The following is a 56,392-nucleotide window of genomic DNA, read 5'->3' on the forward strand; positions in this document are numbered from 1 at the left end:
GCGCAGGCAGCGGCGGCAATCCTTCCGGACATGTGAAGCATGAAAAGTCTCCGTTGTGTTCGTGGTAGTCCACGAATTAGAGGTCTTCGAATGCGGCGCGTCCAACGAGGAAAGCCAATGAACTCATTCGGTCCGCTCATTGACGCGCCGTGCGCGAGCTATCGCTCTAGAACGCGTGGCGAATGCCGAAGTCGTACCCGGTCGACGTTTTCGGTGTGAACACGCCCGTGCTGATGAAGGCCGGCCCGCCCACCGTCAGTGCGGCTCCGTTCTGGTTGCTGATCCGGGCGACCGTCGCGTACAGCGCTGTGCGCTTGGAAAGGTTGTGCACGTAGCTCAGGCTGAACTTGCTGGCTTTGGGGTCCGGCACTGGCGGCGAAAAAGTGGTGGCCGCTGAATTCAGGTCGTACTTGACGCGCGAGAAGGAGGCGCGAACAAGGCCTGGGCCTACCGGCACGGTCGCTCCGATCAGGTAGCCATTGACGTCGGTGTCTGGCAGGCGGAACAGCGGCGCAACTGCATAGTCGCGCGTACTGCGGACGCGAGACAACTCACCGAACAATTTGAGAATGCCGAAGTCGTACGACGCACCCAGATTGGCCGTATTGACGTCGTCGGTGGTGCCGGCGAAATAGTTGTCGCCCACAGTGCTGCTGCCGTAGGAGAGCGCGACATCCAGGGGGCCGTTGGCATAGCCGATGCGACCTCCCACATAACGGCCGGCGCGGGTACTTGCGACAGCGCCGGCGTTCACCTGCCCGGTAACGGGATTCACCCCAGGCGGCGTGGCGGTGCCAGGATCGTAGGCGTTGTTCTCGTGCAGCGCATACATGAACTGGCCATAGAAGCCCCCAAGCGCCGGAGGCAGGAAATAGCCGATGGCATTGCTGACACGCAGGTAGTTGGCGTTGCCGCCAAAACCGCCGGCACCACCGGTGGGATTGAAGAGGCTGGCCGAAGAGATCAGGTTGGCGCCGACGCCCACCGCACCGAAAGGGTCGTACACCGTGTCGTTCCAGAACGTCGGCGCGAAGTCGCGCCCCAGGCGGATCTCGCCGAATCCACCCATGAGGCTCACCGTGGAGCGCCGGCTGAAAGTCGAAAGACCTGTCGCGCCGTCGTCATTGGTGATGGGGCTCTCGAGCCAGAAGCCGGCCGCGAGTCCCCCGCCGAGATCCTCCGTGCCCCTGAAGCCAAGGCGGCTGTTGTTGTATGCGGAGTTCGCGAGCGCGTTGCGGCTGACGGTGACGGAACCTTGGTTGACGTAGAACGGCGACGCCAGCGTTGCGGAGTTCCCATCCTCCGACTTGCTGGCGTAGTGGCTGACGGATGCATCGACGACCCCGAAGATCGTGAGCGACGATTGAGCGCAGGCAATGCCGGTCGCGCCGAGGACAAAGATGCCAATCAATGACTTTTTCATTCGTTTGTCTCCATGAAGCACACAAGGGTTGTTCTTCACGTTGTCTCCTGCTTTCGTTGCGATCCAGACGAGGTCGCCGGGCGGTGGATCAGTCCGATCCGGCGTCGAGAAGTGCACGGGACTCGGAGCTGAAACAGCCACGACCCATCCCCGGGCGCCCCACAAGGGCGTCCTCACCAATCAGTCATCTTTTTGTGCTAACGTTAGCATGAATTTTAGAAGCGCTGCCGCAGAAATGTCAACGGTTTTGATTCTTCGATGTCGAAGATTTGGCGAATCCCGTTGGAGATCGGAGGGTCGAAAGATAGAGAAGCATCTGCTTGGCAATCCACTGGTGTCGTGCTATCGTTAGTGCATTGCTGCTTCAGCTTCAGGCTCTCCCATGGTCACGATCAAAGACATTGCCGCCCGACTCCAGGTGTCCGCTTCCACCGTGGGACGTGCCTTGGCCGACGACCCACGAATCAGCGCCGCCATGAAGCAGAAGGTGCTCGAGGTCGCGAACGAGATGGGCTATGTGGCCAATCGCGCGGCGCGCATGATGCGCGGGGTCTCGAGCAACCTGGTGGCGCTGGTCGTTCCGGATATCCGCAACAGCTTCTACTCGACCATTGCGCACGCGCTTGCGAAGTGCCTGGGCAGCGCGGAACTCCAACTGACGCTGTCCGAAACCGACGATGACCGCTTGATCGAGCTGCGCCACATCCGCGAGCTCACCAGCGTCAACGTGGCCGGCATCATCATCGTGCCGAGTGCCAGGCCGCACCCCGAATCGGTGCGCCTTCTCAAGATGGCGCCGTGCATCCAGTTGCTGCGCAAGCATGCCGCGCTGGGCGAGCAGTGGTTCGGGATCGACGACACGCAGGCGCTCTACCAGGCGACGAAGCACCTGGTCGAACTCGGCCACCAGCGCATCGCCTATATCGGCGGCACCACGGACCTGCCCACCGGCGCCGCACGTCTGCAAGGCTTTCACAACGCCCTCGCCGGAAGCAAGGCGGCGGTCCATGCGCGCGAGGAACTCGGGGCGCCGTCGTCGACGGACTTCGGCCGCGATGCGATACGTCGCCTGCTGGCGCTGCGCACCCCGCCCACGGCGGTGGTCCTGGGCGCAGTGAAGAACACGCAGGGCGTTCTCGACGAACTGCTGGAGCGCGGCGTGCGCGTGCCCGAGCAGCTGTCCGTCGTCGGTTTCGGCGACGAGCTGGGGTTTCGCTGGTGGGGGCCCGGCCTGACAGCTGTGAGCCTGCCGGTCTCCGAGCTGGCCACCGCGTGCGGCTTGTGGTTCATCCATCAGATGAAGCAGAAAGACGCAAGCCCGGCCCCGTACAGCTCCGTCTCGCCGCCGACGCTCATCGTCCGCGGCAGCACGCGGCGAATGGAGCCCGCCAGCGCCGGCCGCGCCGAAGCGCGTCTTCGCCAACCCGCCGGCTAGGCTGGCCATCCACATCATGAATCACACCGTCCTGCTCACCGACTACGCCTGGCCCGACGACAGCGTCGAGCGAACCCTTGTCGAATCCGCCGGCATGCGTCTGGTCAGCGGTCCGGCCTCGCCGTCGCCGGCGGCGGACATCGAAGCGCTGGCACGCGAGCACCGGCCTTCGGCCATCCTGACTTGCTGGGCTCCGGTATCGGCCGGCGCCATTGCCGCCGCGCCGGCTCTCAAGATCGTCGCCAGGCTGGGTGTGGGACTCGACAACATCGCGGTCGACGCCGCGACCGCACGCGGCATCTGGGTCACCAACGTGCCGGACTATTGCGTGGAGGAAGTGTCCGACCACGCGCTCGGATTCGCGCTCGCATGGACGCGCGGTCTTGTCGGCTTCGACCGTGAAGTGCGCGCCGGCCGCTGGGATCCCGCAAGCGCCAGGCTGCGCCGGCTTGGCGCACTCACCTGCGGGATCATCGGCTTCGGGCGCATCGGCCGCGCGACTGCGCGCAAGCTCGGCGCCTTTGGCTGCCGCGTGCTCGCGCACGACCCCCATCTGTCCGCCGACAGCGAGGGCGCGCAGAGTGCGGCGCTCGGCACCCTGCTCTCCCACAGCGATATCGTGGTGGTGCACGCGCCGCTGACGGATGCGACGCGCCACTTGATCAACCGCGAGCGGCTCGCGCTGATGCGTCCCGGCGGCCTGCTGATCAATGTCAGCCGCGGCGCCGTCGTCGATACCGACGCCGTGATCGAGGCGCTCGGCAACGGCCAGCTGTCCGCTGCCGCGCTGGACGTGCTCGAGTGCGAGCCCGAGGTGCCGGCCGCGCTGCGCGCCCATCCCGGTGCCATGCTGACGCCCCACGTCGCGTTCTCGTCGGACGCGTCCCTGCTCGAACTGCGCAGGCGTGCAGCCGAGGAAGTCGTGAGAGTGCTGCGCGGCGAAGCGCCGCAGCAAGCACGCAACTCACCGGTTCATTGATCGCTCTGGCGCCAGCGATTCCTTCGTTCCTCCTGCATGCCGACAATGAACAAACTGAACAGTCCGGAGACCGCGCTCGACGCCTTTCTGATCTCGCAGGGCCTTGCGCGTCCTGAAGAGCGGGCCCGATGGCATGCGCTGGCGGGCGGGGTGTCGTCCGATATCTGGCGCGTCGACCTCCCCGGTCGATCGCTGTGCGTCAAGCGCGCACTCGCCAAACTCAAGGTCTCTGCGGACTGGCAAGCCCCGGTGTCGCGCAACGCGTACGAGTGGTCGTGGATGCAGTTTGCTGCGCGTCACTGCCCCGACAACGTGCCGCGCCCGCTCGCGCACGATGCCGAGGCCGGCCTCTTCGCCATGTCCTTTCTCGCGCCCGAGGAACATCCGGTCTGGAAACAGCAGTTGTTCGACGGCGAGGTGTCGGCAAGTACGGCATGCGCGGTCGGACAGGTTCTCGGCACCTTGCACGCGGCAAGTGCGTACAGCGCCGAACTCGCCGCCGCGTTCGACACCACCGACAACTTTCGTGCGCTGCGTCTCGAACCCTACTTCATGGCGACAGCGGACCGCCATCCGGCGCTCGCCGCTCGGCTGATCGCGCTGACGGAGCGCACGGCCGGGCTGCACATCGCACTCGTGCACGGCGACGTCAGCCCGAAGAACATCCTGGTCGGCCCGCACGGGCCCGTGCTGCTCGATGCGGAGTGCGCCTGGTACGGAGACCCGGCCTTCGACCTTGCGTTCTGCCTGAACCACCTGCTGCTGAAGTGCCTCGTGCGCCCGGACCGGCGCGACGCCCTGCTCGGCGCCTTCGCATCGCTGACCGATGCCTACTTCGATCAGGCGCGTTGGGAGCCGCGCCGGGATCTGGAAGAACGCGCCGCCCGGCTGCTGCCTGCTCTGCTGCTGGCCCGCGTCGACGGCAAGTCGCCGGTCGAGTATCTGAACGATGGCGCCCAACGAGATCTGGTGCGCGCGGTAGCCGGCCCGCTGCTGCTTCGCCCCGTGACCCGGCTCTCCCTGGTCGCAGAAGCCTGGAGCCGGGCGGTGGTCCGCTGATCCTGGACGCGCTGGGGTACGCGCGCCAGCGAGTTCATCCTCGCTGGCGCAGGCGCAGTGTCAGGATGCCGCGTCCGTCGCCTGCGGGAGTACGACGTAGTTGCTGAAGCCGCCGTCGCGGTCCTTCAGGCCGGAGATGGCCTCGTTCACGCGCGAGAGCGGGAAGGTCCGGTGCTCCAGGTACGACAGGTCGATCGTGCCCGTCCGGACCATCTCGGCCATTTCCTGGCCCTGCGCCGTCGTGAACCAGTTCGATCCGATCAACTGGATCTGCTCGTCCATCAACCACTTCACATCGATCGGCAGGTCTTCCGCCACGCCGCCCACATTGACCACCTTGCCGCCGCGGCGCACGCCTTTCATCGAGTCGAGCATGGTCGCCGCAGGCGCCTTGGCACCCAATGCGCTGATGGCGAAGTCGGCGCCCTCGCCGCCCGTGAGCGACTTGGCCCATTCGCCGCTCGACCCTTCGTCGAGCTTCATCACCTGGATGCGATCGGGCGCAAGGGCCTTGATCCGGTTCAGCAGCCGTTCGTCGCGCCCCGTGCCGAGGATCCGCGACAGTCCCATCGCCAGCCCGAGCACCGTGGCAGCGACGCCCAGGGTGCCCGTGATGCCATCGATCAGGGCGACCTGGCCGGGGCCGGCGCCGGCATTCTTCAGGGCGCCATACGAGGTGCCCAGGTAACCGAAGCGGCCCGCGTGTTCGAAACTCAGGTTGTCCGGAATGTTGACGATCGCGTATTCCGGCGCTGTCATGTACTGGCTGAACCCGCCGTACGGATACAGGTCGAAGATGCGCTGGCCGTCCCGGCTGGTGCTGAAGTAGCCATTGAGCGTGAAGTAGCGGCAGTGGCTGCGCTGGCCCCCGCGGCAGGCCCTGCAGGAGCCGCAGGAACGCAGCGGACTCAGGTAGACACGGTCTCCGGGCTTGGCATTGATCACGGCTTCGCCGACCTCTTCGATGACCCCCGCGGGATCCAGCCCGAAGATGGCCGGAAACCGGGGCAGAGGCTGATGCGGGAACCAGGTCGGCCAGTTGTTGATGACGTTGGCCATGTTGGGAACGATGCCGCACGCCATCACCTTCACCAACACGTCCGTCGGCCGGGGTTTGGGGATCGGGATCGTGTCGAGCGACATCGGGGTGCCGAGAGCATGCAGCCTGGCTGCAATCATTGTCCTGTCCATATTGACCTCTTCTGTGGGCGATTTTTCGCGTGCCGCCCGGCGTCCGACGACGCTCCGATGCAGGCTGGTTGCGAGACTTCTCGAAAAAAACTCAGGGTGCGACGAACGCCGCCTCAGGAGGCCGAAACTTGGCGGGCCAGACGGTGACCCATTTCCCGTTCTGGGCCTGCTTGATCTTGGTGTCGGCTGCGCCGCTGTTGAACTTGCCGTCGAAGCGGCGCGTTCCCAGCACGGTGTTGACCGGATGGGCCTTGAGCCAGGCGGCCATGGCCTTGTCGTCGAGGCGGCCCACCGCGGAAGCCGCGGCCTCCAGCATCTGCCAGGCCGCGAACTCCGCGGCGGCCTGGCTGTCGACATGCGGCCACGGCAGTCCTGCCGCCTTCGCACGCTCGTTGTAGGAGGCGATGAACTCGGCGGCGCCGGCGTTCTGAGTGAAGGGTGCGTGGTCCTCGAACCAGGTGAGCGTGGTCAGGCCGCCGGCCTGCGGATTCGACACGGTCGGCCCCGGCGCGGGAAACAGGTGGAACTGCCGCGCGGGCTGGTAGTCGATGCGCTTCATGGCGTCGAGCAATTGAGCCGCCTCGAGACCGATGGCGCCCGACCACAGCAGGTCCGGCCCGGCGTCCTTGATGCGGGCCGCGATGCCGCCGAAGTCGCGTGTGCCGAACTCGTACTCGAGCGACAACACGGTCTTCAGGCCTCGCTTGGCGGCGACCTCCTGGCCGCCCTTGGCGAGATCGAGGGCCGATGGAAACTTGCTGGTGACGAAGGCGATGGTCTTCGGCGGCGTGGCGGTACTGGCGTAGGCGTCGAGCAGCACCTCGGTAGCGGCCGTCCGCGGCTCCGGCCCGAGCGGAAGCGCGGGAAACTGCATGTCATAGGGCGCCAGGCTCGGGTCGCCGAGGCTGCTTTGAATGAACAGCTTGCCGAAGCGCTGCGCCACGCCCATCGCGGCGATGATCGAGCTGGTGCCATAGGGTCCCATCAGCAGATCGACCTTTTCCGCCGTGATGAGGCGCTCGTACAAGGTGCGCGTGTTCCCAGGCTGCGACTGATCGTCGAGCAGCATGAACTCCAGCTTGCGCCCCAGCAGGCCACCCCGCTTGTTCAGCGCTTCGACGAATACCTCGCCGGCGACCTTGTGGATGCCGCCGACCGGCGCGAGCGGTCCGGTGAGAGGCAGCGTGCCGCCCACGCGGATCGGCCCGGTGCCGCCCCCCTGCTGCGCATGCGCCGGCAGTCCATGTGCCAGCGCCAGGGTCCCTGCCGCGGCAAGAAAGGCTCGGCGCCGCAATGGCGATTTCGCTGTGTTCATGGTTGTCTCCTCGTGGGTCGGGGTTTATCGGTATCCGTCCTCCAGCTCGATGGCGAGCGCCCCCATGATGCGGACGCCGGAGTTGTACCAGCCGACCGTGAGGACCAGCTCCACCAGCTGGCGCTCGGACAGGAAGGCAGCGACATTGCGCCACGTGGGCTCGCTGACATCGACGCGCAGGGTGGACTCGCGCGCCAGCGCCATGACTGCGCGTTCCTCTTCATCGAAAAGCGGCGAGCTTTCGAATGCAGGCACGGCCCCGAGCTGTTCCGCACTGAGACCCGCCTTCTGTCCATGGGACTGGTGATGTGCGATCTCGTACGCCGACGAGGTGCAGTGGCCGACGGTGAGGATCGCGAGCTCGCGAAGCTTCGGGCTCAGTTCGGCGCCACGCAGCGTATTGGCATAGGAGATGAACCCGTCCAGGATCTGCGGCGCGTGCGCCAGCGCCCGGAAGAGGTTGGCGGTGGGCAGCTTGCGCTCACGTTCCAGCCTGTCGAACAGGGCCTGGTCGGCCTGGGTGTCCGAACGTTGGAGATACTTGACTCGCGACATGGCAATGACCTTTCTCGTCTTTATTTCTGGGAGGAGAGCGCCAGCGCATAGCTCTCCAGCGTTTGGGGATTGGGTTTCTCGGACGGCTCGATGAGGGCGGCGCCCGCGAAGGCAGTCGCCTCGAAGTACCAGCGGGCCGGGGCGGGCAGCCCCCAGCGCACGTTGGTGCTCAGCGAGGCAGCCTCCCACCGGACTGGCTCGATCTCGATGTCGATGGTTTGGTAGTGGCTGTTGAACAGTTCCACGCGATGGCCATCCGGATCTCTCAGATAGACGAACAGCATCCCGCCCGGCCCATGGCGGCCGGGTCCCCGCTCCACCGAAGCGGAGTAGCCGTAGTTGCCCGCCAGATCGCAGGCAGTAAAGATATTGTGCGATTCCGGGACGGTGTAGGCGAAATGGTGCAAGCGGGGCCCCTCTCCCAGCACGATCGCCAGGTCGAGGCAGGTGCCCTTGCGGTACATGAATGCGCCCAGCAGCTTGTCCCCATGGGCGATGTACTCGGAGTTTCGAAAGCCCAGCCTGCTGTAGAACGCGCACAGTGCGTAGGTGTCCGGCGCCAGCAACTGATAGTGATCGAGACGCTGCGCATGCGCGCCCGTGAAGCTCTCGCACTTCAGATACATCCGGGGCAGCGTCTTCATCTGGGCGCAGAGCTCGATCTTGGTTCCGATCGGATCCTCCACGTGGAGCGTGCGCCCCTGGTGCGGGACGTCGACCCATTCGGCGGAGAGTCCCTCGGCCCGGAAGAACTCGCAGGCGCCGTCGAGGTCCTCCTCGAAGAAGACGCGGAAGCCGATTCGCTTGCAGGTCTGTTCGGTGCGCGACTGCACCAGCACCAGGCTGTGATGGCAGGCTTCTGCCAGGCCTCGCAGATAGCAAACGCCGTCGTCTTCCTCAGAGACCACCAGTCCGACGATGTTGACGTAGAAGTCCCGGCTCTTTGCGAGGTCCGAGACATGGAGGACGACGTGACTGGCACGCGTGATGTTGAACGGGGGACGAAGATTGACGGCGGGCAGCATGATGGACCTCGCGAATGGGTTGTTGAAAAGGGGTATCGCCTGCGGAGCACTGGCGTCGGCGCGACCAATGCTGAAGACAGCTGGTAAACGAATCGACTTTCCTTTCTAGCCTTCGGCTGGCTGCATTGCCGGCGTTCGCGCCGCCCGAAGCAGGCCGATTTCAGCGAGCAGGTCGTTGACGGCTTCGAGCGCGAACGACAGGCTCGCCGGGTCGGTCAGTCGTCCGCCTTCGATCTTTGCATTGACGCCGGCAATCACGACCTGCGGTCTCGAGATGACGCGCGACAGGGCGCCCCCCAGGGTTTCGCGCAACTGCGCTTGCGCGCGCACGCCGCCGGTGAATGCCGGCGAGCATGTCATGACCAGGACCGGCTTTCCCTTCAGCGGGGAAGCGAAGGCCGGTCGCGACGCCCAGTCGATCGCGTTCTTCAAGACGCCCGGCATGCCGAAGTTGTACTCCGGGGAACACATCACGACACCGTCGCTGGATTCGACCGCCGCCTTGAATTCCCGCACGGCTTCCGGAGGATTCGGCCCGTCAAGGTCCTGGTTGTACAAGGGGATGCCTTCGAGCGGCAGCAGCGTCATCTCCACCTCCGGTGGCAGCGACGCCTGAAGCGTGCGGAGAATGGCCGTGTTGCTGGAACCCTGTCGCAGGCTTCCCGAAATGCCTGCCAGCCGGAACTTGTTCATTGCGAATGCCTTTGGGTGTGGCTTGCGCCGTGTTGATAAGACGAGATTGCTTGCCCGGCTGCATCGGCGTCGAAGTGCCGCGGGCGGCCGCACGCGACCTTCATCGCCCGCGAGTCCGGAATGGCAGTGCGGACCAGCCGCTGAACACGGCGTCGCGGCCCAGCGATTCCTCGATGCGCAGGACCTCGTTCCACTTCGCCATGCGCTCCGAACGAGAGAACGAACCCACCTTGAGTTGACCCGCGTCCCAGCCGACGGAGAGATGCGCGATGGTCACGTCCTCGCTTTCGCCCGAGCGCGCTGAAACGATGGTTCCGAAACCCGCCTGCTTGCCGGCTGCCAGCGCCGCGTGCGCCTCGCTGATGGTGCCGGCCTGGTTCGGTTTGATCAGCACCGCGTTCGTGCACCCTTCGGCGGCCGAGGCCGCCACGCGGGCCGCATTGGTCACGAGGAAATCGTCGCCGATGACCTGGCAGCGGGCGCCATAGGCCTGGGTGAAGTGCCGGAAGCCTTCCGGGTCGTCCTCGGCGAGCGGGTCCTCGATCGACAGAATCGGGTAAGCGTCGAGCCAGGCGCCGAGCATGTCGATCATTTCGCCCGTGTCGAGACTGCGGCCGTCCAGCGCGAGCACGTAGCGTCCGCCGCGGCCGAACTCGGAGGCCGCGATGTCGAGCGAAATGCCGACCTGCTCGCCCGGGCGCAGGCCCGCATCGGCGATGGCCTGCATCAGCATGTCCAGCGCCTGTTCGTTGCAGTCGAAGGCCGGCCAGTAGCCGCCTTCGTCAGCGACCCCTTGGAGCTTGCCTGCCTGCTTCATCAAGGCACCGGCGGCGCGGTAGATCTCCGCGGTCCATTCGAGCGCCTCGCTGAAGCTGCCGGCCGCCGGACACATCACCATGAAGTCCTGCACGTCGACGCGCCGCGCCGCGTGAGCGCCGCCGCCGAAGATCTGCACTTCGGGCAGCGGCAGGCGCACGGGCCGCTCGCCGGCCAGATAGCGCCACAAGGGCTGCCCCGCCGCCGAGGCCGCGGCGTGCAGCACGGACATCGAGGTGGCCACGATCGCGTTGCCGCCCAGGCGGCTGCGGTCCGGGGTGCCGTCGAGGGCCACCAGGCGCGCGTCGATTCCCGCCTGGTCGCGCGCATCGAGCCCGACGAGGGATGGCGCCATTTCGCGGATCGAGGAGAGTGCCTTCGTCACATCCAGGCCGCCGAAGCGAGTCCCGCCGTCGCGCAAGTCGAGCGCCTCGCCGCTGCCTGTGGAGGCACCGGCGGGCGCAATGGCGCGAGCCACGGCGCCGCACGCCAGGGCGACCTCCGCCTCCACCGTGGGGCGTCCGCGTGAATCCCACACGCGCCGCCCCTGCAGTCGCGTGATGCTTGTATCGGTCATGAGAGTTCCCTGTGTCGAAATGAGTGTTGTCGGTATGGCCAGGTCGAGGTCGCGCGCCGTCTACCCATGATGGCGCGCTCCGATCAACACGAAGGCGAGCGTCGCCGGGCGTTCGCTCTTGTTTCGCCAGGCATGGCGGGTGCCGTTCTGCACCACCACGTCATGGCGTCGCAGATGTGCCGAGCGCCCGCCGTCGAGTTCGAGCCAGATCTCGCCATCGAGCACGATGCCGTAGTCGACGGTTTCGGTGGTGTGCATGCCATCGGGTTCGAAGCGCTCGGCCAGCCCCGGGCTGATGGCCAGGTTTTCCGCGGCAGCGGCAGCGGGATCGAAGTCCGGCGCGAAGAACACGCTGTCCGGCGGGAACGTGACGATGAGAAAGCGCGTTGCACCGGATGCCGGCACGATGTCGGCAACGCCCGGGGTCGGGTCGATGCCGTCGAAGGGCAAGCCGGGCACCGGCGCAGTGGCCCACACCAGGCGGGACACCATGCCCGGAATGTGCTGGAAGACGTCGGAGCGCGGGACCGCCGTGTCGAGCGCCACCGCCGCGGCACCGTCCTGGTCGTGTCCGGTGACGAGCCGACGGATGGCGAGCGGCATGCCGTTGCCGAGTGAGGAATCAGACGCCAAGATAGGCCTCCCGGATGCGAGGGTTGTCGAGCAGCGTGTCCGGTCGGCCCGACGCCACGATTCGACCTTGCTCGATGACATAGGCGTGGTGGGCCATGTCGAGTGCCTTGTGGATGTTCTGCTCGACCAGCAGCACGGCGACACCGCGCTCATTGATCGTGCGGATGATCCGGAACATGTCGTCGACCACGGCCGGGGACAGGCCGAGCGAGGGCTCGTCCATCAGCAACAGCCGGGGACGTGCCATCAGCGCGCGGCCGATCGCCACCATCTGCTGCTGCCCGCCGGACATCGACCCGGCGACCTGATGGCGCCGCTCCTTGAGGATCGGAAAGAGCGAGAACACCTTTTCGAGCGAGCCCTCCGCCGACGCGCGCGCTTCGGCGCGATAGCCGCCGAGCTCGAGATTCTCGAGAACGGTCATGTGGCCGAACAAACGCCGTCCTTCCGGGACGATGGCGATGCCGTGGTCGCATACGCGATGGCTCGCAATCTTCGCGATGTCGCTGCCGTCGAGCCGGACTTCACCTTTTCTCGGGCGCAGGATGCCCGCGATGGCGTTGATCAGCGTGCTCTTGCCCGCGCCATTCGGCCCGACCACGGCCACGATCTGACCGGCGCCGATGTCCAGCGTCGCATCCCAGAGCGCCGGCGCATCGCCGTAGGAAACGTGAAGGTTTCGCACTTCAAGCAGCATGGGCGGTCCCCAGGTAGGCGTCGACGACGCGGGGATCCTGCATCGTTTCGCGCGGTGATCCCAGGGCGAGCAGCGTCCCCTGGTCGAGCACCGCGATGCGATCGGCGAGGGCGACCACGGCGCGCATCAGGTGCTCGACGAAGACAATGGTCGTGCCGCCGGCCCTGATCTTGCGGATCATCGCGATGGCCTGATCGACTTCGGTCGGGGTCAATCCGCACAGCACCTCGTCCAGGAGCAGCAGGCGAGGCCGAGCCGCCAGTGCGCGGGCGAATTCGACGAACTTGCGCTCATGCAGATTGAGCGCGGACGGCAACACGTCGGCCTTGGCCTCCAGCCCCGTGAATGCGAGCCAGCGGCGGGCCAGTTCATCCGGGCTCTCGCCGGCCGCCTCGCGCGTACCACCGAAGAAGGCGCACAGCCGCACGTTCTCCAGCACCGTCAGGTGATCGAAGAGGCGCGGGATCTGGTAAGTGCGTGCGATGCCGCGGCGCGCAATCTCGTGGGGTGGCAGGCCGTCGATGGGAACGCCCCGCAGCTCGATGGTGCCGGAGGTGAGCGAGAAGTGCCCGCTGATCATGTTGATCAATGTCGACTTGCCGGAGCCGTTCGGGCCGACGAGCGCCAGGATCTCCCCTTCGTCGACCTGCAGATAGACACCGCGCAGAGCCCGGATGCCACCGAAGGACTTCGTGACGCCGCGGCAGGTCAGCAGCGGCCGTCCGCTGGCAGCCTGGATCGCGGGCGGCTTCATGGCGACCACGTTGCGAGGCTCATGCGCGGCTGCAGGTTCGGCGACCTTCCGGCGAGTCAGACGCCCGAGCAGGCCAGGCGCGATGCCTTGGGGCAGAACCAGGATCACCACCACCAGCGCAAGCGCGACGCCGGCGCGGCCGAGTTCGGCATGCCCGCCGCCGACGAAGATGCTCAACGCGACGGTGATCAAGGTGGCGCCGATGGCCGGTCCGGCCCAATGGCGGGCGCCGCCGAGGATGCTCATGAGCACGACGTACAGCGGTACCGTGATCGAGAAGGTCTCCCCGACCGTGACATAGCCGACATAGGCCGCCTGGATGGCCCCTGCCGCGCCGGCGATCGCCGAAGAGATGGCAAAGGCGACGAGCTTGTAGCGCAACGTCGGCACGCCTTTCACTTCGGCCACGTCCTCGTCGTCATGGATGGCCAGCAGGCCGACCCCCAGGCGCGAGCGAAGGACCTGGCGCGAAACGGCGAGCGCGATGAGTGCAAGCGCGAACCCCAGGAGATAGATGGCGCCGGAGACCGTGGTGCCGAGCTGCGGGATGGAGAGATTGCTCAGGTAAATCCCGCCGCCGCCGTCGAGCGCCGTGTTGGAGATGATGGCGGCCAGCACGAAGGTCACGGAGAGCGTCAGCAGCGCGAAAAACTCGGCGCGCAAGGTCTTGATGCGGAACACCACCAGTCCGATCCCCGTCGCCAGCACGGCCGCGATCGCGGCCGCCGCCGGAACGGTCAGCAGAAACGGCACGCCCCACTTGCCGCCCAGCGTCGCCGTCGTATAGACGCCGGCCCCGAAGAACGCGGCATGGCCGAAACTCCAGTAGCCTGCATAGCCGCTCAGGATGCCCCAGCTGGTGGCCAGGGCGATCCAGAAAAAGACGACGTAGAGGTACGACAGGTAGAAGTCGGCGACGCCCGAGTAGGGAAGCGCGATCAGGATGGCGACGGCCGCCACCGCGGCGGCAGGTGTGCGGTGCCGGGTCAGAGCCATCTGGGCCTCCACAGCAGAAGGACGATCAGGATCGAGAAGGCGACAAGTGGCGCCCACGCCGGATTGACCGCCGCCATCGTGACGGACTCCGAAACGCCGATCAGCACGCCGGCGGCAAGGGCGCCGAGCGGCCTGCCCAGCCCGCCGATGATCACGACCGCGAAGACGACACCGATCCAGGCCTCGATCTGCGATGGCGCGAGTGTCGAGGTCAGCGCGATGAACACGCCGGCGACGCCGGCGGAGGCAGCGCACAGGCCGGCCAGCACGTACGACAGGCGCGTGGCGTTGATGCCGAAGGCTGCCGCGATCGGACCGTCGTGGGCGGCGGCGCGCAATGCCTTGCCGAGCAGGGTCCGGTTCAGCCCCAACCACGCGGCGACGGCGAGAAGCGCGGCGCACGCAAACCCGGCGAGCTCGAGCAGAGGCACGAACACGGGCCCGATCCGCAACGACTCCTGGGCGTAGCCGGATTCGAACCTGCGAAAGTCCGCGGACCAGATCCATTGGATCAGGGACTCGATCAGGATGGTGATCCCGAAGGTGACCAGCATCGACGCGAACTCGCTCACCTGGAAGCGCACGAAGACCGCGTGCAAGGCAAGGCCTGCGACAAAGAACGCCGGCGCCACGATGAGAGCCGACAGCCACGGCGAAACACCGAACTGCGTTCCCAGTTGATAGGTGAGGTAGGCGCCCAGAAAGGCCAGAGCGAAATGGCTCAGGTTCACCAGCCGCAGCAGGCCCCAGCTCAAGCTGAGCCCGAGCGCCAGCAACCCGTAGATTCCACCGAGCAACACGCCGCCGACGGCTGCTTGTGCGAGCAGCGTCAGGCTCATGATGCGCACCTGTCCGGCCTGAGGGCCCCCGCGGGCCGTGCAGCGCCTGCGGGTGCGATCCGCAGACAGCCTCCAACATTTCTCATGAGTCTTTGTCTCCTGCTTGTTTGTGCTAACGTTTGCGCAGATTTTGGGAGAGGGCATTCGGCTTGTCAAGGCCCCTGCAGGCAAAAATGATGAATGCACGATGCGATTGACAGGGCCCGGCTTGAAAGCTAACGTTAGCATCAGGCATCTGCCGAAATGGAAGAAACGGAACTCACCTATGCACATCGCCAGATACGCGCTGGACGGATGCGTCCACCACGGAATCATCGAGAACGAGACAACCATCGCGCGGCTGCAGGGCTCGCCGCTCGAGGGTCTGAACCGCAGCGGCGCTATCGACGCCCTTGCAGCCGTGCGTCTTCTCGCACCCCTCCATCGGCCCCGCGTTTTCGGCCTCGGCTACAACTACACGGCGCACTCCAACGAGTCCGGAAAGGCAGTCCCCCAACTGCCCGTCCTGTTCATGAAGCCCAGCACGACGGTCATCGGCCCGAACGAGTCGATCGTGTATCCCGCCGAAGGACAGAACATCCATTTCGAAGGCGAACTCACCGTCGTCATCGGCACACAGGCCCGGCATGTATCCGAAGCGAATGCGCTGGACCATGTGCTGGGCTACACCTGCGGCAACGATGTGAGCGACCGGGTCTTGCAGCGCCGCGAAAGTGAATTCGGCTGCCTGCTCGCGGGCAAGGGCTATGACACGTTCGCTCCGATGGGGCCGGTGATCGCCACCGGACTGGACCCCGCCAGGCTCGGCATCCTCACGCGTGTCAACGGCACCGTGCGCCAGGACGGGAACACCTCGGATCTCCTCTTTTCCGTGCCCGCCATCATTTCGTACCTGAGCAAGTACATGACGCTGCTGCCGGGCGACATGATCATGACCGGCACCCCCGCGGGCGTCGGCCCGATCCAGGTGGGCGACACCATCGAAATCGAGATCGAGGGCATCGGCATTCTGCGCAACGGTGTCGAGGCGGAGGATCGCCGCGATACGTCGCATCCATAGCGAACGGTCGAACCTGGCGCGCCTTGCTCTCGCGGATGCGGGTTGGCGAGTCTGGTTTACGTTCAATGGTGAGGCCGCGAAAGCGCAACCGACCCGCAGTTCGCCATGGAGAGCGCCCAGAGCAGCAGCCGCTCGGCCTCCTTGCGGTAGGACCGCTGCGTCGACTGGCAAGGCGATCTACCGCCTTCGGCCGCCTCGGCGCGAGCCGCGGCAGCAGTGCCTACCCGCAGCTGCGTTTTGTGTGTCTGGTGGAGAACGGAACGGGTCGCGGTAGGGACGGGGATTACTCCCCGCCCCCACAGATCCGTACGTGCGGCACTACCGCATACGGCTCCTGCCTTGAGTCATGACGCAAAGCGTTGATGCGGGTACGGGTGGAGCACCCGAGCCCGCGGGAGGTAGCGTTCGACCAGACGCCCGAACCGGGCCCAAGGCATTCGTCCACGTTGCCCTCGCCGTCGGAGCGCATGCAGCCACGCCCGAGACACGTCCTTGCGGAACGCGTCCAGGCGGTCAACATTGCCCGGTACGGCGTGGTAATTGAAGTAGCCCTGGACCGCGCGCCGCAGCCAGCGGCCAACCACGGGGATCGGTTCGTGCATGCGTCGCATCAGCGCCTCTCGAATCGCCTTGAGGCGGGCATGCATTCACTTCACCGAGGTCAGTCGACCAGCCGTTCGATCGGGACTTCCCACAGATGTGAGTGAACCCGAGGAAGTCGAACGTCGGCGGCTTTGCAAGCCCTTGCTTGGCGCGCGCCTGGGCCGCGAAGCGACCGAACTGCAGCACACGCGTCTTGTCCTCGTTCGTTCAGCGTCAGCCCGAACTGGGCGAACCGCACCTTCGTGTCCTCGAGGAATCGATCCACGTCTCTCTTGCTCTCAAACCCGAGAACGCTGTCGTCGGCGTACCGAACGATCATCACGTCTCCTCTCGCATGGCAGCCTCGCCAGCGATGTGCCCACAGGTCGAAGACGTAATGCAGGTACCTTGCCGCCCGGCCGAACGCGAAGGTGGAGGCCCTCGCCATCAGCCGGCATGTACTTGGCATCGCGCGGCTGCGACGCCTTGATCAAGAGATCAGTAAGGTGCCCCAACGTGCGCCCCAGAAAAACTGCAGTTGAAAAGCAGTCTGGGGTACACCTAGGGGTACGCGCAAAAACGGGACGTTGTGGGATTTGACGATACCGCCTGAGCCGCCTTTTCAGGCTAAGTCCTTGAATTACAAGGACTTTTGAGCTGTCTTGGGATCGTCTGAGAAAGAGGGGTGGTGGCCTGGGGCGGAATCGAACCACCGACACGCGGATTTTCAATCCCAACAAGTCGATATGGATTGGCGGTGACCCAAGTACGTGTAGGCAGGAGAAGATCAACAAAAACAGTGACTTATCCCTCAGTTGCCCGGATCTTGGGATTGACCGAAATGGACCAGCTTTCCTAGAATTTGCCTACATGGTGCCTACATCAGTGTAGGCAGGTTACTCCAGAGAGAAGTATGGCCAGATTGCCCCTCACAGCGGCACGCGTAGAAGCCTTAGCGTGCGCGCCGGGCAAATCACAGTCGATCCATTGGGACAGCAAGGCCCCAGGCTTGGGACTTCGGATCACCGAGGCAGGGGCACGGTCCTACATCTTCGAATCCAGGCTGTTCGGCAAAACAATCCGCGTCACCATTGGCAACGTCCACACTTGGGACCTCGGCCGAGCCAGAACCGAAGCCGCACGCCTGAAGACCCTGATCGATGGCGGCATCGATCCCCGAGAACACCGCGCTGAACAACAGGCAGCGCACGAGGCGCGTCGTGTCGCCGCCAAGCACCAAGAAGTCACATTCGGCGAGGCGTGGGATGTCTATCTCGAAGCCAGGAAGAAGTTCTGGAGCTCGCGCCACTATAGCGATCACCTCAAGAATTCGGATGCGGGGGGAAAACCGCGAAAGCGAGGCAAGGGACTGACCGAGCCGGGTTCTCTGGCATCACTACGGCCGCTGCGCCTGCCGGAAATCACTGGCGACCGCGTCGCCCAGTGGATGATTCAAGAGGCGACGAACCGCCCGACCGTGGCTGCCTTGGCTTACCGACAGTTGCGAGCGTTCATTCGGTGGGCAGCGGAACACAAGGAGTACGGCGGCCTTATCCCATCCGATGCCTACGGTGCGCGCGACGTCAAAGACGCTGTGCCGCGTGTCAAGGCCAGAGAAGGCGATGTCTTGCAGCGCGAGCAGCTTCCGGCGTGGTTCGCCGCCGTTCGTTGCCTTCCCAATCGCGTGCACTCCGTCTACCTGCAGGCGCTGCTGCTGACCGGTGCTCGCCGAGAGGAAATGGCCGCCGTCCGATGGACTGGCGACGTCGATTTGCAGTGGCGCAGCCTGACCCTTGACGACAAGGTGGAAGGTACTGGCGGTCGAGTGATTCCACTGACACCCTATCTCACAAGCCTGCTCGAGGAGTTGAAACGGCTCAACGAGATCCCACCGAGCCGGCGCCGACTAACAACCCTGGCAGCCCGCGGCCAAACCTGGGAACCATCGCCATGGGTGTTTCCGAGCCTTACATCCGAAGATGGCAAGCTCGCCGAACCGCGGGCCGCGCATGTCAAGGCACTCGAAGCCGCAGCACTCCCTCATCTCAGCCTGCATGGCCTGCGTCGATCGTTTGGCACGTTGTCGGAATGGGTGGAAGTACCCGTTGGCGTCGTCGCGCAGATTCAAGGGCACAAGCCATCAGCGATCGCAGAAAAGCACTACCGCCGCCGTCCGCTTGATCTGCTGCGCAAATGGCACGACCAGATTGAAGCGTGGGTGCTGAACGAGGCGGGCGTTGCGTTTCCTCTCAAGCACGCCCATTGAACGAAAGATCATGAACTCACCAAGCATGACCATACAAGAGTTGAAGAAGCTCGACCGCATCAACGCAACGATTCTCGACTTCTTGAAGCTTGAGACGTGGACCATCGCGGCCGGGGCGATGCTGATAAGCGGAGTACAACCTGCAGTACTGGCTACCAAGATCCCTGATGAAGGTAGCCACTTGTCGGACCCGACGCTTCCTGCCTCGTTTGGTCAACTACGCAGCGCTCGTTCAGTAATGGAGGATTGGGCCGACTGCCATGAGGACGATGACGGATCCAGATCCGAAGTTCCGACTGAGGTGGAGCCGATAAAGTTTTTGCGCTGGTGCGAAGACGAATACTTGGGCTCGATACGCCGACCTGAACTCCTTGATCATTTCCTCAGCCTCGCAGGGTTTCAAAATGCGGGACCGGTGCGGCAAGACGCGGTGGTAGCTCGCCTGCTCGAGTTGGAACAGCATGCCGTTGTTGAGAGAAATAGATCGCCTTCGGTCGAAAACGAGACGCCATCGCCACACACCGGCCGATTGCGGCCAGGGCATTTCGTCAAACGAATGGCGGTCTTGGTTGACAGCGGAAAGATCACTTTACCCATCGCAACGGAGATCGCCACCGCCCTCGACAAGACATCTTCCACGGGTATTCGGCAGCCAATGCTCGTTTGGCGGCATCTGCTAGACATGGCCCAGAGCGACGACTTCCCATTGCTCAAGTTCACGGGCCCTAGCACATTGGAGATCCCTTCACTAAAGCGTCCCTGGGCACCGTACACCTATCAAGCATTAGGGCAGTTCCTTCGGCGCAATGAGACGCTTTTACTAGACGAAGAAGGCAACTCGGGCTGAAACGTGACAGGACATTCATGGACGATTATTTCCGCTCATGAACGTTCATCACGACCATTTCGAAGGCACTCAAATTGACACTGGCTCCACGCATCGGGATGGAGCCACGATGACCCACGCAATACGACGTTGACCACGTGACTCCCTCGGCGCGAAGTTTTCTTCAACCCGTTCATAAGGAGCCATCATGGCACTCGACATTCGCGATCAACTCCATCCTGCGGATCACTTCCGCCTCACCACCGACCAGTTTGCGGCCCAGCAACTCGTCGAGCCCCAAACCGTCAGGAAGCAGTACAGCGCTTCTGGTTCGTACCACGGCGTCCGTCCGGTGCGCTTGCGCAATCGCAAACTGCTCTGGCCCGACAACACCATAGCGTGTCTCGCAGCCGAACAACTCGGGACGACCGGACCAACTGTTTCCCCCGTCGGTTCGTGCTGCCACTGCCGCGCACCCTTGGTCAAGTCGCGCGGGAATTGAGGCGCTTATCCCACGTCCGAGCCGCTCGCGCTCTCATCTCAATTTCTCGCCCTCCAATTCCGAGCGCTTAGATCAGCGCCTGGCGCTCTTTCTCGAAAGGCAAATTTATGTCCAAATTCCCTACCCCGAGTCCATATCCCCGCGATCAATTTCCGCCCGAGCTCATCGAACTCAACGACTACTTGGAAAGAAAGACGCACGCTCCGAATGCCCTAATCATTGGCACCCTCCTCGGAATGTTGTCGACCGCTTTCCAGCACCTGTTGCGTGTTGAACGCCCTATTGGTCATCCTGCGCCAATTGGTCTGAACGTCATGACCATCGCGGCCACTGGCGAGCGCAAGACCACGCTGTTCAATCTGCTGCGCAAGCCCATCGATAAGTTCTGCGCAAAGGAGCGCACGCGGTTGGACCGTCTGCATTCCTTCTTCGAAGAGAAGATGTCCGAATGGACTGATGAGAAACAAACCTTGCGGCGCAAGCTGAGTAAGGCACGAGAGTCCGAGGACAAGAGCTTCTATGACCTTATCCGCGAACAGTTGCGCGAACATGAACTTAAAAAGCCGAAGAAGCCGAAGGGCTTCAAACTAGTGACTCAAGATGCGACTCCGCAGGCTATTAAGCAGAATCTGGACGAGTACTTCCCAACCACCAGCATCATCGGGTCCGAAGGCGGCGTAATCTTAGATTCTTTGCTTTTTCAGGATCTTCCACTGCTCAATTCGTTTTTTGGGGGCGAGTCAATCGATGTGGATCGCAAAAATCAGAAATCCGTCCACATCAAAGAGCCCTTGGTCACGATTGTGACTGCCGTGCAATGGGAACTATTGAGCGCCTACATCGAGAAAAAGAAGGAGCTGTTCCAGCACAGCGGATTTTCCGCGCGCTTCTTGATCGCCGAAAGCCCCTCGAACCAGGGCGACCGACTCTTTGTCGACGACTCGCCGCGCACGCCCTTGACGATGTATGAGCAGAGGCTCGACCTCGCCTTGAATATGCTGACTATCCGGGACGATGCTCAGGAATTGCCGGCTCCCTATGTGATTCGCTACAGCCGATCTGCAGCCCCGGTCTTTATGAACTACGCGCGAGAAGTCGAATTGGAGCTTCGTCCCGGCGGCCTGTATACGGACGTTCGCGGTGCCGCGGGAAAAAGCGCAGAAATCGCCTCAAGGATTTCAGCGATACTGCAGTTCTACGAGCACGGTTTTTCCGAAATCGATATCTCCAATGCGGAGCGGGGCGTACAGTTGGCTCGCGTTTATTTGGACGAGCAAAAGCGCCTCTTCGGAACGAATCATGAGCAGCGGCAGCACGAAAAGGACGCGGAGGACCTCGACACTTGGCTGCACCACCAAGCTCAACTCTCTGGCGGTCACCCCTTGATCGCGCAGAACGATATTTTGAAGTTCGGCCCGAACCGACTGCGTAGTAGTCACCGCCGTGACGCTGCGCTCACGGTGCTGCGAGCACGCGGCCGCGTCTGGTGGATGATGCGCAACAAGAAGCACTACGTACGACTCAATCCCGCTTTTTACCGGGTGAGAGTTGACCCGACACTTCCGCCTTGGGGCTTGGGGCCTATGGGCATGATCTGATCACGCTGCTTAGAACTCGCTACTCCCTGCTACTTGTAGCAGGAGTTGCGAGTTTTTTATGCCTTTGTGCTGGCTTGCCGATTCGCAAACGCCCAGAGCGAAGTCCCCAGGGTTATCGACAAAGCCCCCATGATGGATGAGATCCGGCTATCGCTGCACGGCGACAGGCGTACAAAGTGCGCCCTCGGAGTAAAAATAACTCAGACGATCTGATTGGTATGTAGGAACCTATCTCGACGAAGCGTATTTCAAGAAAAAGCGAACTTTCACTGCTTAGTCGGCGACTTTATCGAATTTCCTTCAGCATTAGCATTCGATCGCCCAGCGGGTATTTATGTTATCTCTTTATTATCCCTTTATGTTCAATCCTGATCTCCTACTGTCAATAGGCAAGCTCGACCATTCCTGCCACTAGCTGACTCCACTGATTATTTCCACGAAGACTTTCTCCTTGGCAAAGTTTTGTGAGCGTGCAGTTACCCTCCCGAACAAAGCTGACCCAACTTGAACTCAGCACGCAGATTTCATTTTTTTAAGCGATCCTCACATGTTCCACGATGACTCCGAGCGCGACCTCATGAATGCACATATGCCTCACCGCATGGTGGTAGGGGAAAGCCGACTGGTGCTCACCGATGAGACTACGGCTGCCAAGAATGTGCAGATTGTTGCCTTCGCCGTGCGCGACGCATGCCGGCACGACAACGAGCTTTTTAAGCTCAAGCACCGCAATAACGGTCTTCACACAATTGAATCCACTCGTGAAGGCGCGAAGATCTTGCGCGCGGTGACACAGCAGCTGCCAGCAATCGAAGAGCTGATTCCGGATAATGTCTTTATCCCTTTCGTCGAGCAGCTTCGCAAGCAACTAAATCTGAACCCGGAGCTGCGTGAAATTCCTGCGAATCTCCGTGGGGTGATTGGCCATGAAGCGGTGATGGTCCATCAGTGGCTAACCGAGCTTGTACAGACCTTGAGATCAAACATACGCTGCGAAAATTTTCAACGCGAATTGCACAACCGAAGCAAGCAAACACAAAAAAACCATCGTGAGGGAATCCGCTACATCGACAGAATCTTTAAGAAATGTTCGAAGGTTGTAGTTATTCGCTTGGACTTGGTAACCGGAGGCGAATCTCCTGAGAATCGCGGCATCACGCAGACCGTTGACCTCAAGCAGGCCCGCGCCGAATTCGCGAAGTTTCTGAGACACCTGCGTGAGACGTTCCCTTTGCTTGGATACCTGCGGGAGCTCGAATACGGGCTACATACAGGCTATCACTTCCACATGCTGATTTTCGTCAATGGTCGTCTCAAGCGCGATGGCGTGCGCATCGCACAATCGCTTGGTGAGCATTGGAAAAACGTGATCACTGAAGGCCGTGGCCGGTACTGGAATTGCAACGACCGGCCGAAGGACTACGAGCGCTTCGCGCTGGGAATGACCCTTCGAAAAGATCTGCTTAAGCGCAAGGTGCTCATCGACAAAGTGCTGGACTATTTGACACGCAAACGCTTTTGGATGCGCCTGGAGGGCGTCAAAAAGACCTTTGGCAAGGGCCAGCTGGAATCGTCGCGGCGTGCTCCGGCTTAAGAGCTTCATCCTTGGCAACGAATTTCAGTCGCGTGAGCGGCGGCGCTGACCGTCGGATCTTGCTGTAGCTCTGGCCTGCGCCCGGGTCGCCCCAGGCGCTGCTCATTGCGCTTACTTACGCGGAGGGTTGTTGCCGCGACCACCGCCCGAAGGATTGCCGGTCTTACTGGGTGCGTTCTCGAGGTAGTTCATCATTACGTTCTCCTGATCCCGGTCTTACGTGGACGAGCGGCGCCGAGCCCGGGACCAAAACACCCGTGCCGTTCTAGTGGATTTGTGGCTGGACGCCTTCTAAGGCGTCAATGCGCGGGGCGATCCTGAGCCGGCGTCTTCACGAGCACTGTTCAGAAATGATTGAAGGCGCTCGTGAACCGCCGCAACGCCGACTTGACGCCATGGCGCGAATCTCGGCTCCCCTTCCGAGGGCTGTTCGACAAGAACAATGCTGTAGATCGGGCCCCAACGAGGCGCCGGGTCTCGTTCCAGCATCACACGCAGCGGCGCCTGGAGACTGACCTCAATTCGGCCTGATGCACGAGACAGTCGCCAGAATTCCCACGGCCAGTCCTTCAGGAGCGGAACCAGGTGCTCCCAGAGCTCGGCACTTAGCCAGTTGATGATCAGATCGTGGGCGCAACCGTCGCGTTCAAACGATGCTCGCACCTGTGCGGGAGGGTCATCTAGGCCAAGCTTTGCCAATGCAACGATCTCAGGGCGTAGCTCTGGGCCGTGTTCTTCGACCTCCTTCCGGCTGGGATCTCTTGCGATCGCAAGACGTAGACGGGTGAGATCCGTGGGAATCCGGTACTCCTCCGAAAACCCCTGGACGAAGTTGGCGAGTTCGAAAGCGTCCTTAGGCAGTTGGTCGATCCAGAAGCGATCCAACCAGGTGGGCTGCGTCCATCGCACGCCAGTTTCGGTCGGTTGGGCACGGACGAAGCGAAGCGTTCTCGTCAGCTCCTCGATCCGCGGATGCTGAACTTCGATGCGAAACCACGGCGCCTCATCGTGGAAGGACACACGTGCATCGCTCTCACGCATCCCAAGCGATCGTTCGAGGTCTTGCCTCACCTCCCAAAGCAACGTAAGCGAGGGCTCGGGACCCTCTTGACGGCAGCAGCGCCTTGAGGGACGCAATGATCAGATGTCGAGCACGTGTCGAAGCATGTGGAACGGCACACGCCACGAGTGGCCGTTTCCCGTGTCGACGGTGGCCGTTCGCTGGTTGATGCGAACGACGGTGCCCACCTGGGGTTGAAGGTACTTGTCGTCGAACGAGACCTTCTCACCGCCGCGGAAGTCACTGCGAGAGGCTTTGATCGGCGGAGGTTTCGGCGGTGCTGCGGCCGCTGTCGGGTGTGCAGTCGCAGTCGGCGGCTCGACAGCCGTATAGGGCAGCTTCCACTCTCGCCGCGTGCCTTCCTCATGCAACGTGACCTGCGTGTCCTTCATCGCCACGACCGTGCCGTTGCGCATCTGGCCGTCGCGCCAGTCGAGGAAGCGCACGGTCTGCCCAAGGTTCATGTTCGTGCGCACGGCGATGATCCGTCGCGGATCGGCCAACAGGCGCTCGATGATGGTGCTCAGCTGGAACAGCTCCAGGCTGCTCGCGCGGTTGAGCGCATCGATCAGCTTCGGGTCGGTGCCTTGCAGGTTCACTCTCGTCTTCCTTCGTTTGCGCAGCCTGGTCGCGTGGGGTTCAAGCTGCCAGTCGTTGCTCAACGCGGTGCCCGCCGATGTTCCACGGGAGCAACTCGTCGATGCGGTTGATGGGATGGTCGGCGATGCGTGCGAGCACATCGCGCAGGTACGCCTGCGGGTCGAGCCCGTTCAGCTTGGCCGATTCCACCAGACTGTAAATTGCCGCAGCCCGCTCGCCTCCAGCGTCCGAGCCCATGAAGAGGTAGTTGGATCTTCCCAGGGCCACGCCGCGCAGAGCACGTTCGGCGGCGTTGTTGTCGATCTCGATGCGGCCATCGTTACGGTAGCGAGTCAGCGATGTCCAGCGCCCGAGCGAGTAGCCGATCGCCTTGGCCAGTTCCGACTTCTTCGACACCTTGCCCAGCATGCTCGCGAGCCAGGCACGCAGGTCTTCCAGCAACGGCCCGGCACGGGCTTGTCTCACCTGGCGTCTTACGTCAGGAGGTTGACCCCGGATCTGGGCCTCGATCGCGTACAGCGCCCCAATGCGCTGCAGCGCCTGTTCGGCAATCGAGCCGGGCACGAACCCCTGGCTCTCGTATAGATCCCAGAACGGTCGGCGCGCGTGAGCCCAACAAGATGCTTCGACGACGTGCCCGCTTGCGTAAATCTTGCCGTACCCGCCATAGGCATCGGCCTGCAAGATGCCGCTGTAGTTCGCAAGGTGTGCCTGCGGATGTTCGCCCTTGCGGTTGGGCGAGTACCTATACCAGGCAGCAGGAGGTTCTGCGTTTCCGGCCGGCCGGTCGTCGCGCACGTACACCCACAGCCGGCCGGTCTTGGTGCGGCCCCGACCGGGATCGAGCACGGCCACTGGCGTGTCATCGGCATGGACCTTCTCGCCGGCCAGTACATAGCGCCCAAGAGCGGCCAGCAGCGGGTCGAACAGCTTCTCGCTCTGCCCCACCCAACCAGCCATCGTCGAGCGGTCGATGACGACGCCGTCACGGCCATAGATGCGGCTGAGACGATGCAAAGGGATGTGATCGCAGTACTTGGACACCAGCACGTTGGCCAGCAGCCCAGGGCCGGCCACGCCGCGTGCGATCGGTCGGCTGGGCGCAGGTGCCTGGAAGATCGCTTCGCAAGCAACGCACGCGAGCTTGGGCCGCACATGACGGATCACCTTGAAGCGTGAGGGCACGTACTCCAACTGCTCCGAGACGTCGTGTCCGATCAGGCGAAGACGACCGCCGCAGGCGGTGCAACCACAGGGTTGCCCATTGGCGTCATGGTGATCGTTGCTTGTTTCCGGCCGGTACACCTGGTTCTCGCGCGGCAGGTGGTCGGGGAGTTTGCGATCGATCTGCGGTGCGTTGGCTGCGTCGAGCGCAGCCACAGCGTTCGACGCCGGACGTTCATACAGTGGTTCGCCTTCCAGAAGAGCGATTTGAGGGTCATCGAGCTGCTCGCTGGATGATCCGAACCGCGCCCGAAGGCTGCGCAGCAGTTGCAGCTTCAGCTTGTCGACCATGAGCTTGAGGAGCACCACTTCAGCATCTCGCTCCTCGACCACTCGCAGCAAACCTTCAACGGTGTGGGGCGTGGTGGAGTCGTTGGTCGGCGTCGTCACGTCCTCCACTGTGCCGTGCGTTCGGCGCATCGAACATCGGTGCTATACCGGAGGATTCTTCATACAGTGGTGGCGCACTTGATTACGCTGCAAGCAACGGCTCATGCGTTCGCACGGGCATGCGCCAGTCGATGCCTTCCAACAGCATCGAGAGCTGCGCCGGCGTGAGCGAGATGCCACCAGCCGTGGCCTGCGGCCAGACGAAGCGACCACGCTCGAGGCGCTTGGCCAGGAGCATCAGGCCCTGGCCATCGAACCATAGCACCTTCAGGATGTCGCCTCGCTTGCCGCGGAAGACGAAGACGTGGCCGCAGAACGGATTCGCTGTGAGCGCCGTTTGCACCATGGCGGCCAGGCCGTCAAATCCCTTCCTCATGTCGGTGTGGCCGGCCACGATCCACACGCGCGTGTTCGAGGGAAGGCCGATCACGCGATGGCACCCAGCAGGCGCAGCACGCAGCGCACGCTGGCTTCGTCGACCGCACCGCGCAGTCGAACACGTGCGGCACCAACGTCGATCTCGATGACGCCGCTCGAAGGGCGCGGCGCAACGGCCTTGTTGTTCTTGGTGGCGGCCTCCATCTGCACCGTCACCGGCAATAGCGTCGCAGGCCTTGGTTCTTCGACTGCCGGAGCCTCCTTGCGCAGACGAAGCCGGCGCCAGTTGAACAGGAGGTTCGCATTGATGCCATGCTCTTGCGCGATGGCCGCGACAGACGCGCCAGGTTCGAGGCTGCGATCGACCAATTCCTGCTTGAGCTCTTCGCTGTGCCTGCGCCGGGTGTCCTTGGCCGAAGTGAGTCGCTTGTCCATGTGTGCACGTACCGGTTAAATGCACACATCCAAGTGTGAGCACGATCAGGCGATCCTGCTCACGCCCGCGCGATCTCGCCAGAGGGCCTTGAGGCCACGCTTACAAAGCAACTCGGAAACACCGTGCAAGAGTTCAGTCTTGTATGGTCCGAGCGGCCCAGTTCTGATGAGCAACCAGTGCCCATGGACGCCGATAGGGCGCTGAAGATCCTCCATCGTCCACTCGGTGAGCGCGGCCAATTTGGAGAGCTCGGCCTGGTCCTGACTCAGTTGGGCGGCTTCCAACCGACTGGCAACACTCATTGCCAGGGCCCGAATCGGGTTTTCTTTATCCAGGAACCCTTTCAGGGCTGATTCGAGCAAGGGCGCATCGCCCACCGCGATTCCTCGGAGCCGAATTTCGACCTGATCTACCGTATTCACAGGCACGTCCGGGGCGGCCCCTTGAAGCATCGCCACCGTCGTGCGCAATTCGGCGGCCAGGTGCTTGGCGGTTTCCGGAGTCATCGCACCGGACCGCTCCCAACGCTGATAGCTCCTCTTCATCACGTTCAAGCTCGCCGTCGGCTTGCCGAGCCTTCCATAAACCCGCTCGGCCAAACCAAGCTGCGTCAAGCGCGCGGCCTTACGCATCATGCGCAAACGCGCCGGATCCACACCGAAGGAAGGTCGTCCGCCAGACTGCACTTTGTCGTTTTCCATAGAAGCGATCGTGCTCCGATCTGTTTTTGTCGTCTAGACTTCAAAAAGACGACAAAAACATGAAATCCGGCGCCGCAGACTGCAGAAGTCGCTAGTAGTGCAGCACCGACGCCACCGACGACTTCATGAGAAGTGGCCCTCAAGCCGAGAAATCATTTGCTGGACGGATGGGCCGCGCTTGGTTCCATCGCGAAGGAAATCGAGTAGTTCGGTCCTGAGTTCCATGCCAGCTTGACTGGCGCCGACTACGCTTGACCATGGGGCGTACAGGTGATCAGACCTGCCGCCCGTCGTGAAGCCGACACTTTCGAAGAGCTTCTGTAGCTCTTCCTGACCGGGGGCGCCAGCAGGCATGCTTCCCCGACCAAGTGCTGACAGCCTTGTGTAACGACGCGCCTGTAGAGTTCTGCCATCACCGATATGCGAAGGCGGCGACGCACAGCAAATCATTGATCCAGATCCGGCCGGGACCGAAAGCTGGACACGGTTCAACTGAGTTCCTTCGAGGTTGTCTCATCCAGTTACCCACAAATCAACAACTTGCTAGCGCGACTTTCAAAGCTGTTCCCACGACTTTTCAAAGTTGCTCCGTCAGCAATCCTGCGCTTGATTCCCAGGTGCTAGGCCCTATCAAGGTAGCTCTGATAGACATCGACTACAACCGTGGCGCCTAGCTCCGCGTTGCTCCAGAGCGAAGCGGCCTCGAAGCACACATGGTAGGTTGGCTCATGTTGCGCCGCCTGCAAATGGCCCGCCTCGCCTGGGAACCGCGCCAGAGGAGCTCGACGCAAGACGGTGCCTTCCTTCCCTTGGATGTACCGCGGCGCACGGGTGTGGCCGGCCGTATGAAGTGCTTTGACCTTGACCCGGTCCCCCGCCTCAAAACCGGGATGGTCACGCCTCGCTGCTTCGCCTTCTCCAAGGGGACGCGATACCGGAACCGGACCGCCCGCGCGGGCCTCCAGATCCGCTTGGGAAACTGCACCCGTCTCGACGGCCAACGTGATCATTCCGGCGAGCACCCGCTCGAAGTAAGTCATGCCTATGTACTGCCGTGCCGGCAAGCGCTCGATAGCGTGGCGTCCGGCATCGAACGTCCACATGCCCTTTTCGGCCGCCAGTAGCGCGACCGCATAGCTCACCGGCTCCCACTTGGCGTGGAACGGTCGCTCGTCATGATGAGATGGCATTGGGCCAAACCCTTGAAGCCCACCCAAGTCCTGTACGCCTTCCATGGCACTATCCTTTCATTCCTACGTTCGTCTGCAGCTCGCGCCCTTTTCGTCCACTACCCCCGGGCGTCTTCAACCCGAGGCAGTGCCACGCCGATCAAGCAGTCTTTGGTCACGATTGAGGCCAGCTTGGCCTCGCTCCACCCTTCAGTACCGCTCGGTCGCATCGGAAGGACCATGTAACGCGTCTCCGCAGTGGTGTCCCACACGCGAATCTGCACGTCTTGCGGCAGATCCAATCCCAGTTCGTGCAAGACTTGCCGGGCCTCTCGCACGACACGCGAGCGATATTCGAAGCTCTTGTACCAGTCCGGCGGAAGACCAAGTACCGGCCACGCCGTGCATGAACACAAGGTGCAAACGATGACGTTCTGCAACTGCGGGGTGTTCTCCAATGCCACGATGAAGCCACCCTCCGGGCCGCCATAGCCGAGCTCGCGGCAGGCTGCGGTGGCGTCGTCGATCAGCAACTTTCGATAGGCGGGATCAACCCACGCACGCGCAACAATGCGCGCGCCGTTTTCGGGCACCCAGTGGTCAAACGTCTCCTCCCACTGCTCCACGTAGCCCTCCGGCATGATGCCGTTGGCCTGCAAGGCCTCCTGCAGGGCACGCGCCTGATCTTCGGCAGACGCAAACTTGGTAGTACTGGCGTGATTCATCGAGGATCTCCTGGATCGTCCGGCGATGGAGGCCGGAATGTGGACTAGCGATGGACGGGATTTTTCTCCAATCAACAACCTTGCGCTTGCCCCAAAGCCGCAGCTTGAGTTGACCAAGTCCGTCAGACATCGCCAAACCAGCGGACGACCGAAGCCCGACAAATGGATCTGGTTCAGACCGGCAGCCTTTCGTCACTCTAGAGAGGCGACAAGATCCTGAGCAGCCTGCGCTCGGGCCCGCGCCAAACCTGGTGCACGCTTGGCAAGCCATACGCCGTGCCGAGCAGGCCAGTGCCGATAGCCCGGATCCGCTCCGAGGGATAGCGCAGCGTGGTGTGCCCAGTACGGGTCGAACAAAGCTTCCCGCCCCAACGCAATCAGGTCAGCTTTACCTTCGGCAAGAACGGCTTCAGCTTGGCTCGCATCGACGATCATCCCGACCGCTTGGGTCTTGATCTGTGCTTCGTTTCGAATTCGTTCCGAGAACGGGACTTGAAAGCCCAGGCCACGCGGTACGGGTAGCGCACGTGTCTCTTCGGTCAAGCCGCCCGACGAGCAGTCGATGACGTCAACGCCGCACCTTGCAAGCTCTCGGGAAAGCTCGATCGAATCCTCGAGGCTCCAGCCGTCCACGCTGCCATCGACCGCCGACAATCTACAGAACAGCGGCTTGCCCGCTGGCCACGCCGCCCGCACCTTGCTCGCGACCTCCAGGGCCAGCCGCATGCGTCCCGCAAGGTCACCACCCCATTCGTCTTGTCGGTGATTTGAATTGGGAGATAGGAAGCTCGCGACCAGGTAGCCATGTCCGAAATGCAACTCTACGACGTCGAACCCCGCCTTGTCGGCACGCACGGTTGCGTCGACGAAGCTCTGCACGACCTCGGCGATCCCGTCTGCGTCAAGGGCGACTGGAGCGGACCAACCCGGACCTGCCGCCAGGGCGCTGGGGCCGAGTCGCTCCCAAGGTTCTGCGTCGGCCGCGAGGCGCGATTCCGACAGCGCTGCACCGCCCTCCCACAAAGGTTGGCTGCCCGACTTGCGACCAGCATGCGCCAGTTGCACGCCGATGGCTGCGCCATTGGCATGCACGAAATCGACGACCTCTTTCAATGCTTCGATGTGGCTGTCCTTCCAGAGACCCAGATCGGCAGTCCCGATGCGCCCACGGGGATCGACGGCAGTACTCTCGGTCAGGATCAGCCCCGCTCCGCCTAGCGCAAACTTTCCGAGGTGCACCAAGTGCCATGGCGTCGCATGTCCCGCCTCGGCGGCGTGCTGGCACATGGGAGAGATCACGACTCGATTCTTCAGCTCCAGTTCGCGCAGACGAATCGATTGAAAAAGGAGGGGGGGTTCATGAGGTTTCATGGCAAGACTTTCTGATCGAAGAGAAAGGGCAGCCGCAGTGGCGGTTGGACGCATTTCGCTCTTGGACATCAGGCCGCCTTCAGGAGCCTGTGGCGCCCTCTGACCAGGAACGCGAATGCGCCACCAAGCAGAGGAAGTCCCAAGGCAGAAGACGCGAAGACCATCGATGAAGAGAACCGGTCGATGACCCACGCTGCGTAAAGGATGCCGAGCGACTGACCGAGAAACAGAACGCATGCGAACAACGAAACCGCAGTGCCACGTGCAGCAGGCGCCATCTGGGTTGCATTGGTTTGCAGGGTGTTGTGCAGTGCATAGAAGCCGAATCCGCCGACTAGGCAGGCCGGCAGTGCCCAAGGCCAGGACGGTGCAAACGCGACCGTCGCGAATGCGAGGCCCATGCACGCTCCTCCGAGCCTCGCGAGTCCTGCTTCGCCGAAGCGACGCAACAATGCGCGGGCACAGCGGCTGTACAGCAGGCCTCCTACGCCATAGAGCGCAACGACGGCGCCAGCCGCAGGCATCGTCAGATGGAAGGTCGCATGCAGATGGGAAGGGATGAAGGCAAGCGCGCTGAACGCCAACGCTCCTTCGATGCAGGTGATGACCAAGACCATCCTGGCCCATGGCTTGGAAAGAACATCCAGCACACGGCGTCCAATGCTTCCGGCATCTGCAGTTCTGAAATGCGCAAGAGCACTCACCTTTCTCGTCAACATGGTTCCGCTGACCAAGAAGATCAGTGCGAGAACGGCGAACGCCGATCGCCAGCCGAAGAGCTCGGAGAGAAGTCCGCCAAACCACTGACCGCAGACCATTCCCAACACCGTGGCGCCCAGGAGCCTTGCCAGCACTTCCTGGCGAAGCTCATAGGCAACGCTGTCGCCGATCCACGCCATCGTCAACGGAATGATTCCGGCCGCCGCCATTCCCGTCAGGCCGCGGCTGCCAACCAGCCAATCCAGATTCGGCGACAACGCGGCTGCCACGCATCCGACCGTGCAGGCCAAGGTCGCGAAGCCGACCACACGCGCCTTGCCGTGGCGATCACCCAAGGGACCGTAGAAGAGTTGAAGTACACCGTAGGACAAGGCAAAGGCCGAGATGGCCCGAGCGGCCTGCCCCGTAGTCGTCGAGAACTCCCTCGCCAACGAGGGAAGCATGGCATCGCAGATGCGCATGGAAGCCATGCTTGCAAATGCGCACAGGCTGAGCAGCCCAAGCGTCCTCGAATCGATTGGAGGATGAGTCACGGCTCCTTCAGCTCCGCCGGCAACAACCGTCCTCATGGCACCAAACCCGGAGCCAGGATCAGACCGGCGTCAGTGGCATCGACAACCTCGCGGACCGAAATGCCGGGCATGACCTCTTCGAGTACCAGCCCCTCCTCCGTCGGCCGAATGACGGCAAGCTCGGTGACGACGAGATCGACACGCCTGACTGAAGTGATGGGAAGGCTGCAACGCCGCACGATCTTTGAGCCCGTCTTCGATCGATGAGTCATCGCCACGATGACCCGACGGGCGCCGGTGACGAGATCCATTGCGCCGCCCATGCCGGGGATCATCGAACCGGGAACCATCCAATTGGCAAGCTGGCCGAGTTCATCCACCTCCAGTCCACCAAGCACCGTCACATCCAGGTGCCCGCCGCGAATCATTCCGAACGAGAACGCGGAATCGAACGCACAGGCACCAGGAAGTGCTCCGACCGGGCGCCCTCCCGCGTCTGTCAGGTTGATGTCCTCGAAGCCCTCACCCGGCAAAGGGCTCATGCCCATGATTCCATTCTCTGAATGGAAGAAGACATGAAGCGAAGGAGAAAGGTAGCGAGCCACAAGCGTAGGTAGGCCGATCCCGAGGTTGACGCGGTCACCATCCTTGAGCTCTCGCGCGACGCGACTTGCAATCACCTCTTTGTCGTTCATGCGACTCGCTCCTTTCCGACGAGGACCTGCACGAGCACACCCGGCGTCACGACGCAGTCGGGAGCGATCATTCCGACAGGCACGATGCTTTCGGCTTCGGCGATCGTCGTTGTCGCCGCCATGGCCATCAGGGGATTGAAATTGCGCGCCGTGAGCGTGTACTCGAGGTTTCCGTAGTAGTCCGCGCGTTTGGCGCTGATCAGCGCGAAGTCCGCCTTCAAGGCCGTTTCGAGCAGATAGGTGCGGCCGTCCACCTCGAGCGTTCGCTTGCCCTCGGCGACCAGCGTGCCGACGCCGGTCGGTGTCAGGATCCCACCGAGCCCGAAGCCGCCGGCGCGGATCCTTTCTGCCAGAGTGCCTTGAGGGACGAGTTCCACTTCAAGGCTGCCGTCGAGCATGAGGCGCTGGGTCACGGCGTTGGTACCAATGTGACTGGCGACGATCTTCGCAACCAGACCCGCGTCAATGAGCCGGCCGACACCGACGCCAGGGCGCGCCGTGTCGTTACTGATGAGCGTGAGCCCGCCGCGTCGCTGGCGGACCAGCTCCTGGATCAGCCGAGGCGGACATCCAACCCCCATGAACCCGCCCACCATTACGGTAGCCCCGTCGGGGATCATCGCGACGGCCTCGTCGAGCGGGATGGCCTTCTTCATCTTGCTTCGACGGTGCCGACCACTTCGCCCAGCCCGATGCGTACCGCGCCAGGGCATTCGCACCAGCCGCGCATCACCAACGTGTCGCCGTCCTCCAGGAAGCTGCGTCTCTCGCCGTTAGTAAGCTGGATTGGCAGCTTGCCGCCGGCTGTCAACTCCATCAGCGAGCCGGCCTCCTCCGCATCGGGACCCGACAGCGTGCCCGAGCCCAGCAGGTCGCCGGGCTGCAGATTGCAGCCGTTCACCGTGTGGTGGGCGATCAGCTGCGCCGGCGTCCAGTAGGCGGCGCGGGCGCTGTTGGTGCGCGACAGCCGAACCGGTGCCTCGCCGGCTTCACGCATCCTGGCGGTCTGCAGCAGGACTTCGAGCTCGATCGAGAATGCGCCCTGCGTGCGATTCGCCTCCGAGTCCAGGTACGGCAGCGGCTGCGGATCTCCGGCCGGACGCTCGAATGCCACGCGGAACGGCGCCAGTGCCTCGGTCGTGACCACCCAGGGCGAGACCGTGCTTGCGAAGTTCTTCGACAGGAAAGGCCCCAGCGGTTGGTACTCCCAGCCTTGGATGTCGCGCGCCGACCAGTCGTTGAAGAGCGTCACGCCGAAGAGGTGCGCCTCGGCCGCGCCGATGCCGATCGGGTCGCCCTGCGCATTGCCCTGGGCGGTGAACCAGCCCAGCTCCAGTTCATAGTCCAAGCGCTTCGACGGCCCGAAGCTGGGCGCGTCGGCGTCGGGCGCCTTGGTCTGACCGTGCGGCCGTTTGAAGCGCTGGCCGCTGACGCCGATGGACGAGGCCCGTCCGTGGTAGCCGATCGGCACCCACTTGTAGTTCGGGAGCAGCGGGTTGTCCGGACGGAACTGCTTGCCGACCGTGGTCGCGTGGTGAACGCTGGTGTAGAAGTCGGTGTAGTCGCCGATGCGGCAGGGTACGTGCATCGTGGCCGCCGACTGGGCGACCAAGGCCGACTCCCACTCCGACTGGCGAGCGCTCCCCTCGGCCAAACCGCCCGAGATCAGTGCGCGCAACGCGCGTCGCTTTTCCGGCGTGGCGACCATCAGCGCATTCATGTCGTCGGTATCGATCAGGCCCGCGCGGCGCAGGTCAAGGATCCGGTCGCCGATCGCTGTGCCGATGCGCGGCGCGGCGTCGCTGCCGTGGCTGAAGCGGCCGAAAGGCAGGTTCTGGATCGGGAAGTCACAGCCCGCTTCGTTGGCCGAGTCGACCCAACTGCGCAACTTCGGGTCGAGAGTGGCGTCGAGAGCGATCGTGCTCCGAATGGCCGACTCGCGGAATTCGTTCAAGGTGGTCATGGGAGGCTCACGCATTTCTTGTGCAGGCGTCAATCGGCCGGCGTGGTCAGGCTGCCGTCGTGCATCCAGGCTGCGTGCTTCGGCGCGCGCTTCGTCTGCGACCACTCCTCGAGCATCGCCCACTTGACCTCGTCGAGCTTGCGCATCAACTCCGGCGTACCGGTGTTGGCCGCCAGTTCCAGGCGGTGACCGTTCGGGTCAAAGAAGTAGATCGACTTGAAAATTGTGTGGTCGGTCGGACCGAGTACTTCGATACCGGCGGCCTCCAGGCGCTGCTTGGTAGCCAGCAAGGTGTCCACCGAGTCGCATTCCAGTGCCAGGTGCTGCACCCAGGCCGGCGTGTTGCGGTCGCGGTCCATCGGTGGCTGGCTCGGCAGCTCGAAGAAGGCCAGCACATTGCCCTGGCCAGCGTCGAGAAAGATGTGCATGTAGGGATCAGGTGCCTTGGTCGATGGCACTTCGTCCTCGGCGATGGCCAGCACGAACTTCATGTCCAGATGCTTGCCGTACCACTCGACGGTCTGCTTGGCGTCGATGCATCGGTAGGCGACGTGGTGAACTTTCTTGATCAGCATGGTGGTGTCCTTGAACTATGGCGAGCGCTTTCGATTTCAGGGTGAGGGCGGCCCCGCGGCGGCCGCGGGGCCGCTGTCCTACCCTGTCCTATGTATCTGTCGTGCCAAGGCTGACCGGCGAACTCGAAACGATCAGCCGTGGCTCGGACCGGCGATCAGCCTTCGAGCGTCTTCCACATCTCGATGTCACGCTCGGCGGTCCAGATGCGCGGGTCGGCGTACTTGGTCGCTTCGTCGTAACAGCGCGTCACGTCGAACGGCATGCAGTGGTCGAAGATCACCCAGTGGCCATACTTAGGCTTGAGCGCGGCACACGTGTCCTTGTAGATCGTGTTCAGGTCCTTGCCCTCGGAGACACCCTTCTCGACGTTGGCATACACGTCGGAGATGAAATCGCGCGTCTCCGTCAGGCCCTTGGCGACGTCCTCGGGCGTGGTCAGCGCGGCGCCGCGTCCGGGCACCAGCGCCTTGGGCTTGAGCGCCGCGAGGTTGTTCAACGTTTGCGGCCAGTCCTTGAAGTAGGCGTCACCGGCATAAGGCGTCGCACCGAATTCCACGAGGTCGCCGGAAAGAAGTGCCTTTTCCCCGGGCAGCCAGACGACGGTGTCGCCCTTGGTGTGGCCTCGGCCGAGCTGGAGCAATTGCACTTCCAGCTTGCCGAGCCACAAGGTCATCTTGCCGGTGAAGGTCATCGTCGGCCACGTCATACCGGGCGGCACGGTCTCGACGCCGGCAAAGAGGCGCGGGAAGCGGCCGATCTCGCTGGCCTTGTCCTGCTCGCCGCGTTCGACGATGAGGTCGTACGTGTCCTGGCTCGCGAGGATGTGCTGTGCTCCGTATGCGCTGGCACCGAGCACACGCACCGCGTGGTAATGCGTCAGCACGACGTACTTGATCGGCTTGTCGGTCACTTCGCGAATGCGACGGATCACGTCGGCCGCCATCGCGGGCGTAGCCTGCGTGTCGGCAACGAGCACAGCATCGTCACCAATGATGATGCCGGTATTCGGATCGCCTTCGGCCGTGTAGGCCCAGGCATGCTCCGAGATCTGGCTGAACGTGACCTTCTTCTCTTCGAGGTCGGCCTGGGAGGCGAATTTCTTGCTTTGGCTCATGGGGTGCTCCTTGTGTAGTCGGTTGAAAGGGCCAACGCGTAACGAGGTAGTCCGCCTTGACCTTGGGATCGCTGAGGAGCGCACGGACGGTGCCCTCCGGGGTGATGTAACCTGCTTCGAGCACCTCGCCGCACGCGAGATTCCGAGCCTATGCTGTTCGCCACCCGATGGTCAGAATGGCTCGCTGGCAGAGCAGAGGAACGCTCGCTCATGGCTGTCTTTCGACGGTGGTGGTTCGAAATCGAACGTGGAATCAGGATGCGAGGAAGCCGCCGTCGACGGGAAGCGTTACTCCCGTCACGTAGCTGGCCATGTCCGAGGCCAGGAAGACAACGGGCCCGACGAGTTCTTCGGGTTGCCCAACACGCGCCATCGGCGTGCGCAGCATGAATTTGTCCAGGCGCTCCGGTGCTTCGCGTGTGTACGAGGTCATGGGTGTCTCGATAACCCCGGGAGCGATTGCATTCACGCGGACACCGTCCTTCGCCAGTTCAACGGCAAGGGCTTGCGTCATGAGCTTGACCGCGCCCTTGGACGGGGAGTACCCCACGACATTGGGAATCCCGGTGCTTGAAGCAATGGATCCCACGTTGATGACCACCCCCTTAGTGGCTTTCAGTGCGTCGAGCCATGCATGCGTCGGGAGGAATGTGCCCATCACATTCACGTCCAGCGTGCGCTCGAGGTTCGAAGCGACCTTGGGACTGTCCAAGCCCTCGCGGATGATGATGCCCGCGTTGTTGACGAGGATGTCGATGCTGCCGACTTCGCTCGCAACCCTGGCCGCGAGTGCTTGACAAGCATCCTGCGAGGTCACGTCCAGCTTGTACGCAACCGCCGTTCCGCCCGCGCTGTTGATCTCCGAGGCAACGGCCTTAGCGTTCTCTTCATTCAGATCCGTGACGATGATGCTGGCACCGGCCTTGGCCAAGCCTTTGGCGATGGCCTTGCCATTGCCCTGCCCCGCGCCGGTCACTAGCGCATGGCGTCCGCTCAGGACGTCGGGGGCCATGAGTTGAGAGATTTCCATTTTTCTGTCCTGCGTTTTCTGGTCTGTGGATCAGGCCGCGTGTGCATGCACGCGGGGTGTGGCCAACTGAACGACATCGGCGACGGATCGATTCGTCTGCTTCGCGAGTACCTGTCCAACGACATAGCCGAATGTGAGGGCTGGGCCCAGGGTGATGCCTGCGCCGGGGTAGTTGCCGCCCATGATGCTGGCGGCGTCGTTGCCGACGGCGTACAGGCCCTGGATCGGCTGTCCATCCTTCGTCAGAACCTGGCAAGACTCATCGGTCGCCAGCCCTGCGAATGTGCCGATCTCCCCGACGACAATCTTGATCGCGTAGTACGGACCCTGGCGAATGGGCGCCATGCACGGGTTGGGCTTGACCAATGAGTCGCCCTGGTAGCGGTTGTAGGCAGTGCTGCCTTTTGCGAACTTGGTGTCGAGTCCGGACGACGCATCCCGATTGAAGGTGGCTACTTCTTCTTGAAGCGTGGCGTACGGAACGCCAAGGACCTTGGCCAGTTCCTCGAGGCTCTTGCCCTTCTTGAGATAGCCGCTCTTCAGATGCCTGCCGATGGGCAACGGGAACGGAGCCACGGCGCCCAACCCATATTCGCGAAGATGCTGGTGATCGCAGATGAGCCAGCAGGTGACCTCAGGCGTCCCCGTGCACGCCCTCACGAGGTCCTGAATGAAATCATGATAGGACAGCGCCTCGTTGGTGAAGCGTCGTCCTTTTGGCGTTACTGCAATCACGCCAGGCTTGGCGCGATCGATGAAGTGAGGCATGACGCCCGCGGAGCCATCCTTGCGCTTAGTCACAGACGTCGGGCACCACGCCGCGGCGTTCGGGATCGTGGGGTCGACCCAGCCACCCACCGATTCACCCAAACGCAGGCCGTCTCCGGTATTCAGTGCGGGTGAGGGGGTGAAGTGCTCGCGGCCAGTCGGTGCGTGCGGGAAAAGTTGCTTGCGACGTTCGATGTCATAGGGAAAGCCACCGCACGCCAAGACCACGCCGCGGCGGACACGAATGTCCGTCGCCGTGCCATTGCGCACAACCGTCGCCCCCAAGACTTCGTCGCCCTCAACGATGAGTTTCTTGACCGGTGAGTCGAGCCAAACGGAGACATTCAAATCCATGCCCGCCTTGAAGAGCCGCCCAGCCAAAGCGTTGCCGTTGGTAAGTGTCATGCCGCGGCCATACCTCAGAACGTCCAGGAGGTGGCCGCCGAATCGCTTGGTGACGTACCAGAACGATTCCAGCGACTTGAAGGCACGCAGAAAGTGCCAGAGTTCCTTGCCCGAACCGAGCATCATGCCGAACACGGTCAGCTCAGGCACAGGGGGTGCCAGTTTGGCCACCCGGTCTCCCAGTTCACGCGCATCAAAGGGGCGGGTCACCATTGAGCGCCCGCCGGGCTGGCCGCCGGGCGCCTCGGCGTGATAGTCCGGGAAGACCGGCGGCATGTCGAACTGCACACACGTCTTCTCGGTGAAGAAGTCGATGGCCTTTGGACCGTTCTCGATGAAGGCGTCGACGCGCGCCGCGTCGAAATGCGTCGTTGCTTCGTGTTGAAGGTACGCGCGAGCGGCGCCCGTTGGCTCGCTGATGCCCTGCTCCCTCGCGAGTTTGGTGCCGGGGATCCACAGCCATCCGCCCGAGCGCGCTGTCGTACCGCCATAAACGGGCGCCTTGTCGACGACCAGCACTTTGAGACCCTCATACGCGGCCGTGACCGCCGCCGACATGCCCGACGCGCCTGTGCCGACCACCAGAACGTCGTACTCCGATTCCTGCTTGTTCATTGCCTTTACTCCTTGGTATGGGCTGTGCGTGAAGCCCGTTGGGCGTTAGCATTGTACTAACGCATTTACTCTATGCAAATGGTTTATCCGTCACTAATGAAGTTGTTACAATCAAAATCGTTAGGAGACCCAATGAGCGAACTCGAAAACGAGAGCGGTGACGTGGCTTCCGAGAAGGAGCGCCGGGGCATTCAGTCCGTTGAGGCCGGCGGTCAATTGCTGCTCGCCTTGGGCGCGCAGGGGCGTCCGATGCCGTTGAAGGAACTGGCCAAGGCGGCCGACATGGCACCCGGGAAGGCTCACCCCTACTTGGTCAGCTTCACCAAGCTGGGCTTGGTGACGCAGGAGGCCTCCACGGGCTACTACTGGCTGGGGCCAACCGCGATGCAACTTGGCCTCGTCACGCTCCGAATGCTCAACCCTGTTCGGGAGGCAATTCCGTTCGCGGAGAATCTCGCCAGGGAGACCGGACATAGCGTCGCTCTGTCGGTCTGGGGCAACCAAGGACCCACGATCGTGTTTCTCTTCGACGCGATTTATCCGTTGCACACCAACATTCGTACCGGAACAGTGATGTCGCTGGCGGGCACGGCGACGGGTCGTATGTTCGCGGCCTACCTGCCCGCCAAGCTGATCGAAGAGTCCTTGCTCGAAGACGAACGGCGGCTCGGCCCCGACATTGCCAAGCCGACGGAGCCTGGCAACTTGCAGGCGATGTTCAATGAGGTGCGCAAGCATGGCGTTTCTCGATCAGTGAACAACCCAACCCCTGGGGTGTGTTCTTTCGCTGCTCCTGTCTTCGACTATTCGGGGAACATCGTTTTGGGCGTAACGCTGATGGGGCGCTCGCGCTCGTTCGACATTGCGTGGGATGGCACTCAGGCACAGGCGGCGAAGGCATGCGGTGCGGAAGTCTCGCGGCGCTTGGGCCACCAGAGCCTCCGCGTCGGATAGCCGCGCACGCATCCGATCCATCGTCTTTTGATCGAACAAAGCGGCGGCGATGGCCGCCGTTGCCAGCCCCTTGGCATCCCACTGAAAGTGCTGCCATTGAATCTGGCCCTCCGGCGACCTCCGGCGACCTCTCTGCGAAAGACTTATCGCGCCAGTTGCTCGACTTTCTGTCCAAGGCGCACACCCCGATCGGCCGGAATTTCCGTTGCATCGAAGTACGGAAGCAGGCCGGTCTTCGGATGGCAATTCACATACTGCGCGTCCACCTCGTCGCTCTTCAGCACATGCTCCTCAACCCAGATATGCATCTGCGGCTGAAACTTGGGCTCCGTGTACATGTCTATGAACTTGCTTCGAACCGCCAGATGGCATTTCTGGGTCCGGGCAGCTTGTTCGATGTGCCCCAGCGAGAGCAAGAAGCCGAACTGAGATTGCTTCTCTCGCTCCACGCCGGTGACCAGGTCCTGCTCTCGGCAGAACCGAATCGACATGCATCCAGTCTCGGACGGCCGATCGCGTAGGAAGGCGACCCAATGCTCGACCACTTTCTCCATCATGGTCTTCCAGACCCTGCGCTCCTCCGGTTCACAACGGTCCCAGCCCTGGCCCTCGCGAATGAAGCACATGTTGTCCGGCGTCGAAATCAGAATGCGCTTGCCCTTCGTTTCACGAAGAACTGGCTCAGGCATCGTTTCATACGGGCTCTGGAAATCGTCGACCTTCGATCCGGGCAAGCGGTCGCGATAGCTACCCCAATAGCCAAACTTGTTGCAGGGCTCGAGCGGAAGAATCGCCGCAGATCCAGCCTTCTCCTCAACTCCGGCTGCGTAGTTGAAACGGTCCTTGTGCGGGCTGAGAACTTCGCGCCAAACACCCACGTCGTTGCTCGGATCCGTCGACAACGATGCCCACCAATCGGTCACTGTTTCACTGTGTACCCAGCGCTCGAATGCGTCCCGTCCAGCCCAATAGGTCATGAAGACATCGCAGTGGTATCCCTGGGGATCAACGTAGTGCGAACGCTCGACATTGCCTGGACCGTCGGGTAGCTCGAACAGCTGGCAAAGTGCTTTTCGATGTGGGTTCGCCGCCTCTTCACTCTTTCCTTGCATCCCGAACATCGCGAACACCAGGTGCTCGATGCCTTCAGGAAAAGCCACTATCCGACCAGGATAGTCTTCGGGAAGCATTTCATCGGCACCGCTGCTAATCTCACTCATAGGTCATCTCCGGTTGGGTAGATGAACTATGCGGGAAGAGCCTTCTTCACGCTGTCCTGGAACCGTCAGGTCATTTGACTGGCACCGGCAAATTCAACGATGCACGGCGCGGCTCACTGCAATGGGTTTCGCGCGCAGCTTGTGGTCGTGGTGATGGTGATGTTCACCTTCATGAAAGCTCGCAGCCGGCAAGGCGCGACGGAAGGTCACAGCTTCACCATGCGGCGTATGAATGTATGAAAGCCGCCAATCCTGCATCGTGTCGGCGATCGACTGAGGATCAGTGAGTTCAAGTTCACAAAGCAGCTTTTCCAGTGCGGTCAGCCATTGACGGTAGTAGGCCGTGTTCGCATCCTCCAAGGTGCGTTGAGGATGCGCGGCGATCTCTGCGCTGAACGCCTGCACCCATTGCTTCCACGTAAATACGCCCCGCCGGCTCATCTCCACCGTCGTCGCCAGGGCCTCCGCTTGCCATGGTTCCGAGAACGTTGGCGTGTGTTCATCTCGGGGCAATTGCAGCTCAGCCCCTTCCCGACGAGGATCGAGCAACTCGTGCATCAGCGCCGTCATGCCACGGGATCCAGGTAGCTGTCGTACAGGTCAAGGTACACCGCGTCGCAAGGACCGGCATCTGGCCCCCAAAGCTCCTCACCTTCGAAGCGGACCGTGTACATGTGCTGAGGATCATTTCCCAGGCCTTGAGCTCGCGAATCAGCAAAGCCGAAGCTTCCGAGATGGCGGGCCACCGTCCCCTTCCGACCCCTTGCGTATCGCGGAAGTCGCGTGTGGTGCTCTGGATTGATATTCCGACCCTTGACCCTATCGCCTTCTTGAAACCGTTGGGTCGCGTTCGTTGGCATAGCAATGGAGCCACCAGCTCGGAACGCCGGCCAGCAATCCTGCTTCTTGATGGGGGTGATCAAAGTGCTTCCCTTCCCGGAGGAGATCAGGTGACCGGCCTCCAGTTCCTGCTGCGTGACCACGCCCTTTTTCACCAGCAGTGTCTCCATGAAATAGAGCCAATGCTCGTAGTAGCTGCTACTTAGATAGTGCGACGGCTCCATGGATTCCATCATGTTGCGCGTCTCATCAGCACACCAGGCGCCGCCAAACCAAATTGCGAGATTGACGCAACAGACACGCCTTTCCCAATCCTCATGAAAGACCGGTTCGACCTCTCCTTCGGAGATGACTGGGCCGAAGCCGTGCATGCCGCCCATGTCCGCGATGGAATTCATGGTTCCGCTCCTTGGGGTGACTTCGGAAGGCCCGTCCCGATCATGGAATCTCGCGTGACGAGACCCGCCAATGCGTCTTCGCTCAAGCCGTCGGAACCGGCGGGTCGCATCGGAAGAACCAGGTAGCGCATCTCGGCATTGGAATCCCACACGCGCACTTCGACCTCGTCTTCGATGGACAGGCCAAACTCGCTCAGGACCTTCCGCGGCTCTATGACCACTCGGCTGCGGTAGGCGGAAGACTTGTACCAAACTGGTGGAAGGCCTAGCGTTGGCCACGGGTAGCACGAGCACAGTGTGCACACCGTCACGTTGTGAACCAGAGGCGTATTCTCTAGCACGACCATGTGCTCGCCCTGACCACCCTGGAATCCTAGTTCCGCAATAGCCGCGGTGCCGTCCGCAAGCAATCGCTTCCTGTACTCCGCATCAGTCCAGGCGCGCGCGACCACCTTCGCCCCATTCCGCGGCCCAATGCGGTTCTCGCAGATGTCGATGAATTCGTCTACCGCTTCGAGCGAGATCAGGCCTTTCTCCAGCATGAGGGTCTCTATCGCCTTGATTCGAAGCGCAGGATCCGAGGGAGGCTTGGTATGTGAATGTGACATGGTAATCAAGCTGCAGGATGGAGGTCGAAGCAGCTTTGAACGATGGGATGACCGCGCAGATGACCCAACACACTGAGCATTGCGACAGTAACGAAGGGCTCAAACACAACGACAGTGAGGTACGACGAAGCGAAACGCACCCACTCGGATAGTGGCGTCAGCGTATCGCTCAATGAGAGCCAGAACCCGACCATCAACGTCAGTCCAGCGTAGTAGGTCCCATCTAGACGCAAAACGTCTCGCAGTCGCAGTCGCTGGATGCGAGCGCCAAGTGCGAAGTGCACTATCAACAATGGTATTGCAAGGGATAGCGTGTTGACTCCCAGATGAACCAGGTCCACTGGTTCAAACAACGCCCCCTGAAGGAGGAGGCCACCCGCGAAACCCAACAAGGTCGGAACGACTCCCAGTGTCAAGTAGATGGGCATCGCTGCGACGAAATGCAGTTCAGACGGTCCCACCTTCAGATGGAAGATCTGCATTGCCAATGTAAAGAAGCCAGCCGCAAGGCACGCTCGGACCAACAGCCACGGCTTTCGTGTGCAATGAATTGCCATCGGGACAAGCATCGCCACGGCAACAGTGTTGGCCGCGCCTACCTTCATGGCAGACAAGATTCCGGGTTCGATGTGCATGGGAAAGTCCCTTCCAAGAAACCTTTCAGACTCTCAACCGCTTCATGCTATCGAGGGATGCCGCTTGTGCCAATCAGTTGCTCTTTGGTAGGCGCTACCCGCTGCGAATAGGACGTCCTCCGAGAATCGGCGGCCCACCAGCTGAAAGACTATGGGGGTCTTTTCCTGGGTGAAGCCGCAAGGAAGCACGATACCTGGGTGACCTGACATGTTGAACGGGCACGTGAAGCGGTGCAGCCCTGCGATCAGCTCGTCGTCCACCGACTGCATTCGCGCCATAGACGGCGTGGGAAACGAGAGAACGGGTAGTGCGAGCAGATCAACCTCCCCGAATACACGATCCAACGCAAGGCTGAAGGCTTCTCGCCGGTGAAGCAGGCGCTGCAACTCAACGCCGCTCATCTTTCTACCCTGATCCAACAGGTCGCGCAAAGCAGGCCCATACTCATCCGCACGACTCGGATAGGTCGCCTCATGAGCCAAAGCCGTCTGGGCGGCACATATACCGAACCAGTCCCAAATCATGGCCTCCCCGCTGGGGATCACCACAGGTTTCAATTCAGCTCCCAGAGATCGGAGCGTTTGAGCCGCAGTCTCGACGGCGCCGGCCGTCGATGGATCGACGCCTGCAGTGCACCAGGCAGGATCAAGGCCGATCCGCAAGCCCTTCGCCCCAGTAGACACTCGCGAGAGGTAATCAGGCACTTCAACGCGAGCAGCCGATGGATCCTTTCGGTCCGGTCCTGCGATGGCGCCCAGAACGGCGGCTGCATCCGCCGCGCTTCGGGCCATGACACCTACATGATCCAGTGAGGCAGCCAACTCGAAAACCCCATGTCGGCTGACCCTCCCCCACGTGGGCTTCACGCCGGTGACCCCATTCGCAGCTGCCGGAAGCTTGATCGAGCCACCCGTTTCCGAAGCGAGCGCCGCGAAGCACAGCCCCCCGGCAACCGCAACCCCACTACCACTCGACGAGGCGCCGGACCAATGGTCGGCACTCCACGGGTTGGTAGGGGCCTGAAACGGTGGGCGGTGCTCTGCGTAAACACCCTCGGTCAACGTGAGCTTGCCAAGTAACACAGCTCCTGCCGCCCGCAAGCGTTCGACTGCCGTGGCATCTTCATGAGCAACGAAATCCTTGTGGATGGCCATTCCCGAGGCGGTCGGTACTCCTTCAGTCCAGAAGATGTCCTTGATGGCGAGCGGCACGCCGTGCAGCGGCCCACGGATCTCCCCACGAGCGATCTCCGACTCGGCGGCGCGGGCACTGCGCAGCGCATCCTCTTCCATCACTCGAACATACGCGTGAAGCTTCTTGTCAACGTTGCGCACGCGGTCCAACATCGAAGTGGTCAGTTCAACCGGGGAGAGCTCGCGCGAATGCAGCAGCCGCGAGACCTCCAGCAACTCGGCGTAGTGCAGGTCCTGATAGCTCATGCCTTGGCACCTCCCGCGATGACTTGCAGCAGTCGCGGCAATGCGCGAATCGTGGTTGCCAACAGGATCGCAAGGGCAGTGACGAGCAGTTGGACCGCAGGGCCTGCGCCCAGTGCCAGGACCATCTGGGCCAGTTGCGCCATGAACAGCGCAGCGATGCCGCTTGCCACGACACTTCCACGCCCGCCAGTGAACGGCGTTCCTCCGACCACGACCGCAGCAATCGCCGGCAGCAGATACTCATTGCCTGCGGTCTGCGAGGCGTTGCCGATGAACCCAGCCAGCAGGATGCCCGCGACTGCGAAACAGGTCGCCGAGACCGCGTACGCGCCGATCTGGTAGCGCAACACGACAACGCCCGCGGCACCTGCTGCACGAGGGTTGACCCCCACTGCGACGAATCGCCGCCCGATCACGGTGCGCCGGGTCACCAAAGCCACCGTCGCGACAAAGAGGATCGCAAGCCACACACTGTGCGGTACCCCCAGCAGGCTGCCGTGCGCAAACGACTGAATGCCGGGAGGTACAGAGATGGGCGCGTTTCCAGTGATCGATCGAATCGCTCCGATGAGCAATGCGTTGACCGCAAGGGTCGCAACAAGCGGAGTGATGTTGACCCGGGCGGCCAGAAGGCCGTTGAACAGGCCTACGACAACGGCGACCCCGACCGAACCCAAGACTGCAAGCAGCAATGACTGTGTCGCATAACCAATGACCGCTGCGACGATGCCCGCAAGGGAAACCATGCCAGCCGCAGACATGTCCAGTCCCCGCTGCTGAATCACCACCGTCTGCCCTGTTGCAACGATGGCCAGGATGCCGGCGAAGGGCAGCATTGCGAGCAACGAGCCGCGCGTGACCGTGCCGGGAGCGACGATGCTGCTCAATGCAAAGAGCACGATCGTCCCGATCCAGATCCACCGAAACTCTCCCATGGACGGTCGCCATGCCTTCGCACGAGAAGCCGTCGTGGGGCCTGGTGCCACCATGGCCTCGTTCCCACCGATACTGATGATCTTGCTCATACTGCCACCGCCATTTGTCTGCTCTTCGAATACACGGCCACGGACGCCAGGATCATTCCGCCCAGGAGGTAGGACTGCCAGGCGTCGGTGAGGCCGAGGAAAGTTGTCACGACGTTCACTTGCGTGATGAGGAGCGCGCCCAGCAACGCGCCGATGAAGGATCCACGCCCGCCGAAGAGGCTGGCACCGCCAATAACGACGGCTGCCACGCTTGCCAGGGTGTAATTCACCCCTGCAGTCGCATCGCCTGATCCGACCTGCGCCAGCATGAGAATCGCGGCAAGGCCCGCCAGAAGAGAACATCCGACATAGGCGGCGAGGAGCGTCAGGCGAGGTCGCACGCCTGCCATCCGCGCTGCCTCAGGACGCGATCCAAAGCCGCGGAATGCCAGACCCCACGTGCGCCTGAAGAGGCCGAACTCGAGCAGCACTGCCAACACTCCCACCACCAGAATGGAGAGGGGCACTATGCCGAAGCTGACACCAACGCCTTCCATGACGCCGTCAGCGATCAGTCCGCCGGGGACGGGCCGCAGCATCAGCGAAAGTGCCTGCAGCGCCATGTAAGTGGCAAGCGTTGCAACCATTGGATGAAGGCCAACAGGGTCGACCAGCAGCCAGTTGACGAACCCTACGCCTGCCGCAATGACCAGCACCAAGGCCCAGCCCATCGCCTGGGACTCCAGCGGTGCACCGCCCACGAGGAAGAATGACTCGACGACGACGATGAAGCCCATGAGTGGACCCACGGAAAGGTCTATGCCGCCGACCAGCATCAAAAGCTGCTGGCCGAACGCGACCAGTGCAAGGGTCGCTATGAGCGGTAACACGCCGCCCCAGTTTCGAGCGGTCAGGTAGAACTCATTGACGTAGGAGGCAAAGGCGCCCAGCAGCAGGACGGCCACAGACAGCATGAGAATCGGAGCCAAATCGCCTGAGGCCCATTTCCAAAAGCCTCCCACACGCGAGCCATGTCGCTCGCGCACAGTGGTCGAAGTCAGAACGGCTGTCGTGATGTTGTGTTCCGTGACCTCTTCTGCCTGCAGTTCCTTCACGATCTGGCCACGGGAGAAGATGAGCACCCGGTCGCACAGTCCGGCGACCTCGTGCGCATCGGAGGAGACCACGATCACCGCGACACCGGCATCCGCAGTCGCACGAAGCGTCCGGTAGATGTCCATGCGGGCGCCGATGTCGACGCCTTGCGTTGGCTCGTCCACGAGCATCACCGCCGGTTCGCTCGCAAGCACGCTCGCGAGGACCAGCTTTTGCTGGTTGCCTCCGGAAAGGGATCGGATTGGCGTTTCGATATCCGGCGTCTTGACCGCAAAGCGGGATACCGCCGCCTGCGCTCGAGTGCGTTCACTCTTGCCGCTTAGGAGCCCCCCCGTGAGATCACGCACGAGACTGCGAAGTGAGAAGTTCTCTCGCACTGAGAGGTCAGCGAATATTCCGTCCCGATGACGATCGCCCGGCAACAAGCGAATACCGGCGGAAGCTGCGGCACCCGCGTGCCGCAGCACCACATCGCGTTCATTGACAGCCACGCGGCCGGTAGGCCGTTCGATGCCAGCGAGAGCTCGCATGAATTCGCGTTGACCGTTCCCATCAATGCCGGCAAGGCCAACGATTTCACCCTTGCGGGCTAGCATCGATACTTTCGCGAAGCCGGGGCCATTCAAGGCGTCGACTTGCAGCACGACCGCTTGGCGCGCGGGGTCCGCAGCCTTGGGGGGAAATTCCCGGTTGAGCTCCCCACCGACAATCAACTCGACGATCTGCTGCTCGCTCAAGGTCGCTGCATCGTGAGTCCCTTGACCCTGGCCATCTCGCAAGACCGTGATGCGGTCTGCAATCATCTGCACCTCCCGTATGCGGTGGGAGATGTAGACAACGGAGGAACCGCGTGCCGTGACCTTCCGGATCTGCTTGAACAGTCGATCCACATCTTCCGCGAGCAAGTGTTCGGTGGGTTCGTCGAGCACAAGCACGCGAGGTTCGGCGGCCAATGCCTTGACGATCTCGACGATGAAGCGCTGCTCAGGGTTGAGCGACACAACACGGTCTGCCGGGTCGAGGCGAGCATCGTCGCTCCAGCTCTTCAGGAGTTCGGCCGCCCAAGCGTTGACCGTCGAGAGGGACGGCCGCTTGCTGCGCGGAACTCCGAGGTACAGGTTCTCGGCAACCGTTAGATCAGGCATGAGCGCCGGCTCCTGCCGCACGATGGCCAGCCCGAGCTCGCGCGCCTGGTCGGGCTCGCCGCGTACGACCGCTCCGCACAGAACCACACTGCCCTCTTCTGCGATCAACGCACCGGACGCTACGCCCATCAACGTGGACTTTCCTGCCCCGTTTTCGCCCACAAGACCATGGACTTCTCCAGCCATGACTGAGAAGGTCACTCCATCAAGGGCCTTCACGCCGGGGAACACCTTCGTGACGCCGTCCAGGCGAAGCAGGTCGGACTGACTCGTATTCATTTGCACTCTCCTTCAAGCAACCGCTGGGGGAACTCTGTTACTTGCGGAACAAGGCGTTGAGTTCGGCCTGCGGCAAGGGCGAGGCCAGATCTGCATCCGGCGGCGCGGCCGGATCGCACTTCGGATCCACACCCTTGGCGCTGTCGACATAGACGAAGGGCAACACCCCGAGAGGTTCGGAGCTCTTGATCCCCTGGTATTCAGACATTGCGCGGCGCAGCGCAAAGCGCACGATGGACGTGGTTCCATCGACCGAGACATACGGCCAAGCCTTTCCGGCCTTCTTCGCGTCCAGGTACTTGCAGTTCAACTCGTTGTTGCTTGCGATCGTGGCTTGCGCCGGAATCGGCAGACCGGCTTGCTCGAAGGCCTTGACTGCTGCGAGCGTCGTGACGCCGTAGTCCGACGCGATGGCATCGATCTTTCCGTACTTGGCGATCAGGCCTGCAACGGCCTTCTGGCCGTCAGTGGGATTCCAGTTCGTGACGATGTACTGGTCGCTCAGAAGCTTGATTTCCGGGTACTTCTTGAGCTGGCTGCTGAAGCCATCCATGAAGCGCTGCGAGGACGTGGCGCCCGCCGTCCCCCCAAGCATGACGACGTTGCCCTTCTTGACCGTGGTCCCGATCCAATCGGCCCAGATTTGTCCCACCTGGATTTGGTCCTGGTAGATGTTGGCCGTATAGTCCTTGCCGGGCGTGCCGGCGATCTTCGAGAAGTACGGCACCACGGTGACGCCCGCTTGCTGCGCCTTGCGCAGCGCCGGCAGCATGGCATCGCCAAAGTCGGTGAAGGCGAGCAGGACATTGGCGCCTTGGGCCACCATGCTGTTGATGTCGCTGTTGGACTTTTGCTGATCACCGTTTGCGTTGGCATAGATGATCTTCGTGATGTTCTTGCACTTCGACGCTTCCTGCTTCAGCTCGGCTTCAGCGATCCTGCGCCACGTATTGCCGCCGTAGCCGTCAGTCATCGCGACGATGGTGGGCTTCGTGCCGCACAGCGGCGTGATGTCTGCTCCCTGGTCAGACCTGACCGATTGCGCAGCAACCGCGGCAGGCAACATCATGATTGCCGCCAAGGACGACAGCGGGAGGGATGACTTCAGACAAGTCTTCGAGATGATTCTCATGGGGAGCTCCTGATCAAAATGAAAGAAGGGATCAAGCGCGTGCAGACCTGTCGTCGCGCCGCCGCGCGTCGTAGACCAGCAGGATGTCCGAGTCGATGCAACGCAGGATCTCGACACAGTGCGATTCGCAGTTCGTCGTCAGAGTCCCTGCGCCTCGCAACCGTCCCGCCTTGACGTCATCAAGCAATCGACACATAGAGCGCTGAACGGCGCAATCGCACGCGATACCGGTCGCGTGCACTACTGCACCCTGGGTATCCAGCACGAGTGCACCGACACTCTGCGATCTCATAGACATTCCTTTTCACGCTGTTGCGAACTAGCTGCGTGCCTGGCTTGATCGACCGAGCACGTTTAGCGTGAATGGAACTTTAAAAGCGAGAGCCCGATGCCGCTGTTCTCAGCTCGTCAACCTGAATTGACTGGGGCACGCAAAGTGATGCCCCGGGCGTTGCCAGGTTGCCCGCGCAACCGATCGCGAGATCTGGGCGAAGAAGTGAAGAAGTGAAGATGGCGCCCGCGCGCCCGGGGCGTCAATTGCGCGAAAAGTTGGAAGCCTCGCTAGCCTCGAGCGGCTGCAAAGCGATCAGGCTGGTAAGCGCGCTTAGCTCTCTGCGGTCGCACGCAGCAGCTTATTTGGGGATTGGCCGTAGGCGGATTTGAAGGCGCGGCTGAAGTGAGAAAAGCTCGTGAACCCGCAGCTCAGGGCGACCTCCGTCACCTGAGCAGCTCGGCCTTCGGTCAACGCACGATGGCTGGCTTCCAGGCGCTGTTGCCAAAGGTACCGCATGATGGTTGTTCCATGAGCAGCAAAAATGCGACCGAGGGTGCTCTCCGAAACGTAGAGCGCCTTGGCTATCGAATCGACATCAAGGTCGGGATCGTCAAGACGGGTCGCAACATAGTCGCGTGCGCGTTCGAAGAGTGCGTCATGACGATTCGGTGCCTCTGCCCTACCCGCCAACTCCACGTCGATAGCTGCCGCAATCACATCAATGATCGAGGTGCCCACCTTGGCAGCCGCAGCGGTCTCGCGTAGATCGAGAGCTGCAGCGTTTTGAATCATGCTTGCGGCCAGGCCGCCCAGGGGCGTCTTTCCATCGATGATGATCGAGGTGAGGCGCTCTGCCTCTGGAACGCGCGCAAGCATCGCGCGCCGCGGAATCTTCAAGAGCACCATGTGGTAGTGCTGAGGGAATGCGTACTGGAATGCCCGCGCCGTGTCGTAGATGACGACATCGCCAGGGCGCTGCAGGGCGTCTCGTCCGCCCTGGGACAACCGCCCTTCCCCTTCGCGCAGCACGCTCAAAAGGAACTCATCGCTCGGTGCGCCGCGCACGTCACACGCCTGCCTCTCATAGCGCGTGGCATCACATGCAATGTCGCTGACTTCCAGACTCCCTAGCTGGCTTCTGGCGAGGCGACCGTGGAACATGCCGCGCTCCAAAGCCCGCGTTTCGGCGCGACAGTAGGTGCGGCAGATTTCTTCGTGCCAATAAGCAAACCGATCGGCTTCTTTGACAGATTGAACATCGAACTGGTCCATGGCGCTTCCTTCACCGCACGGGGACGCAGGCTTCGTGCCAAGACAATCGGCGCGATAGAGCCTTCCGGCGACGATCTGAAGCGAAGTCTACGACTTGGCGCCCTAAGGTGGCACATGGTTTACCCTGTACTAACGCATTCGACAGTTACTAAATTGATGTGGCCGCACCTCGATGGACCACACCCTCCCCGCGCGTAGGCTCGCCCGCATCGCACCAGCCACCGCTCCTTGGCCGAGGGGGTGGTCGGGTTTCGACGGAATAACGGAGAATCCTGAATAAAATCAACCACATACTTGCACGAGCTCATCAACAACCTAGTGGAGCAGGACTTGTTGCCCGGTCAATATCTCTTTCCGAATTAACGGACTTCGCCTCCAAAGCTCCCGAGAACGCTGCTCGGATTGCGCGATGAGGGCGCGCGGCTGATTGGGCACCACCAAGCGCACCACGCCGCCGATGAACTCCAGCGCGTTGATGATCGAGGCGACCCAGTCGGGCGCCGTCTGCGTCGGTGGCGCAGGCATAGGTGAAGCTGGAGGCGCCCAGCGCGGCCACGAAGATTTGCGCCTGGCGGATGTCGCCGGTGGCCGAATCCACGATCGGCATGGTGTCGCCGGCGTAGTCAACGAAGAGCTTGTCGCCCGCGACATGGGTCTGGCGCATCGAGCGCTTGAGTCCTTCGGCCCACGCGCGGTACTTGACGCAGAAGCTGGTGAACTTGTAGGTCAGTTCGTTGGCCTGGGCGTAATCCTCCCAGAGCAACTGCCGCGTGACGCCCGAGCGCTTGAGCTCTTGGTGGACGCGCGCGTAGTCGGTCTCCAGATGGTGCGCTGCGCGCGGCACCGCCGCTCGATAAAGGCGCGCTTCGAGCTCGCTCTCGCTGAGCGTCTGGACCATCGCCCAGTCTACGCCGGCCGCGCGCGCCAGGCGTGCGTACGTGCCGACCGTGGAATTCGGGATACCCAACGCCCGGCCGGTCTGAGCGTGGCTGAGGTCTGCAGGCGCAGAACCTGTCGTATCTGACGCATCGTGATCCTTGGGGTGGCATCGGGTTCTGATCCGCAAAAAAGCGGCCAGCCTATGCCCACCGAAGTGGGTCACTCGCGTGCGCCTGGGGCGACTACGATCAGCGTGAAATGCCGGCTTCGTTCGTCTGAAACGCCGACTACGCTCGTTAGAAACGGCGGCTACGTTCGCCTGAAATGCCCGGCTACGATGGCCTGCAATACGCAAAAAGAAAAAGAAGAGAAGAAACGCCAGAGACCGGAAGGTCTCTGGCTCCAGGGCTTTTGATCTCACTCAACACAGCACGACTCACATCAGCAGACCCGGTCCCCAACGGGGGGCCCCGATCTGCTCACGGTGCCATCCACCGTCGAGGAATTTCGTTCACCAGAAGCGCCACCACGGATGTCGAAACCGCGCGGCGAGGGGTCGCGTATCGAGTGCGGCGAAAGAGGTCTTCGGGTTGCCTACACGGCGGCGGATTTCGGTCTCCAACGCGTGCGCCATGCCGCGCGCTTCATTTTCGCCGTGCAGCGCCCGTCTGCGCCAGTCGTACGCTTGGGAAAACAACTCGTCGTCGGTGAACTGGCCAAGCTCACGCATTGCTTGATTGTGCCCAAGCGGCAGATGCCGATGACCGCTCCGACCCTGCTTGCCCAAGGCCAGACGACGACACAGGCGCCTGATGCATCTGATGCTGCGCATATCACTCGCCACCAGATGCCGCGCCGATGCGCTGCGATGACGCGACTCTGCGATTCAGCTTCTCCGCCAAGCCGGGCTTTGCGTCTGGGCGATGCGATCCAACGACCTGGCCATTTTCGAAGTCGTCAGGAAAAAACTCCTCGACCACAGACGCAGCCTCCTCTTCCGATTCCTCGAACGCACCTGCGGCGAAGCCTTGCCTGGCGGCCTCGTCTAACGCGCCCTGATCGAAGCCCGAAGACTGGCGGCTCTGGCTTTCGGTCTTGGCATTGCCGATGGCGTCGGCCAACGACATGCCAGTTCGAACGGTGAGGTCCACGTAGTAGATCGGCGCACGATGCGATTGCGTCGTCGATTTCCCGCGAAGGCGAAGCTCCAGCGGCAGGGTCGACAGCAAGCCGCCCGAGACAGCGTGGAAGTAGCTCAACCGCGCCGACAACGTGCGGATACTGTTGTACCCGGTCGTCCGGAACACGAAGGTGCCCAGTTCGTCGTCGTCGCCGATGCGCACGTTGAGTCTCCCATAGGGCCTGCAATGACCGCCCTTGGCGATCTCGCAGCCCTCGGGTGAGGGGCACGGCAGCGTCTGGAGGCCAGAAGACGTTGAGCGCTTGCAGGCTTCCCCGTTGCCGACGCACATCGGCCGACCCGTCGCCCGGTCGAACAGGGTGTAGTTGGCGCGCAGGCTCAGGTCGGCATCGTCGAACAGAAGACGCACCGGGATGCTGCGAAGCTTGGCGCCTGCCGATGACCGGAGGGTCTCATCGATGGGATGGGTGATCCATCCTTCCCTGTTTTGCACCTGGCTGGTGACGGTGAACTCGTCGTCTTTCTCGGGCAGTCGCCTGCCATCCTTCTCCACGACTTTGCCGATCGAAATCCGGCCGATGACCGGGGGCGTCAGTGCCAATCCTTTGAGCATCTTGCTCTCCTTGCAGTTGAATGAGACAAAAGAAAGCCGGCTCCCTCGAACTTGAGGGGCCGGCCGATGGGCATCCCGTGGGATGCCGGTCGAGACGCGTTAGGTGTTCACGAGGAACCGCCGGGAGCCAGGCTTAGCGACGGCGAAGCTCTGCAGCAACTCGGGCTGCGCTTTCAGGAGACGTGCCGTGTCCAGCGCGACGCCGTCCTTGCTGCGCTTCCAGCTCACTTCGCCGGTCTCGAAAACCGCCTTGGAGGCCTCGCCCATGCGTTGCTGAATGCGCTGCTTGAGCTGGGCTTCCAGGTCGACGTTCGTTGCCAGGACCTGCCGAATCGCCAGCAGGTCTGAGAACACCGCCGACATCTCCAGATCCGCCGACAAGTCGATGGTCTGGCCGCTGTCCCGCGGAAACAGGCACCGCAATGCCACATCCGCCGAGTCCGAGCCGTCGGCCGGCGGTGCCTCGTCGCGCTCCACGTAGCCCCAGAACTGGCGCTCGAGATTCATGAGCTGCGCGATGAGCGCCTCGTCGCGCTCGATACGGTGGATTTGGAGTTCCTGGCCGCAGATCAGCACGGCGACATCGGCAGCCTGCTTGCCGGTGACGCAAAGCTGGTGAAGTACCTGAAGCTGGACGTACTCGGGAACGCCGTCCTTCCAGAGGCGCGCGCCGTTCATGCCGGCCGTCTTGCATTCCAGGATCTGCACATCGGGCGCGCCGATTACTTCGCGGTCAACGTTGGCCAGCATCCAGGGTTCCTGGGGATGCTGCAGCACCGCGTTGACGCGTCGCACCTTGTGACCAGTGCGCTTCGTGTAGTGCGCTGCAACGATGGGCTCCAGCAGATTGCCCCAGTACATCGGGCTGGTCTCGTCTCCGGGATCTGCTTTCGGCAAGGCAGCGTCCCGACCGGTCTTTTCCATCCACAACTCCAGAGGGGCCTTGTAGGGGCTCAGGCCCACGGCCGCAGCCGCGTCGGAACTCCCGATGCCGCCCTTGCGGACAGCGAGCCACTGGTCGCGGCTCAGCTCCTGCGTCCTGACCAGCTTTAGTGCGGGGCGAGCCTTGGCAGGTCGCTCATCGGGCAATGCATTCGTCATGATGTTTCCTTTGAAGATGTTGGTTGCGCCGCGAACAACAAAAACGCCCCGGTCCATCGAAATGGGCCGAGGCATATGACGCGGTGGTGGGGTGGGAGATCGATCGCTGAGTTGCTTCAGGTAGCCAACTGCAGCGCATGGTCGAGGGCGCGTTGCTTGAGCGCTGCGCCTTGGCCGAACCATGCGCTGTCAAGGCGGTACTCCTGGTTGCGCGCACGCCGTTCGTGGTCCACGAACTCGGTCACGGCGCTGAGCAGTCCCCAGGCCGTGCCCTTGGCCGCTTGCAGTTCGGCACCCCGTCCGTGGCCGTCGTAGAGCGCCTGGACCTTCTTGAGGGCGCGCTCATTGGTCAGCCCCAAGGCCGCATCGGCATGGCCATCGCTTTGGCAGAGGACCTTCAAGAAGAAGTTCATCGATTCGTGCGTCTTCACCCTCCGCTCGGACAAAGTCTTCATCCTGTAAATGAAGCTGTCCCATCCCGACACCGCGATGCCGAGTTGCCGCTTGACGGCA

At 62.4% G+C, this 56,392-nt stretch carries 55 protein-coding genes (2 of these 55 cut by a window edge); 10 read left to right on the forward strand and 45 right to left on the reverse strand.

The genetic code is table 11. The features are described from left to right. A protein-coding gene (locus tag E5P2_RS23925) for a lysophospholipase (protein WP_162569621.1) crosses the window boundary here: on the reverse strand, positions 1-41 show its 5' portion. It extends 1,015 nt beyond the left edge of the window; 41 of the gene's 1,056 nt are visible here — the first part of the coding sequence; its start codon is at positions 39-41; the stop codon falls past the left edge of the window. Positions 42-166: 125 nt separating this feature from the next. Continuing rightward, the gene (locus E5P2_RS23930) at positions 167-1,423 is read right to left on the reverse strand and encodes a porin (protein ID WP_162570634.1); all 1,257 of its coding nucleotides are present in this window, start codon (positions 1,421-1,423) and stop codon (positions 167-169) included. Positions 1,424-1,805: 382 nt separating this feature from the next. Between E5P2_RS23930 and E5P2_RS23935 the strand changes: the two genes are divergently transcribed. From E5P2_RS23935 to E5P2_RS23945, 3 genes are read left to right on the forward strand one after another with little or no spacing between them, the layout of a single operon-like run. Further along, on the forward strand, positions 1,806-2,858 hold the full coding sequence (locus tag E5P2_RS23935; protein ID WP_162569622.1) for a LacI family DNA-binding transcriptional regulator: 1,053 nt from the start codon (positions 1,806-1,808) through the stop codon (positions 2,856-2,858). A gap of 16 nt (positions 2,859-2,874) precedes the next feature. Beyond that, positions 2,875-3,837, forward strand: a complete 963-nt coding sequence (locus E5P2_RS23940; protein ID WP_162569623.1) for a C-terminal binding protein — start codon at positions 2,875-2,877, stop codon at positions 3,835-3,837. A gap of 45 nt (positions 3,838-3,882) precedes the next feature. Then, positions 3,883-4,896, forward strand: a complete 1,014-nt coding sequence (locus E5P2_RS23945; RefSeq protein WP_162569624.1) for a phosphotransferase family protein — start codon at positions 3,883-3,885, stop codon at positions 4,894-4,896. 60 nt (positions 4,897-4,956) lie between these two features. On the opposite strand, the gene E5P2_RS23950 is transcribed toward E5P2_RS23945, so the two are convergent. The 10 genes from E5P2_RS23950 to E5P2_RS23995 form a co-directional block, all read right to left on the reverse strand. Beyond that, positions 4,957-6,075, reverse strand: a complete 1,119-nt coding sequence (locus E5P2_RS23950) for an alcohol dehydrogenase catalytic domain-containing protein (protein ID WP_232080816.1) — start codon at positions 6,073-6,075, stop codon at positions 4,957-4,959. 103 nt (positions 6,076-6,178) lie between these two features. After that, a complete protein-coding gene (locus tag E5P2_RS23955) occupies positions 6,179-7,402 on the reverse strand; it encodes an amino acid ABC transporter substrate-binding protein (RefSeq protein WP_174262694.1) in 1,224 nt (407 codons plus the stop codon). A gap of 24 nt (positions 7,403-7,426) precedes the next feature. Then, positions 7,427-7,957: a carboxymuconolactone decarboxylase family protein gene (locus E5P2_RS23960; RefSeq protein WP_162569626.1), complete on the reverse strand. Its 531-nt coding sequence runs from the start codon at positions 7,955-7,957 to the stop codon at positions 7,427-7,429. Positions 7,958-7,977: 20 nt separating this feature from the next. Then, positions 7,978-8,982, reverse strand: a complete 1,005-nt coding sequence (locus E5P2_RS23965) for a VOC family protein (RefSeq protein ID WP_162569627.1) — start codon at positions 8,980-8,982, stop codon at positions 7,978-7,980. Positions 8,983-9,087: 105 nt separating this feature from the next. Next, positions 9,088-9,675 carry an NADPH-dependent FMN reductase gene (locus E5P2_RS23970; RefSeq protein WP_162569628.1) on the reverse strand — a complete coding sequence of 196 codons (588 nt, stop codon included), beginning with the start codon at positions 9,673-9,675 and terminating at the stop codon, positions 9,088-9,090. 100 nt (positions 9,676-9,775) lie between these two features. After that, entirely contained in the window at positions 9,776-11,068 is a 1,293-nt protein-coding gene (eno, locus tag E5P2_RS23975) for a phosphopyruvate hydratase (RefSeq protein ID WP_162569629.1), read from the reverse strand. A 60-nt stretch (positions 11,069-11,128) separates the two neighbouring features. After that, positions 11,129-11,701, reverse strand: a complete 573-nt coding sequence (locus tag E5P2_RS23980) for a cupin domain-containing protein (protein WP_162569630.1) — start codon at positions 11,699-11,701, stop codon at positions 11,129-11,131. Next, positions 11,691-12,386: an ABC transporter ATP-binding protein gene (locus E5P2_RS23985; protein WP_332107556.1), complete on the reverse strand. Its 696-nt coding sequence runs from the start codon at positions 12,384-12,386 to the stop codon at positions 11,691-11,693. Before E5P2_RS23985 ends, E5P2_RS23980 begins: the two co-directional genes overlap by 11 nt. Position 12,387: 1 nt before the next feature. Then, positions 12,388-14,160: a branched-chain amino acid ABC transporter ATP-binding protein/permease gene (locus tag E5P2_RS23990; protein ID WP_232080817.1), complete on the reverse strand. Its 1,773-nt coding sequence runs from the start codon at positions 14,158-14,160 to the stop codon at positions 12,388-12,390. Beyond that, positions 14,139-14,987 (reverse strand): branched-chain amino acid ABC transporter permease, encoded by an 849-nt coding sequence (locus E5P2_RS23995; protein ID WP_162569632.1) that lies wholly within the window; start codon positions 14,985-14,987, stop codon positions 14,139-14,141. The genes E5P2_RS23990 and E5P2_RS23995 overlap by 22 nt, the downstream gene beginning before the upstream one ends. A gap of 265 nt (positions 14,988-15,252) precedes the next feature. Here E5P2_RS23995 and E5P2_RS24000 point away from each other — a divergent pair, with 265 nt between their 5' ends. After that, positions 15,253-16,047 carry a fumarylacetoacetate hydrolase family protein gene (locus E5P2_RS24000; RefSeq protein WP_162569633.1) on the forward strand — a complete coding sequence of 265 codons (795 nt, stop codon included), beginning with the start codon at positions 15,253-15,255 and terminating at the stop codon, positions 16,045-16,047. 661 nt (positions 16,048-16,708) lie between these two features. Here the strand turns inward: E5P2_RS24000 and E5P2_RS24005 are convergent. Beyond that, complete coding sequence (locus E5P2_RS24005; protein WP_162569634.1) at positions 16,709-16,969, reverse strand: hypothetical protein; 261 nt, start codon at positions 16,967-16,969, stop codon at positions 16,709-16,711. 573 nt (positions 16,970-17,542) lie between these two features. Here E5P2_RS24005 and E5P2_RS24010 point away from each other — a divergent pair. From E5P2_RS24010 to E5P2_RS24030, 5 genes are all read left to right on the forward strand, one after another. Next, a complete protein-coding gene (locus E5P2_RS24010; RefSeq protein WP_162569635.1) occupies positions 17,543-18,895 on the forward strand; it encodes a tyrosine-type recombinase/integrase in 1,353 nt (450 codons plus the stop codon). A gap of 10 nt (positions 18,896-18,905) precedes the next feature. Then, entirely contained in the window at positions 18,906-19,742 is an 837-nt protein-coding gene (locus tag E5P2_RS24015) for a hypothetical protein (protein ID WP_162569636.1), read from the forward strand. Positions 19,743-19,929: 187 nt separating this feature from the next. Then, positions 19,930-20,223, forward strand: a complete 294-nt coding sequence (locus E5P2_RS37860) for a DNA-binding protein (RefSeq protein WP_232080818.1) — start codon at positions 19,930-19,932, stop codon at positions 20,221-20,223. Between the two features lie 107 nt (positions 20,224-20,330). Then, positions 20,331-21,821 carry a YfjI family protein gene (locus E5P2_RS24025; RefSeq protein WP_162569637.1) on the forward strand — a complete coding sequence of 497 codons (1,491 nt, stop codon included), beginning with the start codon at positions 20,331-20,333 and terminating at the stop codon, positions 21,819-21,821. Positions 21,822-22,368: 547 nt separating this feature from the next. Next, a complete protein-coding gene (locus tag E5P2_RS24030; RefSeq protein ID WP_162569638.1) occupies positions 22,369-23,415 on the forward strand; it encodes an inovirus-type Gp2 protein in 1,047 nt (348 codons plus the stop codon). A gap of 291 nt (positions 23,416-23,706) precedes the next feature. On the opposite strand, the gene E5P2_RS24035 is transcribed toward E5P2_RS24030, so the two are convergent. The 17 genes from E5P2_RS24035 to E5P2_RS24115 all read right to left on the reverse strand — a co-directional run bounded on the left by E5P2_RS24035 (position 23,707) and on the right by E5P2_RS24115 (position 39,867). After that, positions 23,707-24,456: a hypothetical protein gene (locus E5P2_RS24035; RefSeq protein WP_162569639.1), complete on the reverse strand. Its 750-nt coding sequence runs from the start codon at positions 24,454-24,456 to the stop codon at positions 23,707-23,709. A 99-nt stretch (positions 24,457-24,555) separates the two neighbouring features. Continuing rightward, positions 24,556-25,137 carry a hypothetical protein gene (locus tag E5P2_RS24040; RefSeq protein WP_232080819.1) on the reverse strand — a complete coding sequence of 194 codons (582 nt, stop codon included), beginning with the start codon at positions 25,135-25,137 and terminating at the stop codon, positions 24,556-24,558. Then, positions 25,115-26,719: an IS66 family transposase gene (gene tnpC / locus E5P2_RS24045; protein ID WP_443083527.1), complete on the reverse strand. Its 1,605-nt coding sequence runs from the start codon at positions 26,717-26,719 to the stop codon at positions 25,115-25,117. The genes E5P2_RS24040 and tnpC overlap by 23 nt, the downstream gene beginning before the upstream one ends. A 52-nt stretch (positions 26,720-26,771) precedes the next feature. After that, positions 26,772-27,119: an IS66 family insertion sequence element accessory protein TnpB gene (gene tnpB / locus E5P2_RS24050; protein ID WP_162569641.1), complete on the reverse strand. Its 348-nt coding sequence runs from the start codon at positions 27,117-27,119 to the stop codon at positions 26,772-26,774. Continuing rightward, complete coding sequence (gene tnpA, locus E5P2_RS24055; RefSeq protein ID WP_162569642.1) at positions 27,116-27,502, reverse strand: IS66-like element accessory protein TnpA; 387 nt, start codon at positions 27,500-27,502, stop codon at positions 27,116-27,118. The genes tnpB and tnpA overlap by 4 nt, the downstream gene beginning before the upstream one ends. A gap of 45 nt (positions 27,503-27,547) precedes the next feature. Further along, complete coding sequence (locus E5P2_RS24060) at positions 27,548-28,204, reverse strand: helix-turn-helix domain-containing protein (RefSeq protein ID WP_162569643.1); 657 nt, start codon at positions 28,202-28,204, stop codon at positions 27,548-27,550. A gap of 620 nt (positions 28,205-28,824) precedes the next feature. Continuing rightward, positions 28,825-29,439, reverse strand: coding sequence for a nitrile hydratase subunit beta (nthB, locus tag E5P2_RS24065; protein WP_162569644.1), 615 nt, complete (start codon positions 29,437-29,439; stop codon positions 28,825-28,827). 53 nt (positions 29,440-29,492) lie between these two features. Then, a complete protein-coding gene (gene nthA / locus E5P2_RS24070) occupies positions 29,493-30,098 on the reverse strand; it encodes a nitrile hydratase subunit alpha (RefSeq protein WP_162569645.1) in 606 nt (201 codons plus the stop codon). Positions 30,099-30,290: 192 nt separating this feature from the next. Next, positions 30,291-31,538 (reverse strand): NADH:flavin oxidoreductase/NADH oxidase, encoded by a 1,248-nt coding sequence (locus tag E5P2_RS24075; RefSeq protein ID WP_232080820.1) that lies wholly within the window; start codon positions 31,536-31,538, stop codon positions 30,291-30,293. Further along, positions 31,538-32,758, reverse strand: coding sequence for an MFS transporter (locus E5P2_RS24080; protein WP_162569646.1), 1,221 nt, complete (start codon positions 32,756-32,758; stop codon positions 31,538-31,540). Before E5P2_RS24080 ends, E5P2_RS24075 begins: the two co-directional genes overlap by 1 nt. Next, the gene (locus E5P2_RS24085; RefSeq protein ID WP_162569647.1) at positions 32,755-33,396 is read right to left on the reverse strand and encodes a 3-oxoacid CoA-transferase subunit B; all 642 of its coding nucleotides are present in this window, start codon (positions 33,394-33,396) and stop codon (positions 32,755-32,757) included. Before E5P2_RS24085 ends, E5P2_RS24080 begins: the two co-directional genes overlap by 4 nt. Further along, positions 33,393-34,052: a CoA transferase subunit A gene (locus E5P2_RS24090; RefSeq protein WP_162569648.1), complete on the reverse strand. Its 660-nt coding sequence runs from the start codon at positions 34,050-34,052 to the stop codon at positions 33,393-33,395. Before E5P2_RS24090 ends, E5P2_RS24085 begins: the two co-directional genes overlap by 4 nt. Then, positions 34,049-35,359, reverse strand: coding sequence for a fumarylacetoacetase (gene fahA, locus E5P2_RS24095; RefSeq protein WP_162569649.1), 1,311 nt, complete (start codon positions 35,357-35,359; stop codon positions 34,049-34,051). Before fahA ends, E5P2_RS24090 begins: the two co-directional genes overlap by 4 nt. Before the next feature lie 29 nt (positions 35,360-35,388). Then, a complete protein-coding gene (locus tag E5P2_RS24100; RefSeq protein WP_162569650.1) occupies positions 35,389-35,934 on the reverse strand; it encodes a VOC family protein in 546 nt (181 codons plus the stop codon). A 155-nt stretch (positions 35,935-36,089) separates the two neighbouring features. After that, positions 36,090-37,049 (reverse strand): MBL fold metallo-hydrolase, encoded by a 960-nt coding sequence (locus tag E5P2_RS24105; RefSeq protein ID WP_162569651.1) that lies wholly within the window; start codon positions 37,047-37,049, stop codon positions 36,090-36,092. Between the two features lie 253 nt (positions 37,050-37,302). Next, on the reverse strand, positions 37,303-38,079 hold the full coding sequence (locus E5P2_RS24110; protein WP_232080822.1) for an SDR family NAD(P)-dependent oxidoreductase: 777 nt from the start codon (positions 38,077-38,079) through the stop codon (positions 37,303-37,305). A 30-nt stretch (positions 38,080-38,109) separates the two neighbouring features. Next, entirely contained in the window at positions 38,110-39,867 is a 1,758-nt protein-coding gene (locus E5P2_RS24115; protein WP_162569652.1) for an FAD-dependent oxidoreductase, read from the reverse strand. A gap of 132 nt (positions 39,868-39,999) precedes the next feature. Here E5P2_RS24115 and E5P2_RS24120 point away from each other — a divergent pair, with 132 nt between their 5' ends. After that, the gene (locus E5P2_RS24120) at positions 40,000-40,821 is read left to right on the forward strand and encodes an IclR family transcriptional regulator (RefSeq protein ID WP_162569653.1); all 822 of its coding nucleotides are present in this window, start codon (positions 40,000-40,002) and stop codon (positions 40,819-40,821) included. 143 nt (positions 40,822-40,964) lie between these two features. Here the strand turns inward: E5P2_RS24120 and E5P2_RS24125 are convergent, their stop codons facing one another. The 15 genes from E5P2_RS24125 to E5P2_RS24195 form a co-directional block, all read right to left on the reverse strand. Beyond that, positions 40,965-42,041: a phenylacetaldoxime dehydratase family protein gene (locus E5P2_RS24125; RefSeq protein ID WP_162569654.1), complete on the reverse strand. Its 1,077-nt coding sequence runs from the start codon at positions 42,039-42,041 to the stop codon at positions 40,965-40,967. Between the two features lie 93 nt (positions 42,042-42,134). Beyond that, positions 42,135-42,611: a nitrile hydratase accessory protein gene (locus E5P2_RS24130; protein WP_162569655.1), complete on the reverse strand. Its 477-nt coding sequence runs from the start codon at positions 42,609-42,611 to the stop codon at positions 42,135-42,137. Next, positions 42,608-43,279: a nitrile hydratase subunit beta gene (gene nthB / locus E5P2_RS24135; RefSeq protein ID WP_162569656.1), complete on the reverse strand. Its 672-nt coding sequence runs from the start codon at positions 43,277-43,279 to the stop codon at positions 42,608-42,610. Before nthB (E5P2_RS24135) ends, E5P2_RS24130 begins: the two co-directional genes overlap by 4 nt. Next, positions 43,276-43,887, reverse strand: coding sequence for a nitrile hydratase subunit alpha (nthA, locus tag E5P2_RS24140; protein WP_162570640.1), 612 nt, complete (start codon positions 43,885-43,887; stop codon positions 43,276-43,278). Before nthA (E5P2_RS24140) ends, nthB (E5P2_RS24135) begins: the two co-directional genes overlap by 4 nt. A 5-nt stretch (positions 43,888-43,892) precedes the next feature. Next, positions 43,893-44,522: an energy-coupling factor ABC transporter permease gene (locus E5P2_RS24145; RefSeq protein ID WP_162569657.1), complete on the reverse strand. Its 630-nt coding sequence runs from the start codon at positions 44,520-44,522 to the stop codon at positions 43,893-43,895. Between the two features lie 42 nt (positions 44,523-44,564). Further along, entirely contained in the window at positions 44,565-45,962 is a 1,398-nt protein-coding gene (locus tag E5P2_RS24150; RefSeq protein ID WP_162569658.1) for an amidase, read from the reverse strand. Continuing rightward, positions 45,959-46,987, reverse strand: coding sequence for an ABC transporter permease (locus tag E5P2_RS24155; protein WP_162569659.1), 1,029 nt, complete (start codon positions 46,985-46,987; stop codon positions 45,959-45,961). The genes E5P2_RS24150 and E5P2_RS24155 overlap by 4 nt, the downstream gene beginning before the upstream one ends. After that, positions 46,984-49,467 (reverse strand): ATP-binding cassette domain-containing protein, encoded by a 2,484-nt coding sequence (locus E5P2_RS24160; RefSeq protein WP_162569660.1) that lies wholly within the window; start codon positions 49,465-49,467, stop codon positions 46,984-46,986. Before E5P2_RS24160 ends, E5P2_RS24155 begins: the two co-directional genes overlap by 4 nt. Positions 49,468-49,504: 37 nt before the next feature. After that, entirely contained in the window at positions 49,505-50,716 is a 1,212-nt protein-coding gene (locus E5P2_RS24165; RefSeq protein ID WP_232080823.1) for a substrate-binding domain-containing protein, read from the reverse strand. Positions 50,717-51,203: 487 nt separating this feature from the next. After that, positions 51,204-52,145 carry a helix-turn-helix domain-containing protein gene (locus E5P2_RS24170; protein ID WP_162569661.1) on the reverse strand — a complete coding sequence of 314 codons (942 nt, stop codon included), beginning with the start codon at positions 52,143-52,145 and terminating at the stop codon, positions 51,204-51,206. A 307-nt stretch (positions 52,146-52,452) separates the two neighbouring features. Further along, on the reverse strand, positions 52,453-53,043 hold the full coding sequence (locus tag E5P2_RS24175; protein WP_197908549.1) for a transposase: 591 nt from the start codon (positions 53,041-53,043) through the stop codon (positions 52,453-52,455). 492 nt (positions 53,044-53,535) lie between these two features. Then, positions 53,536-53,754: a hypothetical protein gene (locus E5P2_RS24180; RefSeq protein WP_162569662.1), complete on the reverse strand. Its 219-nt coding sequence runs from the start codon at positions 53,752-53,754 to the stop codon at positions 53,536-53,538. A gap of 103 nt (positions 53,755-53,857) precedes the next feature. Further along, entirely contained in the window at positions 53,858-54,778 is a 921-nt protein-coding gene (locus E5P2_RS24185; protein WP_162569663.1) for a recombination directionality factor, read from the reverse strand. Between the two features lie 99 nt (positions 54,779-54,877). Next, a complete protein-coding gene (locus E5P2_RS24190; RefSeq protein WP_162569664.1) occupies positions 54,878-55,879 on the reverse strand; it encodes a YqaJ viral recombinase family nuclease in 1,002 nt (333 codons plus the stop codon). A 116-nt stretch (positions 55,880-55,995) separates the two neighbouring features. Then, on the reverse strand, positions 55,996-56,392 hold the 3' end of the coding sequence (locus E5P2_RS24195) for a DUF932 domain-containing protein (protein ID WP_162570642.1). The gene runs 572 nt beyond the window's last position; only the last 397 of its 969 coding nucleotides appear in the window; its start codon lies off the right edge, out of view; it ends in the stop codon at positions 55,996-55,998.

Origin of the sequence: Variovorax sp. SRS16, from assembly GCF_901827165.1 — a bacterium.
In the GTDB taxonomy this organism is placed as follows: domain Bacteria; phylum Pseudomonadota; class Gammaproteobacteria; order Burkholderiales; family Burkholderiaceae_C; genus Variovorax.

Excerpts from the sequence above, each read along its gene's own strand:
- E5P2_RS24110 (WP_232080822.1), bottom strand. The coding sequence starts at position 38,079 with ATGGAAATCTCTCAACTCATGGCCCCCGACGTCCTGAGCGGACGCCAT.
- E5P2_RS24160 (WP_162569660.1), bottom strand. The coding sequence starts at position 49,467 with ATGAATACGAGTCAGTCCGACCTGCTTCGCCTGGACGGCGTCACGAAG.
- E5P2_RS23935 (WP_162569622.1), top strand. The coding sequence starts at position 1,806 with ATGGTCACGATCAAAGACATTGCCGCCCGACTCCAGGTGTCCGCTTCC.
- E5P2_RS24090 (WP_162569648.1), bottom strand. The coding sequence starts at position 34,052 with ATGAAGAAGGCCATCCCGCTCGACGAGGCCGTCGCGATGATCCCCGAC.
- E5P2_RS37860 (WP_232080818.1), top strand. The coding sequence starts at position 19,930 with ATGGCACTCGACATTCGCGATCAACTCCATCCTGCGGATCACTTCCGC.
- E5P2_RS24035 (WP_162569639.1), bottom strand. The coding sequence starts at position 24,456 with ATGCGTGAGAGCGATGCACGTGTGTCCTTCCACGATGAGGCGCCGTGG.
- E5P2_RS24120 (WP_162569653.1), top strand. The coding sequence starts at position 40,000 with ATGAGCGAACTCGAAAACGAGAGCGGTGACGTGGCTTCCGAGAAGGAG.
- E5P2_RS23960 (WP_162569626.1), bottom strand. The coding sequence starts at position 7,957 with ATGTCGCGAGTCAAGTATCTCCAACGTTCGGACACCCAGGCCGACCAG.
- E5P2_RS23940 (WP_162569623.1), top strand. The coding sequence starts at position 2,875 with ATGAATCACACCGTCCTGCTCACCGACTACGCCTGGCCCGACGACAGC.
- E5P2_RS24150 (WP_162569658.1), bottom strand. The coding sequence starts at position 45,962 with ATGAGCTATCAGGACCTGCACTACGCCGAGTTGCTGGAGGTCTCGCGG.
- E5P2_RS24175 (WP_197908549.1), bottom strand. The coding sequence starts at position 53,043 with ATGGTCCAGACGCTCAGCGAGAGCGAGCTCGAAGCGCGCCTTTATCGA.
- fahA (WP_162569649.1), bottom strand. The coding sequence starts at position 35,359 with ATGACCACCTTGAACGAATTCCGCGAGTCGGCCATTCGGAGCACGATC.
- E5P2_RS24155 (WP_162569659.1), bottom strand. The coding sequence starts at position 46,987 with ATGAGCAAGATCATCAGTATCGGTGGGAACGAGGCCATGGTGGCACCA.
- E5P2_RS24025 (WP_162569637.1), top strand. The coding sequence starts at position 20,331 with ATGTCCAAATTCCCTACCCCGAGTCCATATCCCCGCGATCAATTTCCG.
- E5P2_RS24010 (WP_162569635.1), top strand. The coding sequence starts at position 17,543 with ATGGCCAGATTGCCCCTCACAGCGGCACGCGTAGAAGCCTTAGCGTGC.
- E5P2_RS24125 (WP_162569654.1), bottom strand. The coding sequence starts at position 42,041 with ATGAGTGAGATTAGCAGCGGTGCCGATGAAATGCTTCCCGAAGACTAT.
- E5P2_RS24075 (WP_232080820.1), bottom strand. The coding sequence starts at position 31,538 with ATGTCCAAGAGCGAAATGCGTCCAACCGCCACTGCGGCTGCCCTTTCT.
- tnpA (WP_162569642.1), bottom strand. The coding sequence starts at position 27,502 with ATGGACAAGCGACTCACTTCGGCCAAGGACACCCGGCGCAGGCACAGC.
- nthB (WP_162569656.1), bottom strand. The coding sequence starts at position 43,279 with ATGAATTCCATCGCGGACATGGGCGGCATGCACGGCTTCGGCCCAGTC.
- E5P2_RS24180 (WP_162569662.1), bottom strand. The coding sequence starts at position 53,754 with ATGCGTGAGCTTGGCCAGTTCACCGACGACGAGTTGTTTTCCCAAGCG.
- E5P2_RS24100 (WP_162569650.1), bottom strand. The coding sequence starts at position 35,934 with ATGCTGATCAAGAAAGTTCACCACGTCGCCTACCGATGCATCGACGCC.
- E5P2_RS24170 (WP_162569661.1), bottom strand. The coding sequence starts at position 52,145 with ATGGACCAGTTCGATGTTCAATCTGTCAAAGAAGCCGATCGGTTTGCT.
- E5P2_RS24115 (WP_162569652.1), bottom strand. The coding sequence starts at position 39,867 with ATGAACAAGCAGGAATCGGAGTACGACGTTCTGGTGGTCGGCACAGGC.
- E5P2_RS24105 (WP_162569651.1), bottom strand. The coding sequence starts at position 37,049 with ATGAGCCAAAGCAAGAAATTCGCCTCCCAGGCCGACCTCGAAGAGAAG.
- nthA (WP_162569645.1), bottom strand. The coding sequence starts at position 30,098 with ATGAATCACGCCAGTACTACCAAGTTTGCGTCTGCCGAAGATCAGGCG.
- E5P2_RS24030 (WP_162569638.1), top strand. The coding sequence starts at position 22,369 with ATGTTCCACGATGACTCCGAGCGCGACCTCATGAATGCACATATGCCT.
- E5P2_RS23955 (WP_174262694.1), bottom strand. The coding sequence starts at position 7,402 with ATGAACACAGCGAAATCGCCATTGCGGCGCCGAGCCTTTCTTGCCGCG.
- E5P2_RS24015 (WP_162569636.1), top strand. The coding sequence starts at position 18,906 with ATGAACTCACCAAGCATGACCATACAAGAGTTGAAGAAGCTCGACCGC.
- nthB (WP_162569644.1), bottom strand. The coding sequence starts at position 29,439 with ATGGAAGGCGTACAGGACTTGGGTGGGCTTCAAGGGTTTGGCCCAATG.
- E5P2_RS23950 (WP_232080816.1), bottom strand. The coding sequence starts at position 6,075 with ATGATTGCAGCCAGGCTGCATGCTCTCGGCACCCCGATGTCGCTCGAC.
- E5P2_RS24060 (WP_162569643.1), bottom strand. The coding sequence starts at position 28,204 with ATGGAAAACGACAAAGTGCAGTCTGGCGGACGACCTTCCTTCGGTGTG.
- E5P2_RS24080 (WP_162569646.1), bottom strand. The coding sequence starts at position 32,758 with ATGAGGACGGTTGTTGCCGGCGGAGCTGAAGGAGCCGTGACTCATCCT.
- tnpC (WP_443083527.1), bottom strand. The coding sequence starts at position 26,719 with ATGCGCCGAACGCACGGCACAGTGGAGGACGTGACGACGCCGACCAAC.
- E5P2_RS24130 (WP_162569655.1), bottom strand. The coding sequence starts at position 42,611 with ATGACGGCGCTGATGCACGAGTTGCTCGATCCTCGTCGGGAAGGGGCT.
- E5P2_RS24185 (WP_162569663.1), bottom strand. The coding sequence starts at position 54,778 with ATGCTCAAAGGATTGGCACTGACGCCCCCGGTCATCGGCCGGATTTCG.
- E5P2_RS23945 (WP_162569624.1), top strand. The coding sequence starts at position 3,883 with ATGAACAAACTGAACAGTCCGGAGACCGCGCTCGACGCCTTTCTGATC.
- eno (WP_162569629.1), bottom strand. The coding sequence starts at position 11,068 with ATGACCGATACAAGCATCACGCGACTGCAGGGGCGGCGCGTGTGGGAT.
- E5P2_RS23965 (WP_162569627.1), bottom strand. The coding sequence starts at position 8,982 with ATGCTGCCCGCCGTCAATCTTCGTCCCCCGTTCAACATCACGCGTGCC.
- E5P2_RS24005 (WP_162569634.1), bottom strand. The coding sequence starts at position 16,969 with ATGATCGTTCGGTACGCCGACGACAGCGTTCTCGGGTTTGAGAGCAAG.
- nthA (WP_162570640.1), bottom strand. The coding sequence starts at position 43,887 with ATGTCACATTCACATACCAAGCCTCCCTCGGATCCTGCGCTTCGAATC.
- E5P2_RS23995 (WP_162569632.1), bottom strand. The coding sequence starts at position 14,987 with ATGAGCCTGACGCTGCTCGCACAAGCAGCCGTCGGCGGCGTGTTGCTC.
- E5P2_RS24085 (WP_162569647.1), bottom strand. The coding sequence starts at position 33,396 with ATGAACGACAAAGAGGTGATTGCAAGTCGCGTCGCGCGAGAGCTCAAG.
- E5P2_RS24000 (WP_162569633.1), top strand. The coding sequence starts at position 15,253 with ATGCACATCGCCAGATACGCGCTGGACGGATGCGTCCACCACGGAATC.
- E5P2_RS24145 (WP_162569657.1), bottom strand. The coding sequence starts at position 44,522 with ATGCACATCGAACCCGGAATCTTGTCTGCCATGAAGGTAGGCGCGGCC.
- E5P2_RS24190 (WP_162569664.1), bottom strand. The coding sequence starts at position 55,879 with ATGACGAATGCATTGCCCGATGAGCGACCTGCCAAGGCTCGCCCCGCA.
- E5P2_RS23970 (WP_162569628.1), bottom strand. The coding sequence starts at position 9,675 with ATGAACAAGTTCCGGCTGGCAGGCATTTCGGGAAGCCTGCGACAGGGT.
- E5P2_RS23930 (WP_162570634.1), bottom strand. The coding sequence starts at position 1,423 with ATGAAAAAGTCATTGATTGGCATCTTTGTCCTCGGCGCGACCGGCATT.